Origin of the sequence: Paenibacillus xylanexedens, assembly GCF_007676705.1 — a bacterium.
In the GTDB taxonomy this organism is placed as follows: domain Bacteria; phylum Bacillota; class Bacilli; order Paenibacillales; family Paenibacillaceae; genus Paenibacillus; species Paenibacillus xylanexedens_C.
On sequence record NZ_VEBF01000009.1, the window covers coordinates 1 to 57,671 of the forward strand.

Below are 57,671 nucleotides of genomic sequence, written 5' to 3' on the forward strand. Positions count from 1 at the left end.
GCCCTCTAGCGCCGATGGTACTTGGACCGCAGGGTCCTGGGAGAGTAGGACGCCGCCAAGCAAAGAACCACTGCCGATGTTATTCGGTGGTGGTTTTTATTTTTGTCTAATTTAATCTATGAAATTAGGAACAGCTCAGATTTGATGGGCTGTTTTTTTATTACCCATTCACCTCAAATATCCAGATGTGCACTTAACCAGCAACCTGGATACATACTTGATAGATGAACAAACAAACTAATCTTGCCGAAAGGAAGAAGCCAGCACATAACATGCTGTTTTTTGCCCCATCGTAGGCAACTTACAACAATCTTACAAGAGTGTAAGGCGATTGTAATCTAGATCAATAGGTATCAATCTTGCTGCTCCTGTATATTAATCCTATCCATCGAAGGGATTAATTTTTAGGGGGAGTTGTCGTGAGGCTTTTTGAAATACTGTTGTTCTTTTCAAGTGTTTTTTTGTTGGCAATCCCATTTATTTTCAATCAACGTATCAGGAGATCTGCTTTGCTCCTGACAAGCGGAGCAGGCTCCATTTTTTTAGTGATACATCTTCTTGTCGAAGGATACAGGGTTCAGCTTTTATTTTTATACGGATTTACGATCCTGATGCTTATGCTTTCAATTATAGATGTTTTCATAACGCAGAAAGCCGTACGGACTACCTCGCGAATCCGTAGAGTGCTGGGTCCCCTTTTAATTGTAATTGGGTTAATCGCAACAGCGTGCCTTAACTATGTGTTTCCCGTATTCGACCTTCCGGCGCCAACCGGCAAGTTGAAGGTAGGTATGCAAGTCTTCCATTTCGTCGACCCTAACCGAGAGGAGACATTTGGAAAAACCGCGACGGGCAAGAGAGAATTGATGGTTCAGGTATGGTATCCGACTGAAGCCGGTACTGGGGAGTACGCTCCCTTTATCCCTGATACCCGGATTTTATCTTATATGGGGGAGAACTTTGGTCTTCCTGGGTTTACTTTTCAACACCTGAGGTATGTATCCAGTCATTCATATTCGGGGGGCGAAGTCTCTTCGGAACAGGCCTCATACCCGTTAATTCTTGCAAATCCTGGAAACGTCTCTTCCAGGTTCCTCCACACGTCGCAAGCCGAAAATCTCGCGAGTCACGGATATATCGTGGCTGTGATCGACCACACCTACAATACATTTGCGACCAAGTTTCCGGACGGTCGAATCACGACCAGCACAACCGACAACTTATTCTCGCCCGATCATGATTACCAGACGGGAAGGGGAGTTCGAGACAAGTTGGGAAAAGTTTTAACCGAAGATGTGGCATTTGCGCTGGACCAGTTCGACCTCATACAATCGGGGCAGATTCCAAGTCATCTAAAAGGGAGGATCGATCTCGGTCATGTCGGGGTGTTCGGTCATTCCATAGGCGGAGCGACTGCCTATGACGCTTCTTACGATCCGAGAATCACGGTTGGAATAGACTTAGATGGAGGGCTTTATCGACTGCGTGAAAGAGAGGGGCTGCGAAAGCCGTTTTTGTTCATCAACTCGGAAAGCTATTCCGAAAAATTAAAAAGGGTGATGGATAACCGGGTCTACACGGATGCAGAGCTTAACCTTATGGGCTCGACAAGAGAGTGGGAGGATCAAGTAACGGAAGATAAAAAGTTAGAGCTTGAACGGATGCGCGAAACGGTCGACGAAGGGGGACAAGTCCTCTATATCGATAATACGGAGCATTTGAATTTTGCCGATGTACAGTTCATTTCTTCGATTTTCAACATGCTGGGCATTACAGGAAAGATTGCGCCCGAAAGAGCGAACTCCGTGATCAATGCCTATATGCTGGATTTCTTCAATATGTATCTGAAAAATCAAGGCGGGAACTTAATGAAAGGACCGGATAGCCGCTTTCCTGAGGTGAAGTTCGTAAACTGGCTATTATAATTAGAGAACAGGCTGCCGATTCTGCGATAGCATGTTCTCTATGTGATATTGTATCCGTTTCCTCAAGCGTGGCTGTCCAATATGCCAGGACACAACCACAGTCCAGTAGTCGGGCAAAAGTTAGTGTTGAACGCTCTTGAACGATGCTTCCATCCTTCCACAAACAGATGTATCTTGTATTTTACTTGAAGGCAAGATTGACTCTGAGCTGTCTTTTCATAAATTAGTACCAAGTTCTAAGACTTAGTGCTATAATAATAAAAAACAAATGAGGTGAGTACCGGTATGAATTATCAATCAAAGGCAACCATTACGGCAATGGGGACATATGTACCGGATCGAATATTAACGAATGCTGATCTGGAGAAGTTGGTCGAGACAAGTGACGAATGGATCGTACAGCGTACAGGCATGAGAGAACGAAGAATTGCAGCCGAGGATCAGTTTGTATCTGACCTGGCTACCAAGGCTGTGGAAGATATGATACATCGTTATCAAGTAAGTGTGGAAGATGTGGATATGATCCTTGTAGCTACAAGCACACCTGAATATGCTTTTCCAAGTACGGCATCCCGGGTACAGGCTAACCTTAAAATCCCACACACGGGCGTACTGGATTTAAATGCTGCATGCGCTGGTTTTACCTATGGGCTACAGCTAGCTGATAGTCTGGTGACCAGTGGAATGTACCGTAAAGTACTGGTTATTGGAGCAGAGACTTTATCCAAAATTACGGATTACACTGACCGCACGACTTGCGTATTGTTTGGTGACGGAGCGGGAGCCTTCTTGGTGGAGAGATCAGCAGCTGGAGAAGGTGACTTTATGGCAGCTGTATCAGGTACGCATGGAGATGGTGGTGTACATCTCTATAAGAGTGGCTTGTCTTCAGAAATGAATGGTGTACCATTACAGGGTGAAGGTTGTTTAGTTCAGAATGGCCGAGAGATTTATAAATGGGCTGTACGGACGATTCCAGAGCAATTGGGTAATCTTATAACGAAAGCTGGATTAAGATCTGAGCAGATTGACTGGTTTGTCCCGCATAGTGCCAACATGAGAATGATTGAGGCTGTATGCGAACGTGGACCAGTTCCCTTGGAACGTACGTTAACCAGTGTTGAGTATCGTGGGAACACATCTGCCGCTTCCATTCCGCTGGCGCTGCAGCTTGCAGTGGATGAAGGGAAATTGAAAGAAGGACAGAGCGTAGCTCTCTTTGGCTTTGGCGGTGGCTTGACTTACGCGGGTCTGGTGCTCAAATGGGGCGTACCGGACAGGGTTTAGGAATGAATGACATACGACTGTATATAACTCAGATATAAATAGAGAAAACAAAAGAGACCACCCAGACTTCATGCAGTCATGAAGAGGGTGGTCTCTTTTTTGAGGTAATTCGTTTGAAGGAATGCGATTATGGCTATGTTTCTTTTTGATTTAACACGAATTGCTTAATCCCATAAATGTTTTATGGCGTAAGCTTAGGGGCTTGGCGGTGATGAGTTCCTTGTTCGTAACTGTAAGCCAGCTTGATCAGGGTTCCTTCATCAAAGGCGCGACCAAGGAATTCCATACCTACTGGTAACCCATCGGTTGTAAAACCAGCAGGGACCGTGATCGCCGGGAAGCCGGAGAAAGGACTCAAACGGTTGTTACCACCAGAGTTTTGTCCTTCGCCAATAACACCAGCAGCCTGCGTAGATGTAGGATAGATGATGGCATCTAGGTTGTTGTCTGCCATAACTTTCAGCAGGGACTCACGTGTAACTTGGGTACGTTTCAGAACGATGTCCTTGTACTCTGTAGTCTCCAACGTTTGGCGAGCATCCCGCGTCTTCATGGATTGCTCCTGAGATTTGTCGAACTCTCCGGAAGCGATGATCTCGGACAGACTGTGATATGGAGCATCTGCGCCCAATGAGTCCAGATAGTCATTCAGTTGAAATTTGAATTCATATCCGCTGAGACTTGGGTATTTGTTGATCTCAGTCAAGTTGGGGATAGAAATGGGAACTGCGGTTGCTCCCAGTGACTTCAGTTCTTCCACAGCGGTGTTGATCACGTCAGCTACGGCTTTTTCTTCAGCTTTGGTACTTGGGATAAGTTCAGTGGCTACACCGATGCGTGCACCTTTCAACCCGTTTACATCCAAGAAGTCCGTATAGCTGGAAGGTATTTTTCCAACTGCGTAAGCTGTAGCCACATCCTTTTTATCATATCCGGCTGTAGCATCCAGCATGATTGCAGCGTCACTAACAGTACGAGCCATAGGTCCACCGACATCCTGTGTCAAAGCCAATGGGATAATGCCTTCACGGCTGGACAGTCCGATGGTTGGACGGATACCCACAAGGCTGTTGAAGCTGGACGGGATTCGGATCGAACCGCCAGTGTCTGTACCCATGCCAGCTGCAGCAAAGTTAGATGCAATGGCAGCACCTGTTCCACCGCTTGAGCCACCTGGATAGTGGTCCAGGGCGTAAGGGTTCAATGTTTGTCCACCCAATGAGCTGGATGTCGTGATGCCAAATGCGAATTCATGCAGGTTGGTTTTACCCAAAATAATGGCGCCAGCTGCTTTGAGTTTCTTCACTTGTTCAGCATCGTGAGCAGGAATGGAATCCTTCAGACAGATACAGCCTGCGGTTGTCGGCATATCATTGGTATCGAAGTTATCTTTGACCAGAATCGGAACGCCATGCAGAGGTCCACGAGCACCTTGAGCTGCACGTTCTTCATCCAATTGCTCCGCAATTTGGAGCGCATCGGGGTTCAATGTTAATACAGCGTTTATGCTTACACCTTGATCATCGTATTTTTCAATGCGGTCCAGATATTTCTGAACCAGCTCTTTCGATGTCAGTTTTCCTTGCTTCATTGCGGCCTGGAGATCCATGATGGTTGCTTCCTCCAGGACAAACGGTTTTATGTAGTTATAAATGCGGTCTTTCAGTACAGATAGGTCATTCTCCGTGAGCACAGCGTTAGGAAGGAAGAGGGATTCGGTATAGCCTCTCATTAAACCTGCGGTATTCAATGCACCGACAGCACCCGCATAGGAAGCTTGATCTGGAACATCTTTGAATGATTCGGAAGCAGACTCAAGTTCGAGCCATTGTTGCAAGGCGACCGCAGCATCTTTACGTTGTACGCTTGAGCCAGAGAGCTTGTCCATGGTAAAAGGAACACCTGCAAGTGTTGCGGCTTCTTCCATGGCCTTAGTAAATGCTGCGGCAGTAGCAGGCGCTTTACCTGCGGTTACAGCTGCAACCGTAGTTTTGCTCGTAGACGTTGCTGTTGCGGCGGATGCCGATGGAACCGTTCCTCCCCATGTTGTAGCAACAACAGCTCCCGCCAATAACAAAGCCCCACTTTTTTTCAATACAGATCCATGATAAGTCATGCATCCACGCTCCCTTCGTGTGTCCCATTGATGTGTGTGTTCGTTAATCTGGTTTATATGCTTTTGACACATTCTATAGTTATGTAAGGTAATCTTACAATGTTTATATTTATCCAAAAAAACGTATACATCAATACTTTACAGTATTAATGCTAATTGATGCTTCCGATTACGTGCACTCAGGAAAACTATCAAAGACTTTTGTGTGATTAAATATAACATGTATATTACATAATGATTAAACGTGAGGCTAGATGCTGAAATAGACAAGGCAAGAGCGAAGACAGAGCATACCATTACCACGAAATGATATAATGAAAAGATAGAATAAAAGTGACATAAGGTTTTATCAGAGAGGAAGAGATATGAAGTGAAGACATTAGTACTCGCAGAAAAACCATCTGTAGCACGCGAAATAGCCAGAGTCATGGGTGCGCGTGATAAACATAAAAGTTATATGGAAGGCCCAAAATATATCGTTACCTGGGCGCTTGGGCATCTGGTTGGATTAGCTGAGCCGGAGGATTACGATAAGAAGTATGCAACATGGAATCTGGAGGACCTGCCAATTTTGCCAGACCGTACGAAACTGAAGGTGCTCAAAGAGACTAACCATCAATATAAAGCGGTCCAACAGCTGATGAAGCGTCAGGATGTAGGGGAGCTAGTCATTGCCACGGATGCGGCCCGTGAGGGAGAATTGTTGGCCCGTTGGATCATGCAGATGGCGGGGTGGAAAAAACCTTTCAAGCGCCTGTGGATTTCATCCCAGACGGATAAGGCGATCAAAGACGGATTTGCCTCGCTGAAGCCAGGCAGTCAGTTCGACCGTCTCTATGAATCAGCACGTTGCCGGGCGGAAGCCGATTGGATGATTGGACTTAATGTGACAAGGGCACTAACCGTTCGTTTTAATGCACAGTTATCTGCTGGGCGGGTTCAGACGCCAACCTTGGGTATGATTATGGACAGGGAAAATGAAATTAACGGTTTCCGCTCGCAGGAGTATGAGACATTAACGGCAGATCTGGGAGGTTTTCAGGCTGTGTGGCGGGCGACTGGAGGAGATTCGCGAATCTTCAACCCTCAAGAAACTCAAGAATTAAAGAAACGGGTAGACGGACGCAAGGGCACGATTGCTCAAGTGAAGAAAAGCGAGAAGGTTGAGCCGCATCCACTGGCATATGACCTGACGGAACTGCAACGGGATGCCAACCGGAAATACGGTTTCTCGGCGAAGCAAACATCAAATGTCCTGCAACGTCTGTATGAACAACACAAGCTTGTGACATATCCTCGTACGGACAGTCGGTACCTGACTTCGGATATGACAGCAACGTTGAAAGAGCGGCTGGACAGTGTAGCCATTGGACCTTACGCATCGCTGGCACGTCCTTTGCTGCGCAAAAATCTGAATATCACCAAACGTATTGTGGATGACAGCAAAGTGACCGATCACCATGCAATCATTCCAACAGAGCAGACGGTGCTTCTGAATCAACTGAACCCGGAGGAACGCAAGTTGTACGATCTGATCGTACGTCGTTTTATCAGCCTGTTCTACCCGGCAGCGAAGTATGATTCGGTTGCGATCACGGTGCAGGTGGGGAGCGATTCCTTCCATGCCAAAGGCACAACGGTGAAAGAAAGTGGATGGCGTGAAGTCTACGGCGGCGATTACAGCGATGATGACGATGACCGTGCTGATGATGCAGCAGACCATGAGCGTGCGCTTTTGCCAGATGTGCAGCAAGGACAGTCTGTGACAGTTCAGCGTTGTCATATTAAAAGTGGCCGGACGATGCCGCCCAAACGATATACCGAAGCTGCTTTGCTATCCCAAATGGAGAAGTATGGACTGGGTACTCCGGCAACACGAGCGGATATTATTGAGAAGCTGGTCAGTTCCGATACCATTGATCGTCAAGGCAACAGCATGCATCCAACCGGCAAAGGAAAACAGTTGATTGAACTGGCTGCTCCGCAGCTGCGTACACCGGATCTAACTGCCCGCTGGGAAGCTGAACTGGAACGCATCGCTCGTGGGCAAGGGAAACCGGAACCATTCCTGGATAGTATCCGTTCAATGGCGAAAGAGCTTGTGTCTACGGTAAAAGGCAGCAAAGCGGAGTATAAGCCGCATAATGTGTCGAATAGCCATTGCCCGGACTGTAATGCACGATTACTGGAGAAGAAGGGCAAGCGTGGCAAATTCCTTGTATGCCCTACCGAGGACTGCGGTTATCGTCGTTCGGCAGAGAAGAGACTGTCCAATCGTCGTTGTGCGCAGTGCCACAAAAAGATGGAGATCAAAGAAGGCAAGGCGGGGCTGTACGTGCAATGTCTGCCATGCGGTATTACAGAAACATTGGATAAGGACAAACAGCATGTGAACAAACGGGATCAGCAAAAGCTGGTGAAACAATATGCGAAGCAGGAGTCCATTGGGTCTAACCTTGGAGATCTGTTGAAGGCGGCTATGGAGAAAAAGGGAGAGTAGAGCAAGCTCTGAGTTAGCGCAGATCGCATCACGCATGTAACGCTAGTTGCGAATAACGGACGTTATGGAGAGTGATTGCTGCGCCTATCCCTAATCATACATGTGATGCGGTATAAGATCCTCTGTTTTCAGGCAACGTAAGCCAAGGAGGTGATACCCATATGCCGCATAACAAACCCGAAAAGATCCATAACCAGCAGAACAAAGATAGCATTCGGGAAGAAAACATCGCTGTTCGTCCAGCCAAAGCAGCCAAAAGAGTACCAAGTCTGAACGGTATTCCCAAGCAGGAGTCCTAAAATCATCTAAACTGTCGATCTAACAAGAGTGTCTCTTCAAAATGATGCGGTTCCCTGCCCGCGTTGAACATGTCTCTGCTGAGGATTATAATGGAGACAGGGAGATGTCCCGGGATAGGGGGACCGCTAGAATTTTATGCAAACTGGACTTATATTGTGGTTTTTATTTATTAATGTAGTTGGTTATCTGGTGATGTCGGATGATAAGAGGCGTGCACAGCAACGTCGTGATCGTACACCTGAACGGACGTTATTCCTGCTTGCATTTATAGGCGGAGCTCTGGGAGTCTGGATCGCGATGTATCGGAAAAGGCACAAAACCAAACATCCCAGCTTCACCATTGGCATTCCGTTGTTGTTGTTCCTGAATGCAGTAATCTATGGTTACTTTATTCAATGAACACATGGAACACATGCGTAACCATTCCTTCAAGCTGAGTGAAAGGTGTATCATTGATTCGTTTGATATGTAAATTTATTCGTATGAATGGTTCATAGTAGCTCCCGAACGTTTAAGGAGTTATATGGTTCTGTTATTTAACGGTTAGTTTATTGCATGTCAGACCGAAGCTTGCTTCGCGTGTTCTACATATAAAGGAAGGGACGGGATTCACATGTTATTTTCCAAAATATTAGTGGCTTATGATGGTTCCAAAGCTTCAAATAAGGCTCTTGATCGTGCGATTGAGCTAGCTAAAGTGTCCCCGGACGCTGTATTGGATGTCATTCATGCTTTTGATTTCCCGCGTATATTCATTGGTGAGGGGTTGGCCCCGCTGCCACCTTCACTTAATAATGACTATTACAATCTGGCGGTGCAGACGACGGATGAAGCGAAAGAGCGAATCCAGGCTGCTGGTGTAACGGCCAACGTGGACCTGATTCAAGGGGCTGCTGCAGAAGTGTTGCTTGATTTTGCCAAAGAAAATGATTCTGATATCATTATTATTGGTAGCCGCGGACTGGGTGGAATTCGGGAATTTGTCCTGGGTAGTGTCAGTCACAATGTGGTTCAGCATGCTCAGGTTCCAGTACTGATCGTAAAATAATAGATGAAGTGTGTGAACACACTAAAAGCAGGAAGCCGGTTGTCTTCGAGAGATTGAAGAGGAGCCGGCTTTCTTTTATGGGATGAAATGGATGACTAAGTGAATTTAATGAAGCAATTCCCGAACATTATATTTGTCAATATGTTAAATGTTCGTCTTTAAGTTGACATTAGCTGTAGGGGATTGTTAGAATGTTAGATGTGTCGATCAGGTAAGAATAAGGTCGAGTAGGAACGAAATGTGTAATAAGATATAACAAAACGAATCAAGCTGGTTTGAATAGATATTTGCTCGTATAACGCCGGGAATAGGGCCCGGAAGTATCTACCCGGGAACCGTAAATTTCCGGACTACGAGGAGATACGGCTGAGAGTCGCATGTAATTAGATGCGGACAGCAAGCCCCTTTTGGCATGCCCAAATGAGGGATACGTATTTCTTGGAGTCCGGTGTCCGGAGAAAATGTGATGTTTTCGCGGGTAGCGGATTTTTTCATTTCACACGTAAAATGAATTCATTAATACCAGATGTAATCAAAAAAGCTCAGACGGGAGTTGGATGTATTCATGTCACTGCAAGTCGCTGTAATTATGGGCAGCAAGTCGGATTGGGAAACGATGAAATATGCGTGCGAGGTGCTGGACGAGCTGGAGATTGGGTATGAGAAAAAGGTGGTCTCCGCCCATCGTACACCGGATTTGATGTTTGAATACGCAGAGCAAGCGATTGATCGAGGATTCAAGGTGATCATTGCAGGTGCAGGCGGGGCAGCACATCTACCAGGTATGGTAGCAGCCAAAACGATGCTTCCAGTCATTGGCGTTCCGGTTCAGTCCAAAGCATTGAACGGTCTCGATTCCTTGTTGTCCATTGTTCAGATGCCTGGCGGGATTCCTGTTGCAACCGTTGCAATCGGTAAGGCGGGGGCTACCAATGCAGGTCTGCTCGCAGCTCAGATGATCGGTGCATTTGACCCGGATGTCCAACGTCGCTCTGAAGCTCGAAGAGAGCGCATCAAACAAGAAGTACTCGAAAGCAGTGAAGAACTATGAGTAGAGCTGGGAACCAATCCGGTATAGCAGGAGAACTACAGCAAGTCCTGCTGCCCGGGAAAACAACCATTGGCATTCTTGGAGGCGGACAGCTCGGACGCATGATGACGCTCGCAGGCACGGCAATGGGTTATCGATTTGTTACCCTTGATCCCGCCTCGGATGCACCTTGTGGTCAAATTGCTCGTCAGATCGAAGCAGGATATGACGATGCCAAAGCTGCGCTTGAGCTAGCTCGGCAATGCGATGTCATTACGTATGAATTCGAGAATGTGGATGCAGAAGTTGCTGCGTTACTCGAACGTGAGTCCTACGTTCCGCAAGGAAGTGCGTTATTGTACACCACACAACATCGGTTGCGGGAAAAACGAGCGATTGAAGCGGCTGGAGTAAGAGTCGCGCCTTATCGGGAAATCACAAGTGCGGATACAATGCTTGCAGCTGTAAGCGAACTTGGCGTTCCATGTGTACTGAAGACGGTGACTGGAGGCTACGATGGCAAAGGCCAACGGGTCATCCGGGAAGCGAGTCAGGCTGTTGCGGCATACGAAGAACTTGCAGCTACTGGTGCGGAATTGGTGTTGGAGCAATTCATCAAGTTTGAATGCGAGATTTCGGTCGTTGTAGCGCGTAGCACAAATGGGGAGATCAAGACGTTCCCGCCAGCGGAGAACATTCATGTGAACAACATTTTGCATGCGTCAATCGTGCCGGCTAGAGTCGCAGCAGACGTCCAGATAGAAGCAATGAAACTGGCAGCGGCGGTGGCGGAATCGATGAAGGCTGTTGGACTGCTGGCTGTGGAACTGTTTGTAGCGGCGGATGGAAGGCTGTACGTCAACGAGTTGGCACCAAGACCTCACAATTCTGGACACTATACGATGGAAGCCTGTGCAACATCACAGTTCGAACAACATATTCGTGCGATCTGCGGACTACCGCTGGGTGACACTTCGTTATTGAGTCCGGTCGTTATGGTTAATGTGCTTGGAGAACATCTGGAAGGCATTATCGCAAGAACAGGGCAGCCTGATGCGGAAGCGATAGAACTCGGTGTGATTCCCAAGCTTCACATATATGGTAAAACCGAAGCGAAAACAGGACGGAAGATGGGGCATGTGAATCTGCTCTGTCAGGATGTTGAAGAAGGATTACAATGGATTGAACAAACTAATCTCTGGAGGAATACAAATTCATGATTGAACGTTATAGCAGACCCGAAATGAGAGCCATCTGGACAGAAGAGAACAAATTCCAATCGTGGCTGGAAGTTGAAATTTGTGCATGTGAGGCGTGGGCCGAACTGGGTGTAATCCCTAAGGAAGAAGCGGCATTGCTTCGTCAGAATGCATCTTTTGACATCGACCGTATCTATGAGATTGAACAGGAAACACGTCATGACGTTATCGCATTTACGCGTACGGTATCTGAAAGTCTGGGTGCAGAACGGAAATGGGTGCACTATGGACTGACTTCCACAGATGTCGTGGATACGGCTCTGGGTTATGTACTGCGTCAAGCAAATGAGATTCTGGAAAAGGATATCGTGAACTTCATTGAAATTCTTCGTGAAAAAGCACTAGCTTATCAGCACACACCAATGATGGGACGTACACACGGGGTGCATGCAGAGCCAACAACATTCGGACTGAAAATGGCGTTGTGGCATGAAGAGATGAAACGGAACCTGGAGCGTTTCCGTCATGCAGCAGACAATGTTCAATACGGCAAAATCTCAGGTGCAGTAGGAACGTATGCGAACATCGATCCGTTTGTCGAAGAGTTTGTCTGCGAGAAGCTGGGCACGAAGCCTGCGCCGATCTCGACTCAAACATTGCAACGTGACCGTCACGCGGAATATATGGCTACACTAGCGTTGATCGCAACGTCCCTGGACAAGTTCGCTACAGAGGTACGTGCACTGCAGAAGAGTGAGTTCCGTGAAGTGGAAGAAGCTTTTGCTAAAGGTCAAAAAGGATCTTCAGCAATGCCGCACAAGCGTAACCCAATTGGTAGTGAAAACATCTCAGGTCTGTCCCGCGTTATTCGCGGACATATGGTATCCGCATACGAGAACGTAACGCTCTGGCATGAGCGCGACATCTCACATTCTTCCGTAGAACGTATCATTCTGCCGGATGCAACGATGCTGCTGAACTACATGCTGAACCGTTTTGGTAACATCGTGAAGAACCTGACGGTATTCCCTGAGAACATGAAACGCAACATGGAGCGTACCTACGGGGTACCATTCTCCGGTCGCATCATGACGAAGCTGATCGACAAAGGTTTCAGCCGCGAGCAAGCATACGATACCGTTCAACCACGTGCGATGCAAGCATGGGAAGAACAACGTCAGTTCCAGGATATCGTGAAATCCACACCGGAGATCACGGAAGTGCTGAACGAAGAAGAAATCGCAGATGCGTTCAACCCGTCATGGCACCTGAAGCACGTAGACACGATCTTCAAAAAGCTCGGCTTGAACGACTAATATATAACTCCCATAAGGCTATAGCGCAGAATGATGGGTTTGCAGGGAACGCAGAGGACAGAAATAAGCTGAAGAAGCGGAGCGTTCGCCTTTATCCTCGGATTTTCACTTTGAAAAAGTGGAATCAAAAAATCTGGGGATAACAGCGATTGGAAGATTGTTCTGTCCTCGGAGTGGAGTCCGCACCATCAGGATTCTGCCCTTAGCCTTACATCTCCTGAAAGAAGGTGAGCCCATGGCACTGTCCACTGCGGCAGATCTCGTTAAAGCACCTCTGTTATATAAAGGAAAAGTACGTGAATTGTACGATCTGGGTGAACATTTTCTGATCGTGGTTACCGACCGAATCTCGGCATTCGATTACGTGTTGGACCCGGCGGTTCCTGAGAAAGGAAACGTACTGAATAAACTTAGCAGCTTCTGGTTCGAACTAACGGGTGACATGATGGAGAACCACGTGGTGCATACTGATGTGAATCAACTGGGTGATCTCATCACAGACCCTGAATTGCTCAAAGACCGCATCATGGTAACCCGCAAAGCGGAACGCATTGATATTGAATGTGTCGTGCGTGGATACATCACTGGTGGTGGGTGGAGACAATATGAGACGAACGGTGAAGTCAACGGGATCAAGCTGCCTGATGGACTTCGCAAGAACGCCAAGCTCGAAGTTCCCATTTTCACACCGGCAGCCAAAAATGATGTTGGTCATGATGAAGACATTCCAATGGTTCGCATGAAAGAGCTAGTCGGGGATGCCCTCGCAGTTGAGCTTCAGGAAAAAAGCTTGCGCCTGTACGAATTTGCCCGTGATTACTGTGATCAGCGTGGCATCATTCTCGCAGACTGCAAATTCGAGTTCGGCATCGTGGATGGCAAGGTCATCCTGATTGACGAAATCTTCACTCCAGATGCTTCACGCTTCTGGGCCAAAGAGAACTATGAGCTGGACATCGAGATCGACAGCATGGATAAAGAGCCAGTGCGCACCTATCTCGCCGGAACCGATTGGGACAAGAACAGTAAACCTGATCCACTCCCACAAGAGGTAGTTGAAGCAACAACCGCAAGATACGTCGATATTTATAACCGTTTAACGAGATAATAAAGTTTAACGTTTGAGGTGAGCCTCGGGAAAGTTTGGCTTTCGATCGCTGTTGCCCCCGGAATGTTTTGAATGGAATCCTTATTTTCAAAAGGAAACATTCCGGTTGCAAAGGCGAACGCTTACGCTTCTCCAGCTCAAATCTTTCCCTCCGCCAGTGTCAAACTGGGGGATGAGGCAATTAAGAGCGGTGGCTTCCCACAGGTAGGAAAGCCTGAAAGATTGCGAGATTCAATTTCATTGGACACTCATGTAACGTAAAGACCATTAGCTGCTTTCACGTAATGGTCAGGCTAGACCATTACACACCGTGCAACGTAAAGGTTTGAGCCTTTAAAAAAACGTCGCATGGACTAGCGGAGGGGCGGAATTGTTCTTAAAGGAGCGATAGCGTTCGCCTTTGTCCCCGGGTTTTGACCGCACAGCGGTTCAAAACAATCAAAAAACCTGGGGACAACAGCGACCGGAAGAACAATCCGCCCCGGAGCAAGCACCAATGCCCCACCTTTTAACAGCATAAAGCATTTATCCCGTTCATTACTGAGGAGGAACATAAGGATCATGATCAAAGCAACCGTATATGTCACTATTAAGCAAAGCGTACTCGACCCGCAAGGCGTAGCTGTTCAAGGAGCCCTGCATTCAATGGGATTCAACGAAGTGGAAAGTGTACGGATCGGTAAAGTCATGGAACTGAACCTGGATACAACAGATCGTGCGGAAGCGGAGAAACGATTGAAAGTCATGTGTGAAAAGCTGCTGGCCAACACCGTTGTTGAAGATTACCGCTACGAATTGGAGGGTTAATCTCATGAAATTTGCAGTTCTTGTGTTCCCTGGCTCCAACTGCGACATTGACTGTTACAAGGCAGTAGAAGATGCCATTGGGCAAGAGGTTGATTATGTATGGCACACGGCTACAGATCTTTCGGCTTATGATTGTATTTTAGTTCCGGGTGGTTTCTCTTATGGGGACTACCTGCGCTGCGGAGCGATTTCCCGCTTTGCACCGGTAATGAACGAGGTAGCGAAAGCTGCTGAACAAGGTAAATATATTTTGGGTATTTGCAACGGATTCCAGATCCTGACGGAAGCCGGATTGCTTCCAGGTGCATTGATCCGCAACACTTCCCTGAAATTCCGTTGTCACGATACGGTATTGAAAGTGGCGAACGCAGATACACCATTTACACGTGACTATGCACCGGGCGAAGAGATTATCATCCCGATTGCACACGGTGAAGGCAACTATTATTGCGACGAGGAGACGCTCGCAAGTCTGCAAGCGAACAACCAGATCGTATTTACGTACGGCACCAACCCGAACGGTTCCCTGGGTGATATTGCAGGAGTCTGTAACGAGGCTGGAAACGTGGTCGGCATGATGCCGCATCCAGAGCGTGCAGTGGATTCACTGTTTGGTTCGGAAGACGGCAAACGTATGTTTACATCTATTTTGAAAGCATGGAGGGATCGGCATGACGCAGCAGCTATCCGCTAAGGAACCAACAGCAGAACAGGTCGCAGAACATAAACTTTACTCACAAATGGGCGTATCTGACAGCGAGTATGAGCTGATCTGTGAGTTCATGGGGCGCAAGCCAAACTACACGGAAATCGGTGTGTTCAGTGTAATGTGGTCCGAGCATTGTGCTTATAAAAACTCCAAGCCATTGCTGCGCCGTTTCCCAACCACTGGACCACGTGTCCTGATGGGACCTGGTGAAGGTGCCGGTATCGTGGATATCGGTGATAACCAGGCCGTTGTATTCAAAATTGAAAGCCATAACCATCCTTCCGCGGTTGAGCCTTATCAAGGTGCGGCAACAGGCGTGGGCGGCATTATCCGTGATATTTTCTCCATGGGCGCAAGACCGGTAGCCTTGCTGAACTCCCTTCGTTTCGGCAAGCTGGAGAGCGATCGCGTTAAATATTTGTTCGAGCATGTTGTAGCGGGTATTGCTGGATACGGTAACTGTATCGGTATTCCTACGGTTGCAGGCGAAGTGATGTTTGATGAGAGCTACGAAGGTAATCCGCTGGTTAACGCCATGTGTGTGGGTCTGATTGATCATGACAAGATTCAGCGCGGTGTAGCTAAAGGTGTAGGTAACCCTGTTTACTATGTGGGCCCACCAACAGGCCGGGATGGTATTCATGGAGCAACCTTTGCATCGGTTGAACTGACGGAAGAATCCGAGTCCCAACGGACAGCGGTTCAGGTCGGTGACCCGTTTATGGAAAAACTCGTCATGGAATCCTGTCTGGAATTGATCGACACGGGCATCGTGCTCGGTATTCAGGATATGGGTGCTGCGGGTCTGACATGTTCAAGTGCAGAGATGGCAAGTAAAGCGGGTAACGGTCTGGAATTGTATCTGGATCAGGTACCACAGCGTGAAGAAGGCATGACGCCTTACGAGATGATGTTGTCTGAGTCCCAAGAACGCATGTTGTTCGTCGTTGAGCCGAAGGATGAGGCGCAGGCGATGGAAATCTTTGAACGTTGGGGCGTAATCTGTGCCAAAGTCGGTAAAGTAACGGATGACGGTCGTCTGAAATTGATTCACCACGGCGAAGTGGTCGGAGATATGCCAGTAACGGCATTGGTTGACGAATGTCCAGTGTATGACAAACCTTCTTCTGTACCTGCATACTACGAGCAAAGTGCTTTCATCGACACGCTTCGTTACGACGAAGTGTCGGATCTCGGCGGAGCGTTGAAACAAGTGCTGGCTTCACCAACAGTAGCAAGTAAAAAATGGGTGTATGATCAATATGACTACATGGTGCGTACAAGCACTGCCGTTCGTCCAGGTTCGGATGCAGCCGTAGTTACGATTCGTGGCACACGCAAAGGTCTCGCGATGACAACGGACTGTAATGGACGTTATGTGTACCTTGATCCTGAAGTTGGTGGACGAATTGCCGTGAGTGAAGCAGCACGTAACATTGTATGTTCCGGTGCAGAGCCGCTGGCGATCACGGACAACCTGAACTTCGGTAACCCGGAGAAGCCGGATATTTTCTGGCAAATGGAGAAAGCGGTAGACGGTATGGCGGAAGCTTGTCGTGTGCTGGATACGCCGGTCATCGGTGGTAACGTAAGTCTGTATAACGAAAACGCCAAAGGCTCCATCTATCCAACGCCAGTTGTCGGTATGGTAGGTCTCGTTCATGATACGGATCATATCACGACACAAGCATTCAAATCCGAAGGCGATGTTATCATCCTCCTCGGTGAGACAAAAGCTGAACTGGGTGGCAGCGAGCTGCAATACGCGGTTCATGGTCAAACAGAAGGCCGTCCGCCAGAGCTGAATTTGCAAACGGAAAAAACGTTGCTCAGCACGGTGCTGGAAGCTATTCAATCCGGTCTCGTTCGCTCGGCACATGACTTGTCTGAAGGCGGATTGGCTGTTGCACTCGCAGAGTCTTGCATCAGCGGTAACGTAGGAGCACAGGTGAATGTGGAGACGACATTGCGTGGAGATCACGCTCTGTTCAGTGAGAGCCAATCCCGTATCTTGTTGTCGGCTACGCCAGAGCAAGCGGGGAAACTTGAAGCATTTGTACGTGAGCGCGGTGTACCTGTAGCTGTGATTGGACGTGTAGAAGGAAGTAACCTGACGATTGAATTGAACGGAACATCAGCCGTGAGCGAACCTGTAGGAGGTTTGGCTCAGGTCTGGGAGGATGCGATTCCATGTCTCATGAACTGACGACAGGACCGTTGTGGACAGGCGATTATTATAATGAAGGGTCCGGCAAGGAAGGACTCGACAAATTGAAGGAAGAATGCGGCGTGTTCGGGGTGTTCAGACACCCTGACGCGGCCTCGCTCTCCTATTATGGACTGCATGCGCTGCAACATCGGGGCGAAGAGAGTGCAGGCATGTGTGTGAGTGATGGCAGCCAGTTTAACTATCATCGCGGCATGGGTCTGGTGAAAGAAGTATTCACCAAAGACCTGATGCAGACGTTGACCGGGGATATTTCCATTGGACATGTCCGATATTCAACAAGTGGTGACAGTAAACTGACGAACGCACAGCCATTGGTATTCAAATACCGTGATGGTGATCTGGCGGTAGCGACTAACGGAAACATTGTGAATGCACCAACGATCCGGCGTGAGCTGGAGCAGAGTGGGTCCATTTTCCAAACAACAAGTGATACCGAGGTCATTGCGCATCTAATTGCACGATCCTCTAAAGGGCTTGTGGAAGCGGCGAAAGAGGCGTTCCAGCGCATTGTGGGCGGTTATGCATTTCTGATCATGACCAACGACAAGCTGCTTGTGGCTTCCGATCCACACGGACTTCGTCCGCTCACGATGGGTAAGCTCGGTGATGCGTATCTGTTTGCATCCGAGACCTGTGCACTCGAAACGATCGGCGCAGAATTGATTCGTGATATCGAGCCGGGGGAATTGCTTGTGCTGGATGCCGATGGTCTGCACGAGGATCGCTTCGATCATCACAAACACCGCAAGGCATTATGTGCGATGGAATATATATATTTTGCTCGTCCGGATAGTGATATGAATGGTGCGAATCAGCATGCTGCCCGTAAACGGATGGGAAGCCGGATGGCGATTGAGGCGTTTGTGGATGCGGATCTGGTCACAGGTGTACCGGACTCCAGTATTTCCGCGGCAATAGGTTATGCGGAGCAAACGGGTATTCCTTACGAGATGGGTATGATCAAGAACAAATACACCGGACGTACGTTTATTCAGCCGAGCCAGGAACTGCGGGAGCAAGGCGTGAAGATGAAGCTGAGCGCTGTGCGTCGCGTCGTGGAAGGCAAACGTGTGGTCATGATTGACGACTCCATTGTACGGGGAACAACTTCCCGGCGAATCGTGAACATGCTGCGTGATGCAGGAGCAACCGAGGTTCATGTACGCATTACATCACCACCTTTCAAAAACCCGTGTTTCTATGGCATTGATACGCCTGACAGCCGCGAATTGATTGCCTCACAGCTGTCGGTGGAAGAAATCTGCCGTGAAATTAATGCGGATTCCCTGTCGTTCCTCAGTCCGGATGGACTGATTGCATCGATACAGGGAGATAATCAGAATGATCCCAAGGGCGGGCTTTGCCTCGCATGTTTTGATAATGATTACCCAACCCGCCTCGACTTCGGCGGTGAAGAAAAATTCGGCTGCAGCTGTTAGCCCTTAAAGCCCCGCTTTGCGGAACAATAGGGGCCAGGGCAGCCCAGGTGAAGCAGTTGCCCCCGGGCATAGCCCGAGCCCTCAAGCCCCGCTTTGCGGAGCAATAGGGGCCAGGGCAGCCAGGCGAAGCAGCTGCCCAGCGGGCTTGCCCCGCAGCACAGCCTAGCGGGGTTCGCTGACCGATGGCCTGCGGTCAACGGTCAGCGAACAATCCCGCGAGCACACGCACGAATCAACCATAGCAAGATCACACCAGCCACCCCTGCACCGCTTGTTTGGCGGGTGTCCAGAGGGCCTGCCAAGGTCCTATGGGGTCCTCCCAGGCGGGAGGATTTAGGAGGGGCGAAAAAAAGGAGATGATTCCACTTGTCTGAAGCATATAAAAAGGCCGGCGTCGATATCGCGGCAGGTAATGAAGCGGTTGAACGGATGAAAAAACACGTGAAGCGTACCTTCCGTCCGGAAGTAATGACAGATCTGGGCGGATTCGGTGCCCTGTTCGGTTTGAACAAAGATAAATACGATGAGCCTGTGCTTGTATCCGGTACAGACGGCGTAGGCACCAAGCTGAAAATTGCATTTGCCATGGACCGTCACGATACCATCGGAATCGACGCGGTAGCGATGTGTGTGAACGACATTGTGGTACAGGGTGCAGAACCACTTTTCTTCCTCGACTATCTGGCATGTGACAAAGTCATTCCGGAGAAGATCGAAGCTATTGTTGCGGGAATCGCTGAAGGCTGTCATCAATCTGGTTGTGCGTTGATCGGTGGCGAAACGGCGGAGATGCCGGGCATGTACAGTGAAGGCGAATACGATATTGCTGGATTCACGGTGGGCATCGTGGACAAAGCGAAGATCATCAACGGCACAACCATCGCGCCTGACGACACAGTGATTGGATTGGCCTCCAGCGGTGTGCATAGTAACGGATTCTCGCTGGTACGTAGACTTTTGTTGGAAGATGCGGGACTTGATCTGCATGATGAAGTAGCGGAACTGGGCGGTAAGCTGGGTGATTCTCTGCTGGAACCTACGAAGATCTATGTTAAACCCCTGTTGTCCCTGCTGGAAAAGGTAAAAGTAAAAGGTATGGCTCACATTACAGGTGGCGGCTTCATTGAGAATATCCCACGTATGTTGCCTAGTAACGTGAATGTGGATATTGACTACGGCTCTTGGCCAATCCTGCCGATCTTCAACCTGTTACAGGAAAAGGGATCTGTCTCGAACCGTGACATGTTCACCACATTTAATATGGGTGTCGGGCTTGTACTGGTCGTTAATGAAGCAGATGCAGCGGAAGCTCTGCAACAACTGAAATCATCTGGTGAAGAAGCGTACATCATTGGCCGTGTTACTGAAGGAGATGCGCGAGTAACCTTCACGGGAGCGGATGTTTAATGGCGAACTACCGCATAGCTGTGTTTGCCTCGGGTGAAGGGTCCAACTTTCAGTCATTGGTCGATGCAGTACGAAACGGTGGGCTGAATGCATCCGTTGATCTGCTCGTGTGTGATAAACCGTCTGCACGCGTTGTGCAGCGGGCACAGGACGCAGGCGTGGACTGTCACCTGTTCATACCGAAAAATTATGCTTCCCGTGAAGCCTATGAGGCAGAGATCGTGGAAGTGCTTGAATCCAAGAAGATCGACTTGGTCGTTCTTGCGGGATATATGAGATTGCTAACTTCGGTTGTGGTGGATCGTTACGCAGGGCGGTTGATTAACATTCATCCGTCCTTGCTACCGGCATTTGCAGGTAAGGATGCGATTGGACAGGCTCTCGACTATGGCGTGAAAGTTACGGGTGTGACCGTGCACTTTGTGGACGGCGGCATGGATACAGGGCCGATTATTGCCCAGCATCCCGTTCCCATTTTGCCAGAGGATACTGCTGAATCAATCAGCCGTTCCATTCATGCTGCCGAACAGCAGTTATATCCTGAAGTGGTATCCTGGTTCGCGCAAGGTCTGGTTCAATTAGACGGACGTCACGTTACTGTTAACAAACCGGTTTAATATAGTTTTAAACTGTTTCACACATTAACGGAGAGGACAGAAATAAGCTGGAGAAGCAAAGCGCTCGCCTTTATTACTGGATTTTTACCCATTGAGAAATTGTTCAAAAAAATCTAGGAATAACAGCGATCGAAAGATTATTCTGGACTCGTAGTGTTTTAGTGTGAAAATCCCTTTATTAACTGTATAACAGAAGTCGAATATTGGTACGCATTTTGTGATATTTCTCGGGAAATAAATCGGCTGTGTTTCGTCATGAAACGCGAAGCCATGGGACATTAAAGGAGGAGCATATTGTGAGTATCAAAAGAGCGCTTGTCAGCGTATGGGATAAAACAGGCATCGTGGACTTTTGCCGCGAGCTGTCGCAAATGGGTGTGGAGATTATTTCGACAGGAGGTACAAGCAGCCTGTTGTCGAAGGAAGGCGTACCTGTCATCGGAATTTCGGATGTGACCGGATTTCCGGAAATCATGGACGGACGTGTCAAAACATTACATCCAGCAGTGCATGGTGGGTTGCTGGCTGTTCGTGATAGCGAAGAGCATAAGCGCCAGATGGAAGAGAACGGACTGGATTATATCGACCTCGTTGTCGTAAACCTGTACCCCTTCCAAGATACCATTGCCAAACCGGATGTTACGTACGAAGACGCGATTGAGAACATCGATATCGGTGGTCCAACCATGCTTCGTTCTGCTGCCAAAAACCATGCTTTTGTTAGTGTCGTTGTTGACACAGCAGATTACGGCAAGGTGCTTGAAGAAGTGCGCAGCAATGGAGATACCACACTCGAAACACGCAAACGGCTTGCGGCAAAAGTGTTCCGCCATACAGCGGCTTACGATGCAGTTATTTCTGACTATCTCTCCAACCTGAACGGTGATCCGTTGCCAGAGCGTCTGACGGTTACTTACGAAAAACTCCAAGATTTGCGTTACGGCGAAAATCCACACCAGCAGGCGGCATTCTACCGCAAACCGCTGGCTGCTCAAGATACGTTGACAACAGCCGAACAATTGCATGGCAAAGAGTTGTCTTACAATAACATCAACGATGCGAACGCAGCATTGCAGATTGTCAAAGAGTTTGAAGAACCGGCCGTTGTCGCGGTTAAACATATGAACCCATGCGGCGTGGGCATTGGCGCAAGTATCTATGAAGCTTACAGCAAAGCATATGCTGCAGATCCAACGTCGATCTTTGGTGGCATTGTGGCAGCGAACCGCATTATCGATAGTGATACAGCAGGCAAATTGAGCGAGATTTTCCTGGAAATCGTACTTGCTCCTGACTTTACGCAAGAGGCTCTCGATATCCTGACGAAGAAGAAAAACATTCGTTTGCTCAAAACGGGCGAACTGAATGCTGCTCGTAAACGGGAGAGCCAATTCGTGGTTACGTCCATCGACGGCGGTATGATCGTGCAACAGTCCGATGTGCACTCCATTGAAGCAAGCGAGCTGAATGTGGTTACGGATCGTGCGCCATCGGAAGAAGAACTGAAACAGCTGTTGTTTGGCTGGAAAGTAGTTAAACACGTGAAATCGAACGCGATCGTACTTGCGGCGAATGATATGACCGTAGGTGTGGGCGCTGGACAAATGAATCGTGTGGGTGCAGCCAAAATTGCGATTGAGCAAGCTGGCGAGCAAGCAAAAGGTGCTATTCTGGCATCCGATGCTTTCTTCCCAATGGGTGATACGCTGGAACTGGCAGCAAAAGCCGGAATTACAGCAGTGATTCAACCTGGTGGTTCGATCAAAGATGAAGAATCCATCAAAGTAGCGAATGAATACGGAATTGCCATGGTCTTCACAGGCGTTCGTCACTTCAAACACTAGAGCGAAAAAGGTTTAATAAGGGGTGTCGCCAGTCATATTTATGACTTATGGTACACCCCCTCTTTTTTAGGCTTATCAACACGCAATAACGTAACAAATCCAGTTATGCACGGAGGGGGAACAGAACGAATGGATATTTTGGTAGTAGGCGGCGGTGGCCGGGAGCATGCAATCATCTGGGCGCTGGCGAAAAGTCCGAAGACAGACAAGATTCACTGTGCACCGGGAAATGCAGGTATTGCTCAGCTCGCAGAGTGTCATGCCATTGCGGTGAATGAATTCGATAAACTGACAGCTCTTGCTGTAGAGCTTAGAGTGGGATTAGTGGTTATTGGTCCGGATGATCCGCTGGCGGATGGGATCGTGGATGCATTTGATTCGACAGGTATTCCGGTATTCGGACCCCGTCGTAATGCAGCAGAGATCGAAGGTAGCAAGACGTTTATGAAGGATCTACTGCACAAATACAACATTCCAACCGCAGCCTATGAGAAATTCGATAATTACGAACAGGCACAGGCTTACCTGAATGAGCAAGCGATTCCGGTTGTCATCAAGGCAGATGGATTGGCAGCGGGCAAAGGTGTGACGGTAGCTTATTCCCGTGAAGAGGCTGATAAGGCACTTCGCAGTATTATGGTGGAGAAAGTATTTGGTGAAGCAGGAGCCAAAGTGATTATCGAGGAATTCCTAGCAGGGCAGGAAATGTCGATTCTGGCTTTTGTCGATGGTGAGACGGTTCGTCCAATGGCTGCAGCACAGGATCACAAACCTGTATTCGATAATGACCAGGGGCCAAACACAGGCGGTATGGGTACATATTCACCATTGCCACATATCCCTGCATCCATTATTGAAGAAGCCGTAGAGACAATCATCAAACCAACAGCCAAGGCCATGGTATCCGAAGGGCGTCCGTTCCAAGGCGTGTTGTTCGCCGGGCTGATGATTTCACCAGATGGTAAACCTAAAACGATTGAGTTCAACGCACGTTTCGGTGATCCCGAGACACAGGTTGTTTTGCCACGATTGAAGAGTGACTTGTTCGATATCTTCTGGGCGACCGTTCATGGCAAGCTGGCAGACATTGAAATTGAATGGAGCGATGAAGCCGCGGTATGTGTGGTGCTTGCTTCAGGAGGTTATCCGGGTCCTTATGCCAAAGGTGTAGTCATTGAAGGACTGGATCAAGTGCATGATGCCGTGGTATTCCACGCAGGTACAGCGCGTAGTGAAGCAGGAGACTGGGTCACGAATGGTGGACGAATCCTGGGCGTAGTTGGCCTTGGCGCGGATATTGCAGAAGCTAGAAACAAAGCCTATGCACAGGCGGAATGTATCCATTTTGATGGCAAACATCAGCGGACGGATATTGCTGCCAAAGCACTGGTGTAGGATAAATAGGAGAGCCCGTAAAGATGTGCGCCGTAAGGTTGTTGCATCCTGCGGGCTCTTTGTTGCGTATATAGATGTATGCTATGTAAACGCACATGTTTAATGACCTAAATTAAAGGGTAGTAATTTTATAAATTGGACTATACTAATTATGTGAAGAATATCACATTATAAGTTAATACCAAACATATTATATAAAGTTCGTAACATACATAAAGACTAATTTGTGAACATTAAACTGTAAGCTTGTGCCAAACCATAACGTGCAACTGGATGGTTGTGCTGGAATCATGGTATACTTTTCGGAAACAGGAATGCGTATGAGGGGAGGTGGATATCTATTGGGTAGGCGATATTGTAAATTGTCCAAATGGCGAATCTAGGTGGAGTTAAGCGAGGAACAATTGACAGCATGAGGGGTAACCCGATTTGAATGGAGAAGTTTCTGCAAGTCATTGACTTCATCTTGAATTCCTGTTTTGTATTTTACAAGGTCAAACCGTACGACATATACAAATATGATCATTATTCGATTTCATATAAGGCATAAGCCGTGATGAACGACAAACAGCGGATGAATGGTTAACGTAGTTAACGCATCACGCTGTAACTATCTCTGGAGGTGAATCCCTGAGAAACGGGGAAATCATTGGACATAATTACCATATTGAATATCGCATTACTTATTATCTTGATTGCATTGACTGCATTTTTCGTAGCATCAGAGTTTGCTGTAGTCAAAATTCGTACATCAAGAGTGGATCAACTGGTTGCGGAAGGCAATAAAAAGGCAGTACTCGCCAAAAAAGTTGTCTCGGACCTGGATTATTATCTGTCAGCCTGTCAGCTCGGTATTACGGTCACCGCACTGGGACTGGGTGCACTCGGAAAACCGACGGTTGAGAGATTGTTATATCCGGTATTCAATTATTTAGACGTACCTGCTTCAATCTCGTCGATTGCTTCTTATGCGATCGCCTTTATACTCGTCACGTTCTTGCACGTGGTTATTGGTGAGATGGCACCCAAAACGCTGGCAATTCAGTTTTCGGAAAAACTGACATTGATGCTCTCCCCATCGCTATACTGGTTTGGTAAAGTCATGTATCCGTTCATTTGGGCGTTGAATGGAGCCTCACGTGTTCTTCTGCGGGGATTCGGTGTGAAACCTGCGGAACATGATCAAGCTTACTCGGAGGACGAGATCAGAATCATTATGAACCAGAGTTATGAAGGTGACGAGAACAACAAGACCAAGCTTTCATATCTGGAAAATGTATTTGTGTTCGATGAACGTGATGCCAAAGACATCATGGTCCCGCGCACGGAACTGGTGACATTAAGTCAGGATATGACCTATGACGATATTATTCCTATATTGGATGAACATAACTATTCACGCTACCCTGTCATCGAGGATAGGGACAAGGACCGTATTGTCGGCGTCGTGAATGTGAAAAAGATTTTGCCTGACATGGTTGCTGCAAGATCGTATCAACTAAGTGAATTCGTTCGCGAGATCCCGTTCGTTTCCGAAGTTACAAGTATCCAGGATGCGATGATAAAAATGCAGCAGGAACGTGTACACATGGCCGTGGTCGTGGATGAATACGGCGGTACCTCGGGAATCATTACAATGGAGGATATTCTGGAGGAGCTTGTCGGTGAGATTCGCGATGAATTCGATGCTGATGAGGTGGCCGATATTCAGGAGACCGGAGAAAATCAATATCTCATCAACGGCCGGGTACTTTTGGATGAAGTGGAGCGGCAGTTCGGACTTGTCTTTGAAGGAAATGAAGAGATGGATACTGTTGCCGGCTGGATTCAGTACCAGAAGGGTGTAGGTGTGGAAAAAGGCGACACGGTAGAACATGGTGATTATGTCTGGACCGTTGTGGACACCGAAAATTATCACATCAAGCAAGTTCTTCTGGAACGAGTGAGCGATGCGCAGGTTGAGGAAGCTACAAGCGATCTGGCGTGATATTGCTCGGAAATCTCTTGAAACTTTAAATGTTTTTGCGATAACGTAGAGGACAGAATAGACTGAAGAAGCGAAGCGTCCGCCTTTATCACCGGATTTTCCCCTTTTATATAAGGAATAAAAAAATCTGGGGATAACAGCGGTCGGAAGGTTATTCTGTCATCGGAGTGTTCTGAGCAACCTTAATATAAATTTTACTTGGAGGTGAATCCCTCAACCTGAGGGAAATCATTGGACGGAATAATAGCCTTGAATTTATTTTTAGTAGCCGTATTTATAGGTCTGACAGCCTTTTTCGTTGGAGCCGAATTTGCAATTCTTAAAGTACGGATGTCCCGAATCGATCAATTGATCTCGGAAGGGAACAAAAAGGCAGTACTGGCCAAAAAAGTGGCGCACAACCTGGATTATTATCTGTCTGCATGTCAATTGGGGATTACCATCACGGCGCTGGTATTGGGAGCACTGGGTGAACCTACCGTTGAGAAAATGCTGCATCCGCTGTTTGAGCGAATGGAAGTTCCAGCGGCGTTGTCTACCGTGCTTTCCTACGGTATCGCTCTGGCAATCATTACGTTCCTGCACGTAGTTATTGGTGAATTGGCACCGAAAACCCTGGCGATCCAGTTTGCAGAGAGAATGACGTTGTTGCTGGCACCACCACTGTACTGGTTCGGTAAAATCATGAATCCGTTCATCTATGCATTGAATGGAGCTGCACGTCTGTTGCTTGGCATATTCGGTGTAAAACCTGCCGGACATGATACCGTTCACTCGGAAGAAGAGCTGAAGCTGATTATGGCACAGAGCTATGAGAGTGGCGAGATCAACCAGACGGAGCTGGACTACCTCAAAAACATTTTTGCTTTTGATGAGCGTCTGCTTCAGGAAATTATGATTCCAAGAGATAAAATCGTTACCTTGAATAAAGAAATGCCGATTGATCAGATCATTGAGACGCTGAATCGACACGAATACACGAGATACCCTGTTATTGCGAATGGGGATCAGGCTCATTTTGTTGGCTTCATTAACACGAAAGAAATGCTGACGAGTGTGGCTGCGGGCAGAGACTTCAATATGGAGACATTTGTTCACAATACGCCGAGTTTTTCCGAGCGTTCTCCAATCAAGGATGTACTGATCCAGATGCAGCAAAGCCGTGTACACATTGCAACCGTTAAAAACGAGGCAGGTGCTACGGTAGGTATGGTTACGATGGAGGATATCCTTGAAGAGATTGTCGGGGATATCAAGGATGAATACGAGCACAAAGATTTGGTGAATCCACCAAAAAGAATGAAACTGGTTTAAGAAGCAGTGATACAAATGTAATACACGAATAACGAAGCAACGTAATCGTTCTAACGGTAAGCAGGTTCCCGATGTGATCGGGGACCTGCTTTTTGTATTAAATCTTAATTTTAAAATAAAAGCTTGCATAATGTAGTCCAATGGATTAATATAAATTTAAAGAATCTTAATTTAAAGATAAATAACGAAAAAGCAATAAATAAAAGAAGCAAAAACAACCTATGATACAACTAAAACCAAGGGAGTGGAGATTATGTTCAGAACTTCAGGAATTCATCACATTACAGCTTTTGTAGACGATGCACAGAAAAATGTTGATTTTTACGCAGGTGTATTGGCACTCAGACTGGTGAAAAAAACAATTAACTTTGATGCACCTGACGTGTATCACTTGTATTACGGGAATGAGCAGGGTGCACCGGGCACAATCATTACCTTTTTCCCACAGCAAAATTCAAGAAGAGGTGTCATTGGTTCCGGTCAGACTGGAGTTACCGTATATGCGGTTCCTGTAGGAAGCCTGCCTTTCTGGAAAGAACGTCTTGCTTCCTTCGATATTCCATATGAAAATAAAACCAGATTCGGTGAGCAATACATTCGTTTCTTCGACAAAGGCGGTCTGCTGCTTGAACTGGTTGAGCGCGAAGGTGGTCAGCCAAGCAGCTGGACTTTCAACGGTGTGACACCGGAGCATGCCATCAAAGGATTTGGCGGAGCCGTATTGTTCAGCCACGTTCCTGAGAAAACCATGGACGTCTTGGTGAGCAAACTGGGTCTGGAGCAAGTCGGTGAAGAGAACGGACTCCTTCGTCTTCAGGCAAGTGGCGATATTGGTCAGATCATCGATATTCAGTCCACAGGCATCCAACGCGGGATTGGCGGAGCCGGAACAGTCCACCATATTGCATGGCGTGCGAAAGATTACGCGGAGCATGAACAAATTCAGCAGGATCTTGAACAAACGGGATATCATCCAACGCCGGTCATTGACCGTCAATATTTCAACGCTGTGTATTTCCGGGAGCCGGGAGGTATACTGTTCGAACTGGCTACGGATCCTCCGGGATTTGCACGGGATGAACCAGCAGAGAGCATGGGTGAGAAACTGATGTTGCCTGAATGGTATGAGCCACAGCGCGAGCAGATTGAACAATTGTTGCCACGAATTGAAGTACGTGAATGGAAAGGAGAGTCCAAATCATGACCACAACCAATACAATGAAACATATCTATAAAGCAGGTGCTCAGCCAGATGCGCCAACAATCCTGTTGCTTCATGGCACAGGTGGAACCGAGAATGATCTGGTTGGTCTGGCGGAGATGATCGCACCAGGAGCTGGCATACTTGGGGTGCGGGGGAACGTATCGGAGAACGGGATGCCCCGTTTCTTCCGTCGCTTGGCCGAAGGTGTTTTTGATGAAGAGGATCTGATTGCTCGTACGGCTGAGCTGAGATCTTTTGTCGATGCAGCTGCGGTAGAATACGGCTTCGATCGGTCCAACGTGTATGCACTGGGTTACTCTAATGGTGCCAACATTGCGGCAAGCCTGATCTTCCATCAAACAGATGTATTCAAAGGTGCAATCTTGCATCATCCGATGGTACCGCTGCGCGGACTGGAATTGCCGGATCTGAAAGGTCTGCCGGTGTTCATTGGTGCGGGCGAGAATGATCCGATTGTGCCAAGACGTGAAACGGAGGAACTTGCTTCGCTGCTCAGCGGTGCAGGTGCCGATGTAAACACGCATTGGGAGCGTCAGGGTCATCAGTTAACTCGTACCGAAGCAGAAGCTGCGGCAGCTTGGTTTAAGACACAGGCGTAAATTGGGTGTTTCCTTATTGAATGAGCGGTATGTTTAATCCTAGGTATTGTTAAGCTAAAGCAGTTAAAAACAGCCCTGATTGTAATTGAAATCGGGCTGTTTTTTTATATTTTTATTGTTGGGTTGTGAAGCAAATGAAGAGCCGCTGTTATGTAAGCGTGACGAGTGGGGTAAACATTTGAATATGCAACAGTTGACGATGTATTCTTGTTATATTACATCTGGGGATACAGCGATCGGAAGGTTGTTCTGTCATCGGAGTGAAGAGTGAATTGCATCAACATCATGAACTGGAGGGGTTAATGTGGAACGTAACATCAAGGAACTGGTACAGCGTATGACACTGGAAGAAAAAGCGGGCATGTGCTCGGGACTGGACTTTTGGCATCTGAAAGGGGTGGAGCGTCTTGGCATTCCATCCATCATGGTGACGGACGGACCTCATGGGCTTCGCAAGCAGGATGGGAGTGCGGATCATCTAGGTCTGACGTCGAGCGTGCCTGCAACCTGTTTCCCGTCTGCGGCAGGACTGGCTAGTTCATGGGACAAGGAGCTGGCGCGTCAGGTCGGGGTGGCTTTGGGAGAGGAATGTCAGGCCGAGGATGTAGCGGTACTGCTTGGACCCGGTGTAAATATTAAACGTTCCCCATTAGGCGGACGTAACTTTGAATACTTTTCCGAAGATCCGTTGTTATCTACGCAGATGGCTACCGGTCATATTCAGGGTGTGCAGAGCCAGGGTGTGGGTACGTCTCTCAAACACTTTGCAGTTAATAATCAGGAAGAACGGCGCATGTCGATTGATGCGGTGGTGGATGAACGGACGCTGCGCGAGATATATCTGGCGAGTTTCGAAGGTGCGGTGAAGGATGGACAGCCGTGGACAGTAATGTGTTCCTACAACAAGGTGAACGGTACGTATGCAGGTGAGAATGAATGGTTACTTACGGATATTCTGAAAGACGAATGGGGTCACGAAGGTCTTGTGGTATCAGACTGGGGTGCGGTCAACGAACGTGCAGACGCACTTGCAGCAGGACTGGAACTGGAGATGCCAACAAGCGGTGGAATCGGTGAGCGTAAAGTGATTGATGCCGTAGAGAGCGGACAACTGCCGCTGGACAAGCTGGATCGGGCGGTGGAGCGTCTGCTTACGCTGATCTTCAATGCTGTTGATCAAAAGCAAGAAGGGGCTACATATAACAAGGATGAGCATCACCACCTTGCGCGCAAGGTGGCAGCCGAGAGTATGGTTTTGCTGAAAAATGAAGAAGGTCTCCTGCCGCTGGAGCGTGAAGGCGAAGTGGCGTTAATCGGGGCATTTGCGCGTAAACCTCGCTTCCAGGGCGGCGGCAGTTCCCATATTAATCCGACCAAAGTGGATGATATTGTGGAAGAGATGACACAGGTGGCTGGCGAAGGTGTAACCTTCTCGTATGCCCCGGGTTATCGGATTGAAGCGGATGATGTGGATGAAACGTTAATGCATGAGGCTGTTCAGGCAGCACAGTCGGCGCATACCGCCGTGGTGTTCGTCGGATTGCCGGATCGTTATGAATCCGAAGGGTATGATCGTGCCCATCTGCGTCTGCCTGACAATCATATTCGGTTGATCGAAGAGATTGCAAAGGTTCAATCACGTGTGGTCGTGGTTCTGAGTAACGGATCCCCAGTGGAGATGCCATGGCTGCCTCAAGTACAAGCAGTGCTTGAAGCTTATCTTGGTGGACAGGCCGTTGGTGGAGCGATAGCTGATCTGTTGTATGGAGAGGTGAATCCGTCCGGTAAACTGGCAGAGACATTCCCTGCCAAGCTCAGCCATAATCCATCCTACTTGAATTTCCCGGGTGAAGGGGATCGTGTTGATTACCGGGAAGGCATCTTTGTTGGTTACCGCTATTATGACAAAAAAGAACTGGAGCCACTGTTCCCGTTTGGTTATGGACTGAGTTATACGACATTTGAATATGCAGATCTGAAGGTAGATCGCACAGAACTGACGGATCAGGATGAAGTGAATGTACATGTTCGGATTACCAATACCGGAGATATCGCTGGCAAGGAGATTGTACAGCTGTATGTCAGCGACATACAGAGCACAGTTATTCGTCCGGTCAAAGAACTGAAAGCTTTTGCCAAGGTGGCTCTTGAACCTGAAGAGTCAAAAGTAGTGAGCTTTACACTAAACAAGCGTTCATTCGCCTATTACAACGTAGATATGAAGGACTGGCATGTGGAGACCGGAGAGTTCGATATTCAGGTAGGCAGTTCCTCACGGGACATTCATGTGCACACACGTGTGAACGTAGAGTCTACAGCGACATTCCTTCCAACCTATACGCGTAATAGTACATTGGGTGATATCCAGCGTAATCCTGCTCACAAACAGCTGTTGGGCCAAGCTTTGCAACAATTCCAGGAAGCCAGTGGGTTCGGCGGTGATGATGCCGGGGATCATGCAGATATGATGGATGCGATGATGAAATATATGCCACTGCGTGCACTGGTTGCGTTTAGCGGTGGGGCCATGACGGAAGAAGCGATGAATGAACTTCTGGAGAAGCTGAACAACAAGGATCATGGTATTCGGGGATAAGGGGCTGCGTCCTTAAACCGAGTATGCGTCCATCCTGGCTTAAGCGATTATGCAATCCGTGCAGGAATTGCGCACGAAGCAACAAGAATGTGTATGAGGGCCAGCCGCATAGTGGCTGGGACAGTTACCCGATCCGATCATGGATCGGGTTTTCTTTTTCACAAGAAAAAAGGAGGCTTATCAGAACGGTGGGGTGGGGAATGATCCTTAAAACGTGATAGAAGTGACAGGACGGCTGTAACTTGCTGAGCAACATGGTTGTCGTAAAGCATGGATTATTCTATAATGAAGTAATTGATAATCATTTTCAATTAGATTCGGTGAAAGATGACTATGCACGTAATCAGGAGGGGAACATGAATCCTAACCCTAGCTCACATACGTTTGGTTCAAGTGCGTTTGTTCAGACCCGCGATGGTCGCAAACTACATTATATGTCCAGGGGAACAGGCGATCTGACAGTGGTGTTTGAGTCCGGTATGGGCGCCTCCAGATCGAACTGGGGACTGGTTGCACCAGCCATTGCTGAGCATGTACGCGCAGTCGTGTATGATAGGGCAGGCGCAGGACGAAGTGACGTCGACTCGGCTCCGCGCAGTCTTGAACGCATTGCAGGAGATCTAGGGGATCTGCTGACTGCGTTGGGCCCGGGCCCATTCATTCTGGTTGGACATAGCTGGGGAGGTCCAATCGTACGGGCTGCTGCGGCTGCACATCGGTCTCGATTACGAGGTATTATTCTGGTTGATCCATCAGACGAGCATTGTGAATTGTATTTTTCGAACACGGCCAAAAAGAGTTTTGCCCTCAATGGTTTCCTCATTCCAATCATGGCGCGCACAGGCTTATACCGGTTGCTCGGCAGCAAGGCTGGACGCGTTCAGCCTGACGATGTGGCGGCGGATCACCTCAAGGAGGATTTCACTGTACAGGCAGCCAGCACGATGCTTGCGGAAGGCAAAACATTTCTGAATGACATGGCAGCGCTGCTGGAACATCCTCCAGCTCTGGGTGATCTGGAAGTCAGCGTGATCTCGGGTACGAAACCGGGCAAGGCAGAGGGGAAAATCAGACCAGCCCTCATCACGGCGCATCGCCATACGGTGAGCCAGTTGTCTAATGGGAGATGGATTGGAGCCGATCAGTCCGGTCATATGGTTATGTATACAGACCCACAGGTCATTATTGATGAAATTTTACGAATGATAAATGATGAGAGCTCAGGCGCAAGAACAGAACAAAAGTGATACAATACAAAGAAAAGCAGTGCGCGACATTGCTAGACCATAAAAGCGGAGTGTGGAGACAACATGAAACCAGTTGAACAAGAACCAACGGGAACCACAAGTCCCGGTCGTGCCAGTGTTGGCATGGAAGATATCGTGCGCGCACATCATGTGCTGCGTGAGGTCATTGTAAGAACGCCGTTGCAGCGGGATGCTGTATTGTCGGCCAAATATAACTGTAATGTGTATCTGAAAAGGGAAGACCTTCAAGTGGTGCGCTCGTTCAAAATTCGGGGCGCCTATAATATGATTCGCAGTCTGACACCAGTCGAGATGGAGAAGGGTATTGTCTGTGCGAGTGCAGGCAACCATGCTCAAGGTGTTGCTTTTAGCTGTAATGCGCTCGGGATTAATGGCAAAATCTTCATGCCGAGTACAACGCCGAACCAAAAGGTGAAGCAGGTACGCCGCTTTGGCGGAAACAACGTTGAAGTGGTGCTGATCGGAGATACGTATGACGATGCTTATGCAGAGGCAATGCGTGCATGTGACGAACAGGGCATGACGTTCATCCATCCTTTTGATCAACCCAAGATCATTGCAGGTAATGGTACGGTAGCGATGGAAATCATGGAAAGTCTCGATGAGAATGCCGACTACGTGTTCGTCACGATTGGCGGCGGTGGGCTGGCAGCCGGCGTGGGAACCTATATGAAGACCGTGAGTCCAGAGACACGCATCATTGGTGTGGAGCCACTTGGGGCAGCTTCCATGAGTGAGGCGATGTTCCGCAAACAGGTTGTTACACTGGATGATATTGATAAATTCGTGGATGGTGCCGCGGTGAAACGGGTTGGTGATCTGACCTTTGAGATCTGCAGCAGTGCACTGGATGACATTGTGAAAGTGCCAGAAGGTAAAGCCTGCACGACCATTCTGGAGCTTTATAATGAAAATGCAATTGTAGTCGAGCCTGCTGGTTCCTTGGCTGTTGCGGCGCTTGAGCAATATCGTGAGCAAATTGTGGGCAAGACGGTGGTCTGCGTGATTAGCGGCGGAAACAACGATATTGACCGGATGCAGGAGATCAAGGAACGCTCCCTCATCTATGAAGGTCTGAAGTATTATTTCATGGTTAATTTCCCGCAGCGTGCAGGAGCTTTACGTGAATTCCTGGAGGAAGTTCTAGGGAAGAATGATGATATCACCCGGTTCGAATATACGAAAAAGCATGATAAGGAAAATGGCCCTGCCTTGGTGGGCATCGAGCTGATGTACAAGGAAGATTATCACCCGCTCATTGAACGCATGAACCGCAAAGGTATCGCCTATACCGAGCTGAACAAAAATCTTAATCTGTTCAACATGTTAATCTGATGAATGATTCCAAGATGCAATCAGATCACCACGAAACATCTCCTCTGATCAGACCTGCGCGCATAGAAGATGCAGATCAGGTCATTCCATTGCTGTATCAGGCGATAGGGGACATTGCATACGCGCTTGCAGGTGAGGCGGATCATGAGAAGGCGATGCAGATTTTGCAGGAGTTCTATGTGCAGGAAGACAACCGGATTAGCTATCGTCATGTGACAGTGATGGAGCAGGATGGGCTGATCGCGGGGATTCTGGTAGCCTATGATGGCGGAGAAGCAGATCGTCTGGACCAGCCGATTCTGGATCGACCTGGACGAAGCCGGGAAGAGAAGTATGCTTTGGTTAAAGAAACCCGTCCGGGGGAGTATTATCTGGATACTCTCTCGGTAAGTGAAGCTTATCAGGGGCAGGGCATCGGCCGGGCGCTGATGGCTGCTTTTGAGCAGCAGGGCAGAGAGCTGGGCCACTCGCAGGTATCCCTGATTGTAGAACGGGACAACGGCCGTGCGCAAATGCTCTATGAACGGCAGGGATATGTCAAAGACGATGTGATTGTCATTGCGGGACATGCGTATAATCATATGGTCAAACCGATTCAATAGTACAGAGCGCTGACGGATTAGTCAGTTTTGATGATAGAAGCATGAAGAAAACCGCCATAGGAGCGAATCCTGTGGCGGTTTTTGTTGTGGTTATCTGTTGGGATTTAGCCTGAATTTTGGCCCGGATATTAACTCTGGGAACGGATTAACTCAATAATTCGCATAGTCGCTGACCGGCACATTCTGCTCCAGCCATTTCTCCACCGCAGCTGTTTTCTCATACTTCGATTCCTTAACCACGTCCATAAAGGCATCCAGCTTAGTGAGGAATTCACTATCGACGGATGCAAGACGCTGCAAGACGCCGTTGTAGCCTCTTTGGGCGTTCGCAACCATTTTGTTCGTGTCATAATCAAACAGCGGTGTATTGTTCAGCCCATAAAAGGTATACAGGGTATAACTGTTTAACAGATTATGCACCTGCTTAGCTCGATTTGATTTTGGATGCAGTTCCAGGAATCTTTCCTGGCCGAGTGCTCGAAGGAGAATTTCCTGATAGCCAATGACCAGAGCACCGTCATCCGCAGGCAAGTTTTTCGTTTCCCTTGTCATGATACTGATGTAGCTAGAGATATCTTCTTTAATTTCAGAGTTATATTTCACGAAAGCCGCATAATTCATTATGGGATAGAGGGAGCCTTCGAGCATGACGAGGCGGTAGCCGCTGTCACGGGCTTCTTTTAACAGTGCACGCAGATCAGAGTCCTGGGTACGCTCCATGAGTTTGGTGAGGCTATCATTCAACTTGTAGGCCTTGATCATCTTGTCCTGAACGTTAGGAACGAGCAGACGGTCCGTCATAGCGCTTAGCGCCTTCAGGCGAGCATTCTCCAATTGAAGCACCATCAGGGTGGCGTGATGCTTTGTTACTTTTTTGATATGAGATTCGAGATAGGTATCCGCGGCAGGCAAGCCGTTCTTTTTGTAGAGCATGGATTGAAATGTTTTATATATCGTTGTTGAACTGGCAGTCGTGACTTTGGTATCTGTACTGGAAGAAGCGGCAACAGCGACTCCGGATAATGGAGCGACAGCCGTTTGGAGTAGCAAGACAATGGCGGTAGCTGTAATGAAGGTGCGCATGCCTGTACGTTTGGCAGATTGAAACGATGATGTCATAGATATGAACCTCCCATAGTTGAGAAAATGATAGGCGTTGTTCACTAGTTACTTTACATTAACCCAATTGGGGCAGGATGTGGTTGCGGAATGGTGACAAATTCTTCTGTTATTTTTAACTTTTGGAGGGTGAAGATAGAGGAATGTATCTGCGAAAATATTTTTTGTACAACTGGAAACCTTTGAGCTGATCAGAACGTCTTAGTTGTGCATAGGAAAATACAGGAATTAATGAAATGAACAGCGAATCTATTTCGATGTTAACTAATTGCGAGAATGGGGATATGGGATATGAGGAAAGCGGGAGGAAAACAAGTGAAGAAGGTAATGTCAGCGCTGGCTGTATCGGCCATGCTGATGTCCGCACTTCCAACGTCAGTTATGGATGCAGCTGCGAGAATCAGTATATATATTAATGATGCAGAGTTATCATCTGCTCAGGCACCTGTCATGAAAGGCGGACGTGTACTGGTTCCACTTCGGTCGATTTTTGAAGGATTGGACGCGAAGGTATCGTACACCAACAGAACCAAAACGATTGTTGCAACTCGCGATGATCAGGAAGTTACTTTGAAACTCTGTTCCAAAACGGCATACATCAACGGGGAAGCGATCTCGCTGGATGTACCTGCGAACACGATTAAGGGCAACACGATGGTTCCAATTCGTTTTGTCAGTGAAGCTTTTGGAGAGAAAGTATTCTGGAACTCGCGCAATCAGCGTGTAGATATCAAGACAACCGCAACGCCTCCAGTGGATGAGACACAATATGCTGCATGGAACATCTACGGTTCGGTATCTGGAAGTAATGGAGATGGTCGTGACCTGACCGTGAGCTTCACACGTCCAACTTCAGAGAAGGCTGTATCTGCTTACCGAATTATGCTGGTGAAAACTCGCGATGTGAATAGCTTTACGGAGTCGGCAGCGTCTGCCGTACCTTCTGCGAACTATACATCGGTTACACCGAATGGCAGCAACCCGAAACTGACACTTAATGCACAGACGCGTGACGTGAACGGGGATTTGCTCAATAGCAATGAAACGTATCGCCTGTATGTACTGACTGTTGGAAACAGCAGCAATAATTATAAAAATGCATTGAACTGGTCTTCCCAAGCATTGAAGCTCAATAATGTGAAATCCACAGTACAGGCGGTTACAAGTCTACGTGCTGCAGATGTTAGCGACTATGGCGATGGACGCGATCTCGAGATTAACTTCACTCAGCCGAGCACGACATCGAACATTACGTATTATCGTGCTTTTGTAGTCAAAGCGAAGGACTCTTCCGCATTCAATCTGGCTGCAGCGAATAAAGTATCCAGTGCGAACTCCACGATCATATACAAAGGCAACACTGCTGCGGTCAAAAGCAAGCTGACTTCTTCGACACGGGATACGTCCGGCGAATTGATCAAAAGTAACACAGCGTATGTTGTCTACATCCTGTCGGTAAGCACAAATACAACGACAGACAGCAAGCTGTCCGCAGCATCATCTTCACTTACGCTGTCGGTGAACACAGCAACTTCTCCAGTGATTACACAGGTGAGAGACAACTCGGATTATGGAGATGGTCGTGATATTCAGTTGAGCTTCAACCGTTCATCGGATGAGTCCAAGGTGGCGAACTACCGTGTCTTCGTGGTGCGTAACTCGGTTGCCAGCAGCTTCAATCTGACGACTGCAAGCAATCTGTCTTCCAGTCTGTACTATACGGTGAACAAAACAGGCAACAACATTACAACGACTTTGCCTTCGTCGATGAAGGACACAAGTGGTTATAACGTGACGAATCTGCAAGATTATCGCATCTTCGTGATGGCCGTGGGCAACCAGCAGAATGGATACACCAATGCGCTGTCAGCTTCCTCTACGGTTCTGAGACTGACTACAAACGGCAATGCGGGAGTTATCAGCAACCTGGCTGTTGCGGATATCAGCGACAACGGTGATGGACGTGATCTGCGGGTTTCTTTCAACAAAGCTGCGGATGAATCCAGAATCTCTGGATATCGAGTATACGTTGTACGCTCCGGTAATGCGGGCAACTTCACCTTGAGCTCAGCCAACGCATCGAACAACTACACTCAGGTGAGCAAAACGGGTGGTAATTTGTCAGTTACGCTTCCTAGTAATGCGTATGATACAAGCGGGAATTGGATCACCAATGGTGTTTCTTATCGTGTATTCGTTATGTCAGTAAGCAATAGCGGGAACTCAAGTCAAAATGCGTTGTCTTCATATTCTTCTCAGATCACACTGACTGCGAACACGGCTGTTACCGCTCCGACCAGTGTGACTGCAACGGACATCGCGGATAACGGAGATGGACGTGATCTGCGAGTGACATTTAACCGATCGTCGAATGAGACGAACGTGTATCATTACCGTGCATTTGTAGTCAAAACATCCAACTTGGGTGGATTTAATTTGGCGGAAGCTAATCGGAACTCCAATTTTAAAGTGGTAAATAAAGCTGGAGGAAGCGGAAATTACACGGTGACTTTAGACGATACCAAGGCAACAGATGGTTCAACTATTCGCAATGATGAAAACTATCGCATATTTGTGCTCGCGGTAAGCAATAGCGGTAACTCATCGAATGTACTGTCAACTGCCTATGCAGATGTTAGATTGTCCGTAACTAGTGCAGTAGGAGCAGTTACAATTACTAAAATCGATGTTAAGAACGAAGATCAAGCAGCTGGAAATGTAACTGATGCGACTGTTACATTTACGAAGCCCAATCCTGAAACAGGCATTGGACGGTATGTGTTAATGGTTGTACCTGCCACAACGGCATTTGATCTGAATGCGGCCAAAACAACTGCAAAATCCAGTTTTGCAACAGCTGTAACGTCAAGTCCAACAGATTTGCCCCTTTCGTTAAAGGACAGTAATGGTAATGAGATTAAAGCTGGAATTTCTTACAGAGTGGTTATTCTATCCGAATCTTCTGACACTAAACGTGAATCGAATATGACATCGTCGACTCCTTTCACGATTAACGCGAAAAAACAGGCACCAGCACCTGTCGATAAGGTAACGGGTGTAAATGCATCTTTAACTGGTAATTCAATTAATGTAAACTTCACTAAGCCCAACGAAACCGGGATTGCTCGTTACGATGTGTACATTGTTAAAGCGGCTAGCAATTCAGGTGCTGCAGGGAAAGCATTAACCAATGTAAGTACTGGTGGTACTCCAGGGACAGCGACAGTAGATATCAGCATTGTAACCAAGGATTCAGATGATGTAGCTTTCGAATCAGGAAATTACAAAGTCATGGTAGTTGCAGTGGCGAGTGATCTAACGAAGAATACATCTGTCAATTCAGATCTATTTACTTTTCCTATTACGATAGCTTCTTCTGGAACCGATAATGGTACACAAACATCCAATACGGATAGCGGAACAAATGCTTTGAGTGGTACTGGTGCGCAAGCATCTGCTGGAGAAACTCCATAAAAATAATCAAGATTTAATGTTTGGGTGCATCGATCATTTGGATACCTGATACAGGTAGTGAAGGGCACGGAATCGATTTTGAAGAAGCGGTAGCGTTCGCCTTTGTCTCCTAATTTCTACCTTTTAGAGGTAATCAAGAAAATTTGGAGACAACAGCGATCGAAGGAACGATCCGTGACCGGAACGGCCAATCAGAGAAGTAAAATCTGTTATTCAGTAAAGTAAAATGCTAACTCCCTTTCCAAAAGAGAAGGGGAGTTTTTTTGTTACCATATTGAAAATCTTGTCGCCAAAAAGGTTCCTTAGACCATTGTTACATCGAGAACAAATAATGGATAATAAAGGGAAGTTGGCTATATGGATCGAACTAAACATTTACACGAAACGGAGTGGCCAGTGTAAATATCTTTAGTTCACCTTATGTAGAAGCCTATGAGGCGAAAGGAATGATGCAATGCTTGCATTTCGTTTGACGGGCCTGCCAGATTCTCGGTTGCCGCTATACCTGTATTCTGTGGGCTCACAGGAAGAGAAAGTTCTGCATAGACCGGATGGATTTCCGGTGTATCAGCTGTTTTTGTCACGCGGCATCGAAGGGCAGTTCAGGCTACCGGGAAAAGGGACATGGACGATGGGAGCGGAGCAGTTATTCATCGTGGAACCCGAGGTTGCGCATGAGTATGTACCTCATTCCAATTCAAAAGGGGAGCTAGGTTATATCGGTATTGGCGGTGCATCGGCGGGATCGGTGCTTCAATCCGCGGGTTTGCTTCAGATCGAGCCTTGTCACATCTCCGGTTTTGAAATCATCTGGTCACGCATGACAGATCTCTGGCACGCACTGAATCAAGGAGTAACGGAGATGTGGAACACATCAGCCCTCATCTACCAGCTTATTTTGGATATAGCACAATCCAAAATCCCCTCTGATGTTGGTGTCGTAGGTACTGGATCATCTATGGCCGAGGACGTGGTTGTACCACGTTCTAATCAGGAGTCCGATCCGGGCAAGGAGGCGCTCATCCGAGCAGTAGCATTGATGCATACGCACTACCAGGACGACCTGTTATTGAAACATGTAGCTGACGCAGTGGGTTATTCGGTGCAGCATCTCAACCGATTATTTCACCAGCATTATGGTGTGACAGGACATCAGTATATGCAGCGATTGCGTTTACATAAGGCTTCGGACTGGCTGGATAACCATCCACGAGCAAGTGTACGGGAGGCGGCAGAGACCGTAGGCATGGAAGTGAACTATTTCATTCGGATGTACAAGCGAGAGTTTGGAGAGACGCCAGGCAAAGGAATCAAGCATCGCAATCAACTCCAAATGGAAAAAGACCTCACGAATTCGTGAAGCCCCTTAATCGATCATATACCATGTTATGCTTTTTTCTTCTCTCCAAAGAACGGACGTAACGTTGCAAGTCCCACAACTCCGATTACAGTGCTCACCCATGGAGCCAGCGTAAATACCGGAAGTTTATCACGCAGTGGATACCCTACAAACAGCACAAGTACCACGATTACGATATAGATGATGATTCCCTTAAGGTTAACCTTAGGTATGGTGTTCTTGTCCGCTCCTTCATCATCCGGTCGCTCTGCAAGGCGACGAAGCATCTCAACCAGAGCAATCCCGCCTATAGCGGCAACGATCAGTGAGAATAGGCTAATATGCTGGAAAGGTTCTGTATCTCCGCCAGTCCAGCCTACGAACAGTCCAACGCCACCTTGGATCAGCATGACAAAAGATAAAGCCGCCCACGCGATCATGGCATACCATTTCGGTGTCCGTTTCACTGGTCCTGAATTCTCAGTTGGTTGCGGTTCCACAACGTTGGCTTTCTTTTTTGCTGAAGTTGATGGGCTTGTACTACGGGATGGACCACGTTCACCCACCTCAACGGCAGCCATCTTCCCAGGAGTTGTACCTGTTACCCCGAGCTGGGTATGGATATCTTGCTCCAGATCAGCTCCATATAGCTCGCGAGCGGGCTTGTTATCCTTCTGAGCCTGTACGATCGCTCTTCCTGCGGAGAGAATCCACTCTTCCTGTACTCTCTCATCTGCTGGCGCATGGCGCGCAATCGTGCTGATATGGTCATACAGTTTCACATTTTCAGGTGTCATCCGACTCATCTCGGTAATTTGCCGATTCTGTATTTCTTTAAGCTTCTTATAGGAAATCCCCAATGACTGCTCCCCCTGTCTACACACGTTCTGATCTTCCAAAAGTCCGAAGACCCTGACGGTATTTTAGTATACGGGAAGGGCTCTCGTTTCGCAAAGTCATTCCTTATAAAAAAGCTGTTCATGGTGAGCCCATATCCACACACAGGCCAGTATGACACAGGTGCACAACAGCACCAGTTTTCCGTGATGTTGAATCCACTCCAGTAGATGTTCCATGAATTCATTCCTTTCGGCGGAAGGATTTCGAGGCATCTCTGCCTGCATTTTTTATGGCTTATTTTCCCCGGTTCATGTAAAAAAATACCCCACGCCTTCCAGTTCTAACGATTGTGTGAAGTATGCATAAAGAGCAGCCAATTCCATCACAATAGTAGCATTTCCAACAGAAATCCGAGATTGGAGTGTGCTTGTTATGGATAAACAAAAAGATTTGACGCGTAAGCTGCTGCTAAACAGCAACTCCCGTGGAGTCGTGGACGAGGTTGTATCTATGGAGGAGAGCTTGGAGGATACCGAATATTCAGAGGAACTGACCGACGGTAATCTGCAAGGAAGAAGCTTTTGGGATAACAGTGACTCCGGTCATGAGCATGAATGGAATGGACGGGTGGAAACTCACGAGATGTTCCGTAGAAGCTACGAATAGAGACCCTTTACCAAGTAGATTGAAGTCCAAACATATCCGGGCCAGCTGTAATCAGCTTGGCTCATTTTTTTGCGTTCATTAACCGATAAAAAGTTGACTGGCAATAGACTTATAAAGGGTTCTTACTTACATTGACTTGCAGGTTGCGGAATGATAATATATGAATACGATCTTAATACACACTAAACTTATCGGATTATATATAATTAATGATTTGAACATAGACAGGCAACGCATGGAAAGGGGAAATCGGCATGGAACGTCAGATCAGTATCCGTCATGGACAGGAAGAATTAACAGCCACGATTCATTATCCGGTCGTGAAAGACATCAAGGAGGAGAAGAGTCAGCAACGAGTACCTCTGGCGGTCATTTGCCATGGTTTTGTTGGTAGCCGCATCGGCGTGGATCGTCTGTTTGTGAAGACTGCCCGAGAATTGGCTGAGGACGGTTATCTGGTTCTGCGTTTCGACTATATCGGTTGCGGAGAGAGCAGTGGTGAGTATGGAGCGGAGGGGCTGGAATCCATGGTGCTACAGACTCGCTCCGTACTTGATTACGCAGTGAACTGCAGTGATGTGGATCCGACTCGTGTCACACTAATTGGTCATAGTCTGGGTGGTGCCGTTGCATTACTAACGGCTGTGCGTGACAAACGTGTCAAGAACCTGGTCATGTGGTCCTCCGTAGGTTATCCTTTCAATGATATCGTGAAGATTACGGGGCGGGAAGTATATGATGAAGGTGTGAAATTGGGTGCGGCTGATTATCTCGGATACAAATTCACACCGACCTTCTTCGAGTCGCTCGCTGAACAACAGCCATTCCAGGAAGCAGTCAAGTTTAGTGGCGATGTACTCGTCGTGCATGGTACGTCAGATGAGATTATCCCTGTAGACTACGCATTCCTGTATCAAAAGGTATTCTGGATGCGCCAGGAGGGCCGTTGCGACAAGGAAATCATCTTCCAAGGCGATCACACCTTCTCTTCAGGGAAAGAGCGGGAACAGCTGATTTCGCGTACCAGAGAGTGGCTGGGCGAGCGCCAGAAGATCGAGCAGGATTGGCAGCACTGGATGATATAAGTGGCAGGATTACAACTGTTTGGGGATGTCCGCTTGGAAAAGCGCCTTCTTAAGGGTAAAATAGAAGAGTAAGCATTCTATCCGTGTCTGGAGGTTGGCAGCAATGACATTACCCGCACTTTTCATTGCGCATGGTTCTCCCGCTCTGGCGGTGGAGAGCAATGACTACACTCATTTTCTGAACCAGCTTGGAGACAGGCTGCCGGCTCCGAAGGCCATTGTCGTATTTACGGCACATTGGGATTGTCCCGAACCGTCCGTGACGATGGATGATACACATCAGACTCTACATGATTTTTACGGGTTTCCTTCTACGATGTATACCATGGAGTATCCTGCATCTGGTCAGCCAGATCTGGCGAACGAGATATGTGCATTGTTCACCCGCAGCAATCTGGCGCATCAGCCGATTCGAGGCCGGGGACTGGATCACGGCGTATGGGTACCACTGCTGCATATGTACCCCGAGGCTAATATCCCTGTGATCGCCGTATCAGTCGATTCGTTGCGTACACCAAAGGAACAATATGATATTGGCCGTATGCTGGAACAGCTACGTCATGATAATGTCCTGATTATCGGAAGTGGTGGAACAGTTCACAATTTAAGATTGCTTGGCAATAATGATGAACCGCAAGAGTGGGCAGTGGAATTCGATAACTGGATCGGGGAGCGCTTGGAGCAGTGGAACACGAGAGAGCTGTTTCAATATGAGAAAAAAGCCCCTCATGCACGTACGGCAGTTCCATCGTATGGTACGGAACATCTTGCGCCTTTGTTCTACGCGATGGGCACAGCGGACATGTCCCGAACAGCGAAGCGTCTATTCCAGTCTTATCCTTACGGAACGCTCAGTTTGAACTGCTGGCAGTTTGGAGACGGCGTGTAACTTGGAACAGACAACAGCCTGATTAGGGCTAACAAGCCAGGTTGGTATGGATAACGTGTGTTAAAGTATACGATTATAATAAATAAACAAAAGAAGGTTGCTGTACCCGCTTGATGGGCTACAGGAACCTTTTTTCGATACGAAGCCTTATTTATGCAATGGATCCTTATTTGCGGATTTCGAACAATTCACAGTCGGTACGCGAGTGATAAGCGAGTTCACTGACACTGGATTGTACAACTACGGTGTTGCTGTCAAAACGGATAATGATGCCACCGGAGTCAATCTGGTGATTATCTTTGAAAACGCGAACCTTATACTTCATATTCATGGCTTCCTGAAAGTCCGCATCAGTCTCAAGACGTCGCTGGGTCGGCATATCGTGTACTCCTTTGATGTTCAACTTTACGTTCATCATAATACGGTTTTCTATGGATGGGCAAGTCAGGCAGGGCATTCAGGATGATCATGGAAAACAAAAAGCCCTGCTCCCAGGGGGATTGGGAGCAGGGCCGAGAATTCTATGAATGATTGCTTAAGCTGTTTTTTGCGTTGGGCTAATGGTTGGTGTGTCTTTAGGATGATTGCCTTTGTTGCGAGTGATCAATCCGCGAAGGTAAGGCAGTACCCAGTGATCCAAACCGATTTTACCTGCATTTGCACCAGCCACAACCAGGAAGATTTGCATCAGAACCAGTTGAGCATTCGTGCTTACTGTACCCGAGAAGAGGAACGCGAAGTTCATTACGAGGGCCATCAGGGCAGCCAGTGTTGTGAAGCAGCCGAGTAAGAGTCCGACACCTACAAGGAATTCACCTAGAGGAATAATGAAGTCGAACAGTCCTGCATTCGGTACAGCGAATTTCTCGAGGAATGTTCCCCACCATGCTTGAACTGTAGGGTTTTCACCGGTTGCTTTGCCGACTGCTCCGGCGAGGAACCCGCCGGCTTGGAATCCGCCAGTCAATTTGCTCCATCCGTGAGTCATCCAATCATACCCGATGTATACCCGAAGTACTGTCAAAATCCACATTGCCACTTTGTTTTCTCTAAGCCATTGGTTGAAGCTGAACATATGAACCACTCCTTCATGGAATTTAGTGTGTGTTGTTTTTTTCTATTTCTAAGTGATCACCTTTGATGTCTTTATTGTATAGTTCAAAAGTCGTTTTGTTTGTGATTAAAATCACAATCTAGTTCAAATTTTAAGTAAGGTTTGAGAAGTTCACATTTAGGACATATTTTTCTCGCGATATGCTGTTTCAAGTGTGAATTACACGCTGTATCAAGGCCTTCTGGGCGCAGACAAATCAGATCGGGTGTGATTAAATGGAAAGAAATACGTGAAATGGTTGCCTACATGAGACATATATCACAACTTAGAACTAGGCCATATCGTTCAGGAGGTCCTATATTGAAGCATTTTAAATGGAACAAAGCAGCATCGGCTGCATCGCTATTTATTCTCTCATTGAGTCTTGTTGCCTGCCAAAATCAAGAGGCGACCCAGATGCCACTTCAGCCAGAACCGACACCTGCACCTGTGCAAGAAGAACAGATCGTAGAGGAACCCAGCAAGTCTCTTTACACAGCACCTCTAACAGGCTTGCCTGCAGATGAGGCCATTACACGGCGTCCACTCGCTGTGATGATTAATAATGCCCCTGCAGCTCGGCCCCAATCGGGTCTGAGTTCAGCGGATATCATTCTAGAAGTCCTCGCAGAGGGAGGCATTACCCGTTTCATAGCCATTTTCCAGAGTGAAGGTGGTGCTGAGACGGTTGGACCTGTACGCAGCATACGTCCGTATCTGATTGAACTGGGTGAGAGTTACGATGGTGTCCTTGTTCATGCTGGAGGCAGCCCGGAGGCGTATTCCATTTTGCAAAGGCAGCAGAAACAGCATATGGATGAGATCTCGAATGGTGGACCATATTTCTGGCGTTCCTCTGATCGTAAAGCTCCACATAATCTGTATACTTCAGCGGACAAGCTAAGAGAAGGGTCAGATATCAAGGGTTACAGCCATGACTTTAAGTCCCCGGTATACATCTATAACGAAGAAGGTGCAACGTCCGCAGGTGAGACGGTAAAGCAATTCGATATCCATTATTTATTGGATAGTTATCGGGTGACGTATGATTATGATGAAGTTAGCGGACGATATATGAGAATGGTAAATGGTAAAGCAGATCAGGATCTCGATAACGGGAATCCGCTTGGTGCAGCGAACATTATAGTGGCAGGTGCAGATCATAAGGTGCTCGACAGCGTAGGCAGGTTGTCCGTCAATCTGGAACAGGGCGGTGAGGCCATGCTATTTCAGAAGGGCAAGATGATCCGTGGACAGTGGGTGAAGAAGCAGGGGGACATTATCCGTTTTGTTCAGGGTGGCAGTGAAGTGGCTCTTGTACCAGGCAAAACCTTTATCAGCATTGTCCCAAATCAACCTGAATTTGCGAGTCATGTAAAGCTGGCGGTTCAATAAAGTCGAATGCAATGAAAGAAAACGATGAAACAATTATCCTTTTGTCGTCAAAAAGGCATTAAATTCTACCTTTGCATGAAAAGCAGAATGGTGTCGAATTTGAATTTTGATGTCGAATTGTAAACGCAGTGTAAAATCTCGACTTGAATTTGCCATTATTCCAAATAATTAAGATTCATTTCAGATTAATGTGATAAGAATATAAAAAAGGATCACACCTTTTGTACAAACCATGAAACAAATATGATAAGATATCAAAGGTTGTCATTTCATGTTTCATCGGTTATCGGCAATTTCTCGTAAAGGGGATAGAGCTATGAAGCTTAAGAAGAAGAAGGATATATTTTTTGAGACACTGGAGAACATGGCAGATACGGTTGTTCAAGCGGCAGATTATTTCTCCCAGCATGTTTCCAACCTTCAGGATGTGACTCTTTTTGCCAATGAAATGAAGAAGTACGAGTCGAAATGTGATGATTACGTGCATACGATCATTACAGAACTCAACAAAACATTTATCACGCCGATCGAACGCGATGATATTATGGAGCTGACAACAACTCTTGATGACGTATTGGACGGGCTCGAAGCAACGGCTTCCCGTTTCTATATGTACCAACTGACGGATCCGGACGAATTCATCGTTCAGTTCTCTGAAATTTTGCGCCAATCGGCTTACGAAATTCAGAAGGCGATTCATTTGCTGTCACAGAAAAAATTGCTGGCCATCCGTGAGTACACCATTCGTTTGAATGATCTGGAAAACCAGGGCGACGAAGTGCTGCGCATGTGTATCAAACATCTCTTCGCTACCGTGTCTGATCCGATTGAACTGATCAAGCGTAAGGAAATTTACGAGCGTCTTGAGACAACAACGGATGCTTGTGAAGACGTAGCGAATGTGCTCGAATCCATCATTATGCGTAATTCTTAAGGAGCCAGAGAATAATGGAAACAACGATTTGGGTATTAGGTATAGTCGTCTTCCTTGCACTGGCGTTTGACTTCATCAACGGTTTTCACGACACAGCCAATGCCATTGCCACTTCGGTCTCGACACGGGCATTAACGCCTCGTCGTGCGATCCTTCTGGCAGCGGTGATGAACTTTGTCGGTGCGATGATGTTTACAGGCGTTGCGAAGACGATTGGGGGGAGTGTGACCGACCCCACCACGCTGGATAACGGGATCGAGGTCGTCATAGTCACCTTGATCGCAGCGATTATCTGGAACCTGGTTACATGGTGGTTTGGTATTCCTTCTTCCTCATCACACGCACTTATCGGAGCCCTTGCAGGTGCCGTGCTTGTTGGCGCAGGAGCTGACAAAGTGAAGTGGAGCGGATTCACTGATATCGTTGGAGGTTTGCTATTATCACCTCTGATCGCATTTGCCATCGGTTATGTGGTCATGACGATTCTCAAATACATTTTCGCCAAACGCAGTCCGCATAACGTGAATAAAGGTTTCCGTACGGTACAGATATTCACGGCAGCGCTGCAAGCATTCACACATGGTACGAATGATGCACAGAAAGCGATGGGGATTATTACTTTTGCTTTGGTTGCAGCAGGTGTACAAGACCATCTGGAAGTGCCGCTGTGGGTTAAAATCTCAGCAGCAACCGCGATGGCTCTAGGTACATCCATTGGTGGTTGGAAAATCATCAAAACCATGGGTACAAAAATCTTTAAAATTGAACCGATTAACGGATTTGCCGCGGATCTGTCAGCTGCATCCGTTATTTTCACAGCAACGTTGCTTCACCTTCCAGTAAGTACAACGCACGCGATCACATCGGCTATTCTGGGTGTAGGTTCCGCGAAACGTTTCTCTGCTGTGAAATGGGGGCTTGCCGGACGCATCATTATTACGTGGTTCATTACGATTCCGATTACTGCGGGACTGGCAGGATTGCTCTACTGGATTATTTTCTAAAGAGAGAAGTTATCCCGAACGAATTCGGGGTTACCAGACAATCTGTTCATAACTGTGTGAATATCGGGATATGTGGACAATTATACAACCAAAATCAAGAGACGCCTGTGCATGAACGTGTGGACAGGCTGGATATGTGGATAGCCATCCGTGGAATGATAAACCAAAAGAAGATATTCCCTGTGGATACAGGGAACTGTGGATAGGGAAATGAGAGAAGCCAACAGGGTTGGCTTTTTTTGTTGTCGAGTTTGAGGGTACCTGTGTACAATAACGTATAGATACAGGACAAGGACGTGGTCTAATTTATGATTCGTACACTCGCCATTACACGAGAACATCAAGTCTCCGTTAATGTTCCGCTTACACAGCTGGATCTGAACGATTATGCCTGGGTATGGGCGGATTTTAACCAGCCAACGGAAGAGGAAAGCCGTTTGCTGGATACATATTTTCATTTTCACCCCTTAGCTATAGAGGACTGTCTGCATGTGTTGCAACGGCCTAAGCTCGATTATTATGATAATTTACAGTTTCTTGTGCTGCATGCACTGAACCCATCCACATTGGAAGCCGAGGAGGTTGACTTGTTTCTCGGAGCGAACTTCCTTGTTTCTTTTCATCATGGTGTATTGGAAGAAGTGGATGAAGCGTGGGAACGGTTGTTGCATCATGCACATGAACGAACCATCTGGGCGCGAGGTCCAGTGGCAGCAGCTTATACAGTGATGGACAAGTTGGTCGATCATTATTTTCCTTCTTTATTTGCCATTGAGGATGAACTGGCTGAATTGGAAAACCGCGGTGGACAAGAGTCGATTGAAAACCTGATGAATCAGGTGTTTGATCTGCGCAGTCGATTGCTGAAGCTGAGAAGAACCGTAGTACCGATGCGGGATCTGCTCTATCGGGTGGTGAACTCCCAGCATGTGCAGCGCTCAGGGGAACATACGGCTTATTTTACCGATATCTATGACCATTTATTGAAGCTGACGGACATGATTGAAGCTGATCGGGAGATGACGGCTGATTTGCGCGACAGTTATATTTCCCTGAACTCCAACCGGATGAACCAGATCATGAAGACACTCACGGTAATAACGACGGTATTTATGCCGCTCACGCTGATCGCCGGAATTTACGGGATGAACTTTGCCTATATGCCTGAGCTTCAGTGGAAGTTCGGGTACGGGGCGGTGCTGCTGTTGATGTTTGTGCTTGGTGGCAGCATGGTGGCTTGGTTTGTGAAGCGAGGTTGGTTTAAGTAGAAATGTTACACCTTACTGCTCCGTATGCAGTTCCATCTTTCGGTGATAAGCGCACGCTATTGCGAGCAGATCATCAGAAGAAGATTGCATAGCTGAAGCAACGTTTGTTACATATGAAAAAGGCCACTGGACAAGGATCTCGAGCAGGACTAACTGTCGGGAGATGATGTTTGCCAGGTGGCCTTTCTGATTCTGCTATAGAAAGTTTAGAATTATTGTATCCACATGTGAATAACTATTCCGCTACAACAAGCTGTGTATAACTTACGATGTCTTCCTGTTACTCCAATTCAAGAACAAAAGAAGTTGTAGCTGCTTCTTTGCCATTCACAAGAATGGTAAGCGTATGCAGACCGGCATAATATTTTCTCGTTGTGATGACTTTGAAAGATTGTTTAGTGGCTACCTTGGTTCTGCCTGTCGGGTACATTTTATCGGAGCATTTGAATCGTTTAGGGGCCTGTTTGCCATTTGCTTTCATATAGCCCATCTCGTACTCAATTCTCAGCATCTGTGACTCGCCACTCTCGTTGACCACATCAAACGAAAAATGAAGATCCTCGCCAATAGCGACTGTATCTTGAGCAAGCTGAAGCTGCTCAATGTGAATGGAATCCTGCTCGTTATATCCAAAAAGACTTAGCGCTTTGCGATGTCCTTTCTTCAATAATGATCTACTTGCATGCCGGACAATCCAGTCTGTATTCGTATGTTGTCCGTACCAGGTCGTGGCAAGGTCCATGACGAGTTCAGGGTGATCCTTGGAGATATCATTCAGGTGATTGGCCACACTTTTGCGAACATACAGGGACTCGTCCGCTTTCAACGCATGCAGAATTGGCAGTACAGGTGTTGGGTCAGTGATGAATCCTTGGAGTTTGGCACCCCATGGCAAACGGGGACGGCTACCCTCACTGGCTAGTCTTCGGATATGTTCGTTGTCGCTATCTGCCCACGCCATCATGTGTTTCATGGTTTGGATGGGATAACGTTCAATAAACGGGCGTACCGCGAACTCGGAGCTGGAATAAGGTGTGAAAACGGTCAGATACTTCATGGATAGCTCGTAGTCCGCGGGGTCCAGTCCATTCACTTCGATATAATCCGGTACAAACAGATATTCAACACCTCTCATATGAGAAGCTGCTTGTTCGATAATATGTAATGCTTCTTCATAATTATTGGGCAGCACTTCGGTCAAGGCCAGTGTGATTCGGCGAATCCGTGCTTTGAACTCCAACTGTTCCCAGCCTTCAGCGAAAACCAATTCATGAAATTGCTGTGTATCCAGCTTAGGATAGAATTGACGCAGTAGTTCGCCGGTCCGATCAATTAATGCGGGAGTATATTTGTCTTTGAAAAGTTCCATGTTCCGCCTCCTTCGTTATTATCCAGTATACCTCAATTCACAGGAATAAGAACATAAGTTCCTGGAATTTCTATGTATATGGATGAACGGAGTTAAGGCACCCGCCTTCTGTAAGAGGGTGCCTGGATTTTTTTAACCTTTGCGACTTTTGGGACGGCGCTTCGTGGAATTGGATTTGCGACGGGTTGGAGTCGTATTGCGGCGACGTGGAACATTCGTTGGTTTGTTTCGACGCTTGTGTGTACGTTTCCGGGGCGGCGTATATTCTTCATAGTCTGCATCGGCCGCGCTTTTATTCGTTTTTCCTTTTCCAAAAGGCAGAATGCCCATAACGAGCTTCATCATCGGAGCCATCTGCTGGATACCACCGACGACCTTTTGCATTTTACCTATTCCACTCATGATTCCATCAATCCCGCCGAAGCGGTCGATCATTCCTTTTAACTCACCGATGTTGGCTAATGAAAATCCGGAACTGCTTGAAGCAGCAGGCGCCTGTACCGGAACTGGGGGTACCACCTGAGCTCCCCCTCCATAAAAGTTCCCGCCAGGAGCACCTTGCCCATACGGTACGATTGCAGATGCTTCGACTTCGCCAAAATCAGGGTATTGTGGCTCGATGCCAGGATACATCGGTTGGATCTGGGTTTCATTCAAAGACCGCGGAACCACACCGGGCGGCATATAGGCAGAAGTATGCGCCTGCCGATGAGCGTGAGAAGACGGACGCTGCCTTGGTGCTGGCTGGCGGTGATAATAATGCTGTGGCATGAACGATCACGTTCCTTCTATGTTGGATTTCGGAATTGCGTTCCATGAGTTGCATGACAGATGTACATCATAGACCCTTGTGGAACTCCCTTTTGCTATACTGTATGTCATTCGCGGAGAGACGGCGTAGGCGAGTATCCCGGAAAACGGGATATTTGCGGATTTGGGCGTGTAGACATGCTGGCAGGTTTCCATACAGGAAAATGCAGTTTAGACACAAAATTGTAACATTTAGGGTAGCCGAATTCCTACATAAGTAATCGGAAATATACAGGTGAAAACTGGGATATAGCGCCATAATTTCGCCGGATGTGCGCGAGGGGAGGACAATAGTACCTTTTGTAAGCGGTAACATGTATTTTTATTCTGTAGTGCGTGAAATCGGTAACGCTTGAAATACCAACTCAGGGTGAGTACAATGTAGGTACACAGTAACCGCTAGGGGATGATGATGAAATGCAGCTGAAAAAGCTAAATGATAAAAGCATTGAACAACTATTTGAGGCTATTTTGACTCTAAAAGATATTGAAGAGTGTTATGTTTTCTTTGATGACCTCTGCACGGTAAACGAGATCCAATCCATGTCCCAGCGGCTGGAAGTGGCTCGTATGTTGGGTAAAGGCAATACGTATAACCAGATTGAAGCAGAGACAGGCGCGAGTACAGCCACGATTTCACGTGTGAAACGCTGCCTGAATTACGGCAATGATGGTTATAAAATGACGCTGGAACGCCTGGGACGTTAATATGAAGAAGCCGGGTGTACTCATCATCAGTCACGGTTCTCAGGAGCAGACCTGGGTGGAATCCGTCGATGACGCGATCTCCCGGTTGAATCTGCCAAGTCCGTTGCCGGTTGAAGCGGGATTTCTTGAACTTGTGGAAGGACGCCTGATCCAGGACGGTATCGACCGACTGGAAGCGCAAGGCGTAACGGATATTTTGGTTGTACCTCTGTTCGTTTCGTCCGGTAGTACACATGTGGATGAAATTGAATTTGCGATTGGTGCGAAGGAAGCACCGGAACGGGAAACAGATCTTGAACCATTTGACGTGAAGGCTCGGGTTCACTTTGGTTATCCAGTGGATAACGATCCGGATATCGCCGTGATGGTGTGGGATAAGGTCAAGTCACTCTCGCAGCAGCCTGAGCAGGAGACGATTCTGCTGGTTGGGCACGGAAGTATTCATGATGGATTCCGCGAGCGTTGGGAAGCCGGGATTTCTTCCCTGGCACAGCGTGTACAGGAAGTGAGCAGTGTGGCTCATACCGATTATGCGTTGCTTAATCCAGAGAGCGTGCACGACAAAGTGAAGTATTGGAGCGAAGAGCGGGGGAACCGAGTCATTGTGGCGCCGCTGTTTTTGAGTGCCGGTTACTTCACAAGGAACGTAATTCCGGATCGGCTGCAGGAACTGGACTATGTGTACAGCGGTGAGACGCTGTTGCCCCATCCATTGCTTGGGCAGTGGCTGGAGCGCCAGATCCAGATTTTGCTGGAGAGATGTAATGAGGTTAAAGCTTCTTCTTGAAGTGACCGCTTTGGCATAGGTGTGTAAATACCGCTCACAGTAATGTCGTCTGTACATCTAAACACTATAGCTTCATTAACAATCAAACCACGTCCTGAGGACGTGGTTTTTATTTGTTGTATATCACTCGAACGGGGCTAGGTTATCCATTAATGGGTGCGTGCAAATGTAGATGTAGCTCCAGTAAACTTATTAATTGGTCAACGATCTCCTCGGCCGGATAAGGCATGGAATTCATAATCCACCACTCCAGAAGACCGACTGCAGCGGAAGCAAGAAACTGTATGGTGATCTCTTTTTTCATACCTTCTTGGATGCCACAGGCATCCATTTGTTCCTCCACTCCCTGGACCAACAATGTCATCAACTTACTACGGAATGCCGGAATACCTTTTTTGGTTAGAAGTGTGGTATAGGTAGTGGCATGCTGTTCCAGATAACGGAAGGTTCGAAGCAACGCATCCTTGGCCGTAACGGGTGTTGTAGTAGAGCTTTCGATCATACAGGCATCCAACAACTGCTGCAAATAGGTCTCAATGCATTGATCCAACAGGTCGAACTTGTCAGCGTAATGCAAATAGATTGTTCCTCGGTTTACATTAGCCCGATCAGCAATATCGTTTATCGTAATTTGCTCAAAATCCTGTTCCTCCAATAACCCCACAAAAGCTTCGATTATCGCCTTTCGTGTCTTGAGTACTCGTCTGTCCATGGCCCCTCCTATGATGGTTTTCAACAATAAGGATTCATTCGTTGATTATTCAACAAAAACGGATATTTTAACGATTGAAGCACAGTAGGCGCTTTGTTACTCTTATTTTATCAACAAATGTTCATAAAGCAACGAATATTGATAAAATATGAAATAGAGGGATAACCAATGAAGATATTAGTGTATGGCGCGGGTGTTTTGGGTACTCAACTGGCACAAGTTCTGGTGCGTGGTGGCAATGATGTCACTATTCTGGCTAGAGGGAAGCGGGCAGAGGAGCTGGAGAAGGATGGAATCGTCATCCGGCATATTTTTCAATTCAAAACGACAGTTGATCAGGTTCGGGTAGCCAGAACGTTGGAAGTGGATGACCAATATGATCTTATTTTTGTTGTCATGAAATATAATGATTTTCCTTCTGTGTTACCTATTCTGGCAGACAACCAGAGCAGCAATATTGTAATTGTGGGAAACAACGCAGATGCGCGAAGCATGCAAAACTTTTTGGAGGAAAACAGCAGGGTAGCAAAACAGGTGGCGTTCGGTTTCCATGTGAGTGGAGGGAGACGGGAAAAGGATCGTATGTTATCCATCGGTGCTGGAAGCGGACAAATGGTGATCGGCAGTCTGGATGGTGATATAGGCTTTAAACCTTTGCTGGATCAAGCTTTTCAATATGTGAAATACAAGTTGAATGTTCTGAGCGATATTGATGCCTGGCTGAAAAGCCATATCATCCCCATTCTGATGCTTAATGCGGTGAGCTTTAATGAGGAGCGTGAGTTGATCAAGTTGGACGGGAACAGAAAGCAAATCCAACATATGATTGGGGCGATGGATGAAGGCTTTAGTGTTCTTGAAGCTATGGGCATAACGATTATACCGGAGATTCAGGCTAAAATGATTCGCAAGCATCAACGGATGTTGCTCCTTCTGTTGAAGATCTATAGTGTGCTTCCAATTCATAAGCTGATTGCGGGTTCTTTTGGAGAGATTGAGGCGTTAAATAATGCATTTAACGATTGGAAAAAGACAACAGGCATCCGGACTCCCCATTGGGACGTGCTGAAAAGAGATTATACTATCCTTAAATGAAGTGTTGCTCATTCCCTGCATACCGACTACAATAAAACCAACTAATAAAATGGGGATAAGGAGATATACAGATGCGGGAAGTGCCCATGCGCTATGTGAAAGCAAATCAGGTCGGTATTGTATTGTTTGTTTTACTCTCGTTTGTGTTTAATCCAATTGTAGTTCTGGGAGCGCTGTGGAGCATTCAGGTGGTTGGTCTGGCTTCCAGTGGCAAGCTTAATCTGTTTGTGCAAATTGGGAAAGCTGTGTTGACTGGTGAAGGTACAGAGACGCAGGCGGTGGAGCTGCAGCGATTCAACAATGTTCTGGCCGTGCTCTTCCTGTCTCTGGCACTCATCTCGTTCTCACTCGGCTGGGTGGCTGCAGGTTATGTGTTCTCTGTAATGCTTCTCGCGGCCGCAAGTGCGGCCCTGCTGGGGTATTGTGTGGGCTGCACCGTGTATTTCTGGTACAAACAGCTGCGTGCAGGCAGAAAAATCGGATTTTGAGGTTGGCTGAAGAGCGATACGATGATAGACAACCTATTCTTTGAGTAAGGATAAAGACGAGTCATGTTCCGAGAAGCTTTCTTGCGGCAAGCTTTTAGCTGGACCTATATGGTGATCGGGATACGATCGCATTATAATGAAATTCCCCTCAAGTGAACTGTTCACTCGAAGGGGATTTTCTTTTTTTATCTAAACCAGGCTTTGTTCAGATTGTTCGTGAAATTGTTATCGTTCATAGGCACGTTGGCACTGCCAAAGTCCGTGGTGTTGAGCGCATTACGGGCTGCAGGAGTCAGATCGTCCCATCCGATTAAAGGCTGAGTTCCGCCAACAGCGCTGGTAACGCCAAGCTCATGGTTCAGCGGCCAGGTACTATTATAGGAAATCAACGGATTGTTGTCTTGAGTATTGGTATTGCTCGGTGTGACCTTTGTGAACTGGCCGTGACCGGAGTAAGCAATGGAAAGGATTTGAGGATTGGCCGCTGCCGGATTATCGACCCACACAACGATTCCTTCCCAATCATGACGATGGCCGAGTCCAGTGGAAGGGGAGTCTTTGGGAAAATACCACGAATACATAATGGCCCATACCCCATTGTGCCATGCGGAACGGGAGTAGATCTGTCCTGTACTTGTGCTACAGTTTCCATTGGATGACCCGGAAGTATTCAAGCCAGCACTGGTATTACCCTGTTGATCCACTGCGGGGAAAGGCACGCATCCATGATAGACTTTTAGAAAAGGCTGAAAACGCTTGGCTGCTTGTTGTGTTACGGTGACAGGCGTAACTTCTTGGAATCCGACAACCTGATCATGATTAATTTCTGCCGCTTCAATAATGGTGACCCAAGGAATACAGGCCATAAGCGAAACCATGAGCGTTAACACGAATTTTTTCATTTTCAGTTCTCCTTCACGGGTATGATGTGGTAAGTGGTTGACGTGCACTAAGACTATATAGGAAAAAGATGTATTATATCTATCCTTTGATACTAAGATTTGTAAATTAGTATCAAATATATGTCCTGCTAGATATGAAGTGTTGAAGACTAATTCTTGTTCAAGCGGGCAGAATGGATGACTAATGAGATGATTTTACAAAAATTCCAGTGGGACAGATTCAAGATCGTTGCGAGAGGTTATTGGGTAGTGAATTGTTTAGTGGATACGGATATGAAAAAATATACTTATATATTACAGGCTAGGACATCTTTACATTTGATGATATGATAGGAGATAAAGGCTTTGGAATGAGACGGAATTCCTGATGCATAGATATAGGTAAGACGAAAGATTCGAGCAGAATTAACGGAAGATCATTATGGTGTAAAAATATGCCCTTCTGTGGACTCGTGCAACGTAAGATTATGAGGTCGTTCAGACTCATGGAT

The 57,671-nt window shown here is 47.4% G+C and carries 48 protein-coding genes and 1 riboswitch; of the genes, 39 read left to right on the forward strand and 9 right to left on the reverse strand.

The window, feature by feature from the left end; translation table 11 throughout:
• The first annotated feature begins 419 nt into the window (after positions 1 to 419).
• Together FS628_RS27145 and FS628_RS27150 are read left to right on the forward strand one after the other, a co-directional pair.
• Complete coding sequence (locus FS628_RS27145; RefSeq protein WP_145326154.1) at positions 420 to 1,925, forward strand: alpha/beta hydrolase family protein; 1,506 nt, start codon at positions 420 to 422, stop codon at positions 1,923 to 1,925.
• A gap of 285 nt (positions 1,926 to 2,210) precedes the next feature.
• Positions 2,211 to 3,212 carry a ketoacyl-ACP synthase III gene (locus FS628_RS27150; RefSeq protein ID WP_145326156.1) on the forward strand — a complete coding sequence of 334 codons (1,002 nt, stop codon included), beginning with the start codon at positions 2,211 to 2,213 and terminating at the stop codon, positions 3,210 to 3,212.
• A gap of 181 nt (positions 3,213 to 3,393) precedes the next feature.
• Here the strand turns inward: FS628_RS27150 and FS628_RS27155 are convergent, their stop codons facing one another.
• The gene (locus FS628_RS27155) at positions 3,394 to 5,328 is read right to left on the reverse strand and encodes an amidase family protein (protein ID WP_145326157.1); all 1,935 of its coding nucleotides are present in this window, start codon (positions 5,326 to 5,328) and stop codon (positions 3,394 to 3,396) included.
• 370 nt (positions 5,329 to 5,698) lie between these two features.
• On the opposite strand from FS628_RS27155, the gene FS628_RS27160 reads away from it, so the two are divergent.
• The 24 genes from FS628_RS27160 to FS628_RS27270 all read left to right on the forward strand — a co-directional run bounded on the left by FS628_RS27160 (position 5,699) and on the right by FS628_RS27270 (position 35,203).
• The gene (locus FS628_RS27160; protein WP_145326159.1) at positions 5,699 to 7,828 is read left to right on the forward strand and encodes a DNA topoisomerase III; all 2,130 of its coding nucleotides are present in this window, start codon (positions 5,699 to 5,701) and stop codon (positions 7,826 to 7,828) included.
• Between the two features lie 161 nt (positions 7,829 to 7,989).
• The gene (locus FS628_RS31535) at positions 7,990 to 8,127 is read left to right on the forward strand and encodes a hypothetical protein (protein WP_186327993.1); all 138 of its coding nucleotides are present in this window, start codon (positions 7,990 to 7,992) and stop codon (positions 8,125 to 8,127) included.
• 136 nt (positions 8,128 to 8,263) lie between these two features.
• On the forward strand, positions 8,264 to 8,527 hold the full coding sequence (locus FS628_RS27165; RefSeq protein ID WP_017690702.1) for a DUF1294 domain-containing protein: 264 nt from the start codon (positions 8,264 to 8,266) through the stop codon (positions 8,525 to 8,527).
• A gap of 214 nt (positions 8,528 to 8,741) precedes the next feature.
• Entirely contained in the window at positions 8,742 to 9,176 is a 435-nt protein-coding gene (locus FS628_RS27170) for a universal stress protein (RefSeq protein WP_105405782.1), read from the forward strand.
• 271 nt (positions 9,177 to 9,447) lie between these two features.
• Positions 9,448 to 9,549, forward strand: a riboswitch (purine riboswitch).
• Positions 9,550 to 9,741: 192 nt separating this feature from the next.
• A complete protein-coding gene (gene purE, locus FS628_RS27175) occupies positions 9,742 to 10,227 on the forward strand; it encodes a 5-(carboxyamino)imidazole ribonucleotide mutase (RefSeq protein WP_145326161.1) in 486 nt (161 codons plus the stop codon).
• Positions 10,224 to 11,426 (forward strand): 5-(carboxyamino)imidazole ribonucleotide synthase, encoded by a 1,203-nt coding sequence (gene purK, locus FS628_RS27180; RefSeq protein ID WP_145326163.1) that lies wholly within the window; start codon positions 10,224 to 10,226, stop codon positions 11,424 to 11,426. Before purE ends, purK begins: the two co-directional genes overlap by 4 nt.
• Positions 11,423 to 12,721: an adenylosuccinate lyase gene (gene purB / locus FS628_RS27185; RefSeq protein WP_047840491.1), complete on the forward strand. Its 1,299-nt coding sequence runs from the start codon at positions 11,423 to 11,425 to the stop codon at positions 12,719 to 12,721. Before purK ends, purB begins: the two co-directional genes overlap by 4 nt.
• 235 nt (positions 12,722 to 12,956) lie before the next feature.
• The gene (locus tag FS628_RS27190; RefSeq protein ID WP_145326165.1) at positions 12,957 to 13,829 is read left to right on the forward strand and encodes a phosphoribosylaminoimidazolesuccinocarboxamide synthase; all 873 of its coding nucleotides are present in this window, start codon (positions 12,957 to 12,959) and stop codon (positions 13,827 to 13,829) included.
• Positions 13,830 to 14,390: 561 nt separating this feature from the next.
• A complete protein-coding gene (gene purS, locus FS628_RS27195; RefSeq protein ID WP_017690695.1) occupies positions 14,391 to 14,636 on the forward strand; it encodes a phosphoribosylformylglycinamidine synthase subunit PurS in 246 nt (81 codons plus the stop codon).
• Positions 14,637 to 14,640: 4 nt separating this feature from the next.
• The gene (gene purQ, locus FS628_RS27200; RefSeq protein ID WP_036606071.1) at positions 14,641 to 15,330 is read left to right on the forward strand and encodes a phosphoribosylformylglycinamidine synthase subunit PurQ; all 690 of its coding nucleotides are present in this window, start codon (positions 14,641 to 14,643) and stop codon (positions 15,328 to 15,330) included.
• On the forward strand, positions 15,308 to 17,551 hold the full coding sequence (purL, locus tag FS628_RS27205; RefSeq protein ID WP_145326167.1) for a phosphoribosylformylglycinamidine synthase subunit PurL: 2,244 nt from the start codon (positions 15,308 to 15,310) through the stop codon (positions 17,549 to 17,551). The genes purQ and purL overlap by 23 nt, the downstream gene beginning before the upstream one ends.
• Positions 17,536 to 19,014 (forward strand): amidophosphoribosyltransferase, encoded by a 1,479-nt coding sequence (purF, locus tag FS628_RS27210; protein ID WP_145326169.1) that lies wholly within the window; start codon positions 17,536 to 17,538, stop codon positions 19,012 to 19,014. Before purL ends, purF begins: the two co-directional genes overlap by 16 nt.
• 366 nt (positions 19,015 to 19,380) lie before the next feature.
• A complete protein-coding gene (gene purM / locus FS628_RS27215) occupies positions 19,381 to 20,421 on the forward strand; it encodes a phosphoribosylformylglycinamidine cyclo-ligase (protein WP_145326171.1) in 1,041 nt (346 codons plus the stop codon).
• A complete protein-coding gene (purN, locus tag FS628_RS27220) occupies positions 20,421 to 21,038 on the forward strand; it encodes a phosphoribosylglycinamide formyltransferase (RefSeq protein ID WP_145326173.1) in 618 nt (205 codons plus the stop codon). Before purM ends, purN begins: the two co-directional genes overlap by 1 nt.
• A gap of 296 nt (positions 21,039 to 21,334) precedes the next feature.
• Complete coding sequence (gene purH, locus FS628_RS27225; protein WP_145326175.1) at positions 21,335 to 22,882, forward strand: bifunctional phosphoribosylaminoimidazolecarboxamide formyltransferase/IMP cyclohydrolase; 1,548 nt, start codon at positions 21,335 to 21,337, stop codon at positions 22,880 to 22,882.
• A 129-nt stretch (positions 22,883 to 23,011) separates the two neighbouring features.
• Positions 23,012 to 24,277: a phosphoribosylamine--glycine ligase gene (gene purD, locus FS628_RS27230; protein ID WP_145326177.1), complete on the forward strand. Its 1,266-nt coding sequence runs from the start codon at positions 23,012 to 23,014 to the stop codon at positions 24,275 to 24,277.
• Positions 24,278 to 24,926: 649 nt separating this feature from the next.
• Positions 24,927 to 26,264, forward strand: a complete 1,338-nt coding sequence (locus FS628_RS27235; protein WP_145326179.1) for a hemolysin family protein — start codon at positions 24,927 to 24,929, stop codon at positions 26,262 to 26,264.
• A gap of 231 nt (positions 26,265 to 26,495) precedes the next feature.
• Positions 26,496 to 27,578, forward strand: coding sequence for a hemolysin family protein (locus FS628_RS27240; protein WP_036606063.1), 1,083 nt, complete (start codon positions 26,496 to 26,498; stop codon positions 27,576 to 27,578).
• A gap of 253 nt (positions 27,579 to 27,831) precedes the next feature.
• A complete protein-coding gene (locus tag FS628_RS27245) occupies positions 27,832 to 28,782 on the forward strand; it encodes a ring-cleaving dioxygenase (protein ID WP_440131315.1) in 951 nt (316 codons plus the stop codon).
• A 14-nt stretch (positions 28,783 to 28,796) separates the two neighbouring features.
• A complete protein-coding gene (locus FS628_RS27250; protein WP_145326313.1) occupies positions 28,797 to 29,402 on the forward strand; it encodes an alpha/beta hydrolase in 606 nt (201 codons plus the stop codon).
• Positions 29,403 to 29,706: 304 nt separating this feature from the next.
• Positions 29,707 to 31,998 (forward strand): beta-glucosidase family protein, encoded by a 2,292-nt coding sequence (locus FS628_RS27255; RefSeq protein WP_145326181.1) that lies wholly within the window; start codon positions 29,707 to 29,709, stop codon positions 31,996 to 31,998.
• Positions 31,999 to 32,240: 242 nt separating this feature from the next.
• Positions 32,241 to 33,245 (forward strand): alpha/beta fold hydrolase, encoded by a 1,005-nt coding sequence (locus FS628_RS27260; RefSeq protein WP_260871216.1) that lies wholly within the window; start codon positions 32,241 to 32,243, stop codon positions 33,243 to 33,245.
• Positions 33,246 to 33,308: 63 nt separating this feature from the next.
• Positions 33,309 to 34,601, forward strand: a complete 1,293-nt coding sequence (gene ilvA, locus FS628_RS27265) for a threonine ammonia-lyase IlvA (protein WP_145326183.1) — start codon at positions 33,309 to 33,311, stop codon at positions 34,599 to 34,601.
• On the forward strand, positions 34,601 to 35,203 hold the full coding sequence (locus FS628_RS27270) for a GNAT family N-acetyltransferase (RefSeq protein ID WP_260871217.1): 603 nt from the start codon (positions 34,601 to 34,603) through the stop codon (positions 35,201 to 35,203). Before ilvA ends, FS628_RS27270 begins: the two co-directional genes overlap by 1 nt.
• A 150-nt stretch (positions 35,204 to 35,353) precedes the next feature.
• On the opposite strand, the gene FS628_RS27275 is transcribed toward FS628_RS27270, so the two are convergent.
• The gene (locus tag FS628_RS27275; protein ID WP_145326186.1) at positions 35,354 to 36,322 is read right to left on the reverse strand and encodes a hypothetical protein; all 969 of its coding nucleotides are present in this window, start codon (positions 36,320 to 36,322) and stop codon (positions 35,354 to 35,356) included.
• Between the two features lie 315 nt (positions 36,323 to 36,637).
• On the opposite strand from FS628_RS27275, the gene FS628_RS27280 reads away from it, so the two are divergent.
• The gene (locus tag FS628_RS27280; protein ID WP_186327994.1) at positions 36,638 to 39,796 is read left to right on the forward strand and encodes a copper amine oxidase N-terminal domain-containing protein; all 3,159 of its coding nucleotides are present in this window, start codon (positions 36,638 to 36,640) and stop codon (positions 39,794 to 39,796) included.
• Between the two features lie 454 nt (positions 39,797 to 40,250).
• The gene (locus FS628_RS27285; RefSeq protein WP_145326188.1) at positions 40,251 to 41,156 is read left to right on the forward strand and encodes an AraC family transcriptional regulator; all 906 of its coding nucleotides are present in this window, start codon (positions 40,251 to 40,253) and stop codon (positions 41,154 to 41,156) included.
• A gap of 26 nt (positions 41,157 to 41,182) precedes the next feature.
• Here FS628_RS27285 and FS628_RS27290 read toward each other — a convergent pair whose 3' ends face one another.
• Positions 41,183 to 41,995: a DUF1129 family protein gene (locus FS628_RS27290; RefSeq protein WP_145326189.1), complete on the reverse strand. Its 813-nt coding sequence runs from the start codon at positions 41,993 to 41,995 to the stop codon at positions 41,183 to 41,185.
• Between the two features lie 412 nt (positions 41,996 to 42,407).
• Between FS628_RS27290 and FS628_RS27295 the strand changes: the two genes are divergently transcribed.
• From FS628_RS27295 to FS628_RS27305, 3 genes are all read left to right on the forward strand, one after another.
• Positions 42,408 to 42,641, forward strand: coding sequence for a hypothetical protein (locus FS628_RS27295; RefSeq protein ID WP_145326190.1), 234 nt, complete (start codon positions 42,408 to 42,410; stop codon positions 42,639 to 42,641).
• 254 nt (positions 42,642 to 42,895) lie between these two features.
• A complete protein-coding gene (locus FS628_RS27300) occupies positions 42,896 to 43,726 on the forward strand; it encodes an alpha/beta hydrolase (protein ID WP_145326191.1) in 831 nt (276 codons plus the stop codon).
• 103 nt (positions 43,727 to 43,829) lie between these two features.
• Positions 43,830 to 44,615, forward strand: coding sequence for a DODA-type extradiol aromatic ring-opening family dioxygenase (locus FS628_RS27305; protein WP_145326192.1), 786 nt, complete (start codon positions 43,830 to 43,832; stop codon positions 44,613 to 44,615).
• Between the two features lie 166 nt (positions 44,616 to 44,781).
• Here the strand turns inward: FS628_RS27305 and FS628_RS27310 are convergent, their stop codons facing one another.
• On the reverse strand, positions 44,782 to 44,994 hold the full coding sequence (locus tag FS628_RS27310; protein ID WP_017690673.1) for a hypothetical protein: 213 nt from the start codon (positions 44,992 to 44,994) through the stop codon (positions 44,782 to 44,784).
• A gap of 156 nt (positions 44,995 to 45,150) precedes the next feature.
• Positions 45,151 to 45,690 (reverse strand): DoxX family protein, encoded by a 540-nt coding sequence (locus FS628_RS27315; protein ID WP_062836230.1) that lies wholly within the window; start codon positions 45,688 to 45,690, stop codon positions 45,151 to 45,153.
• A gap of 339 nt (positions 45,691 to 46,029) precedes the next feature.
• On the opposite strand from FS628_RS27315, the gene FS628_RS27320 reads away from it, so the two are divergent.
• The 4 genes from FS628_RS27320 (at position 46,030) to corA (ending at position 50,309) form a co-directional block, all read left to right on the forward strand.
• Positions 46,030 to 47,103, forward strand: a complete 1,074-nt coding sequence (locus tag FS628_RS27320; RefSeq protein ID WP_145326193.1) for a DUF3048 domain-containing protein — start codon at positions 46,030 to 46,032, stop codon at positions 47,101 to 47,103.
• 316 nt (positions 47,104 to 47,419) lie between these two features.
• Positions 47,420 to 48,037 (forward strand): DUF47 domain-containing protein, encoded by a 618-nt coding sequence (locus FS628_RS27325; RefSeq protein WP_076215091.1) that lies wholly within the window; start codon positions 47,420 to 47,422, stop codon positions 48,035 to 48,037.
• A gap of 14 nt (positions 48,038 to 48,051) precedes the next feature.
• On the forward strand, positions 48,052 to 49,041 hold the full coding sequence (locus FS628_RS27330; protein ID WP_145326194.1) for an inorganic phosphate transporter: 990 nt from the start codon (positions 48,052 to 48,054) through the stop codon (positions 49,039 to 49,041).
• Positions 49,042 to 49,349: 308 nt separating this feature from the next.
• The gene (gene corA, locus FS628_RS27335; protein WP_145326195.1) at positions 49,350 to 50,309 is read left to right on the forward strand and encodes a magnesium/cobalt transporter CorA; all 960 of its coding nucleotides are present in this window, start codon (positions 49,350 to 49,352) and stop codon (positions 50,307 to 50,309) included.
• Between the two features lie 280 nt (positions 50,310 to 50,589).
• On the opposite strand, the gene FS628_RS27340 is transcribed toward corA, so the two are convergent.
• Both FS628_RS27340 and FS628_RS27345 read right to left on the reverse strand, forming a co-directional pair.
• Positions 50,590 to 51,678 (reverse strand): DNA alkylation repair protein, encoded by a 1,089-nt coding sequence (locus FS628_RS27340; protein WP_145326196.1) that lies wholly within the window; start codon positions 51,676 to 51,678, stop codon positions 50,590 to 50,592.
• 132 nt (positions 51,679 to 51,810) lie between these two features.
• The gene (locus FS628_RS27345) at positions 51,811 to 52,449 is read right to left on the reverse strand and encodes a tyrosine protein kinase (protein WP_145326197.1); all 639 of its coding nucleotides are present in this window, start codon (positions 52,447 to 52,449) and stop codon (positions 51,811 to 51,813) included.
• 456 nt (positions 52,450 to 52,905) lie between these two features.
• Here FS628_RS27345 and FS628_RS27350 point away from each other — a divergent pair, with 456 nt between their 5' ends.
• Complete coding sequence (locus FS628_RS27350; RefSeq protein WP_017690665.1) at positions 52,906 to 53,196, forward strand: YerC/YecD family TrpR-related protein; 291 nt, start codon at positions 52,906 to 52,908, stop codon at positions 53,194 to 53,196.
• Position 53,197: 1 nt separating this feature from the next.
• Positions 53,198 to 53,983: a sirohydrochlorin chelatase gene (locus FS628_RS27355; protein ID WP_145326198.1), complete on the forward strand. Its 786-nt coding sequence runs from the start codon at positions 53,198 to 53,200 to the stop codon at positions 53,981 to 53,983.
• Between the two features lie 142 nt (positions 53,984 to 54,125).
• Here the strand turns inward: FS628_RS27355 and FS628_RS27360 are convergent, their stop codons facing one another.
• Entirely contained in the window at positions 54,126 to 54,695 is a 570-nt protein-coding gene (locus FS628_RS27360; RefSeq protein ID WP_145326199.1) for a TetR/AcrR family transcriptional regulator, read from the reverse strand.
• 168 nt (positions 54,696 to 54,863) lie between these two features.
• Here FS628_RS27360 and FS628_RS27365 point away from each other — a divergent pair, with 168 nt between their 5' ends.
• Together FS628_RS27365 and FS628_RS27370 are read left to right on the forward strand one after the other, a co-directional pair.
• Positions 54,864 to 55,790 (forward strand): ketopantoate reductase family protein, encoded by a 927-nt coding sequence (locus tag FS628_RS27365; protein WP_145326201.1) that lies wholly within the window; start codon positions 54,864 to 54,866, stop codon positions 55,788 to 55,790.
• Between the two features lie 71 nt (positions 55,791 to 55,861).
• Positions 55,862 to 56,278, forward strand: coding sequence for a DUF4395 domain-containing protein (locus FS628_RS27370; protein WP_145326203.1), 417 nt, complete (start codon positions 55,862 to 55,864; stop codon positions 56,276 to 56,278).
• Between the two features lie 185 nt (positions 56,279 to 56,463).
• Here FS628_RS27370 and FS628_RS27375 read toward each other — a convergent pair whose 3' ends face one another.
• Complete coding sequence (locus FS628_RS27375; RefSeq protein ID WP_145326205.1) at positions 56,464 to 57,180, reverse strand: NPP1 family protein; 717 nt, start codon at positions 57,178 to 57,180, stop codon at positions 56,464 to 56,466.
• Positions 57,181 to 57,671 lie beyond the last annotated feature (491 nt).

Coding starts and splice junctions, on each gene's coding strand:
- FS628_RS27300 (WP_145326191.1), top strand. CDS start 42,896: ATGGAACGTCAGATCAGTATCCGTCATGGACAGGAAGAATTAACAGCC.
- FS628_RS27370 (WP_145326203.1), top strand. CDS start 55,862: ATGCGGGAAGTGCCCATGCGCTATGTGAAAGCAAATCAGGTCGGTATT.
- FS628_RS27345 (WP_145326197.1), bottom strand. CDS start 52,449: ATGCCACAGCATTATTATCACCGCCAGCCAGCACCAAGGCAGCGTCCG.
- FS628_RS27330 (WP_145326194.1), top strand. CDS start 48,052: ATGGAAACAACGATTTGGGTATTAGGTATAGTCGTCTTCCTTGCACTG.
- FS628_RS27245 (WP_440131315.1), top strand. CDS start 27,832: ATGTTCAGAACTTCAGGAATTCATCACATTACAGCTTTTGTAGACGAT.
- FS628_RS27355 (WP_145326198.1), top strand. CDS start 53,198: ATGAAGAAGCCGGGTGTACTCATCATCAGTCACGGTTCTCAGGAGCAG.
- purS (WP_017690695.1), top strand. CDS start 14,391: ATGATCAAAGCAACCGTATATGTCACTATTAAGCAAAGCGTACTCGAC.
- purB (WP_047840491.1), top strand. CDS start 11,423: ATGATTGAACGTTATAGCAGACCCGAAATGAGAGCCATCTGGACAGAA.
- FS628_RS27170 (WP_105405782.1), top strand. CDS start 8,742: ATGTTATTTTCCAAAATATTAGTGGCTTATGATGGTTCCAAAGCTTCA.
- FS628_RS27165 (WP_017690702.1), top strand. CDS start 8,264: ATGCAAACTGGACTTATATTGTGGTTTTTATTTATTAATGTAGTTGGT.
- FS628_RS27350 (WP_017690665.1), top strand. CDS start 52,906: ATGCAGCTGAAAAAGCTAAATGATAAAAGCATTGAACAACTATTTGAG.
- purN (WP_145326173.1), top strand. CDS start 20,421: ATGGCGAACTACCGCATAGCTGTGTTTGCCTCGGGTGAAGGGTCCAAC.
- FS628_RS27190 (WP_145326165.1), top strand. CDS start 12,957: ATGGCACTGTCCACTGCGGCAGATCTCGTTAAAGCACCTCTGTTATAT.
- ilvA (WP_145326183.1), top strand. CDS start 33,309: ATGAAACCAGTTGAACAAGAACCAACGGGAACCACAAGTCCCGGTCGT.
- FS628_RS27310 (WP_017690673.1), bottom strand. CDS start 44,994: ATGCCGACCCAGCGACGTCTTGAGACTGATGCGGACTTTCAGGAAGCC.
- purE (WP_145326161.1), top strand. CDS start 9,742: ATGTCACTGCAAGTCGCTGTAATTATGGGCAGCAAGTCGGATTGGGAA.
- FS628_RS27325 (WP_076215091.1), top strand. CDS start 47,420: ATGAAGCTTAAGAAGAAGAAGGATATATTTTTTGAGACACTGGAGAAC.
- FS628_RS27340 (WP_145326196.1), bottom strand. CDS start 51,678: ATGGAACTTTTCAAAGACAAATATACTCCCGCATTAATTGATCGGACC.
- purD (WP_145326177.1), top strand. CDS start 23,012: ATGGATATTTTGGTAGTAGGCGGCGGTGGCCGGGAGCATGCAATCATC.
- FS628_RS27295 (WP_145326190.1), top strand. CDS start 42,408: ATGGATAAACAAAAAGATTTGACGCGTAAGCTGCTGCTAAACAGCAAC.
- FS628_RS27360 (WP_145326199.1), bottom strand. CDS start 54,695: ATGGACAGACGAGTACTCAAGACACGAAAGGCGATAATCGAAGCTTTT.
- FS628_RS27270 (WP_260871217.1), top strand. CDS start 34,601: ATGAATGATTCCAAGATGCAATCAGATCACCACGAAACATCTCCTCTG.
- purF (WP_145326169.1), top strand. CDS start 17,536: ATGTCTCATGAACTGACGACAGGACCGTTGTGGACAGGCGATTATTAT.
- FS628_RS27150 (WP_145326156.1), top strand. CDS start 2,211: ATGAATTATCAATCAAAGGCAACCATTACGGCAATGGGGACATATGTA.
- FS628_RS27305 (WP_145326192.1), top strand. CDS start 43,830: ATGACATTACCCGCACTTTTCATTGCGCATGGTTCTCCCGCTCTGGCG.
- FS628_RS27315 (WP_062836230.1), bottom strand. CDS start 45,690: ATGTTCAGCTTCAACCAATGGCTTAGAGAAAACAAAGTGGCAATGTGG.
- corA (WP_145326195.1), top strand. CDS start 49,350: ATGATTCGTACACTCGCCATTACACGAGAACATCAAGTCTCCGTTAAT.
- FS628_RS27375 (WP_145326205.1), bottom strand. CDS start 57,180: ATGAAAAAATTCGTGTTAACGCTCATGGTTTCGCTTATGGCCTGTATT.
- FS628_RS27250 (WP_145326313.1), top strand. CDS start 28,797: ATGAAACATATCTATAAAGCAGGTGCTCAGCCAGATGCGCCAACAATC.
- FS628_RS27275 (WP_145326186.1), bottom strand. CDS start 36,322: ATGACATCATCGTTTCAATCTGCCAAACGTACAGGCATGCGCACCTTC.
- purL (WP_145326167.1), top strand. CDS start 15,308: ATGACGCAGCAGCTATCCGCTAAGGAACCAACAGCAGAACAGGTCGCA.
- purQ (WP_036606071.1), top strand. CDS start 14,641: ATGAAATTTGCAGTTCTTGTGTTCCCTGGCTCCAACTGCGACATTGAC.
- FS628_RS31535 (WP_186327993.1), top strand. CDS start 7,990: ATGCCGCATAACAAACCCGAAAAGATCCATAACCAGCAGAACAAAGAT.
- FS628_RS27155 (WP_145326157.1), bottom strand. CDS start 5,328: ATGACTTATCATGGATCTGTATTGAAAAAAAGTGGGGCTTTGTTATTG.
- FS628_RS27365 (WP_145326201.1), top strand. CDS start 54,864: ATGAAGATATTAGTGTATGGCGCGGGTGTTTTGGGTACTCAACTGGCA.
- purK (WP_145326163.1), top strand. CDS start 10,224: ATGAGTAGAGCTGGGAACCAATCCGGTATAGCAGGAGAACTACAGCAA.
- FS628_RS27285 (WP_145326188.1), top strand. CDS start 40,251: ATGCTTGCATTTCGTTTGACGGGCCTGCCAGATTCTCGGTTGCCGCTA.